This window comes from Bradyrhizobium sp. WSM4873 (genome assembly GCF_055811355.1).
The window spans coordinates 130,187-184,024 of sequence record NZ_JBVVPS010000009.1 but is presented as its reverse complement, the minus strand read 5'-3'; the positions used below and the strand labels follow the sequence as shown (position 1 = coordinate 184,024).

59 protein-coding genes and 1 tRNA gene (2 of these 60 only partly in view) are annotated in these 53,838 nt (G+C 63.8%); 34 read left to right on the top strand and 26 right to left on the bottom strand.

Annotation, left to right across the window (positions count from 1 at the left end):
- The 3 genes from AC0L21_RS15470 to AC0L21_RS15460 all read left to right on the top strand — a co-directional run.
- Positions 1-124 carry the 3' portion of a tautomerase family protein gene (locus tag AC0L21_RS15470; protein ID WP_473262697.1) on the top strand. 254 nt of this gene lie to the left of the window's left edge, so the window shows 124 of its 378 coding nt (coding positions 255-378); its start codon lies beyond the left edge, outside the window; its stop codon occupies positions 122-124.
- 102 nt (positions 125-226) lie between these two features.
- Complete coding sequence (locus tag AC0L21_RS15465) at positions 227-598, top strand: hypothetical protein (protein ID WP_473262696.1); 372 nt, start codon at positions 227-229, stop codon at positions 596-598.
- 1 nt (position 599) lies between these two features.
- Positions 600-995, top strand: coding sequence for a GFA family protein (locus AC0L21_RS15460; RefSeq protein WP_473262695.1), 396 nt, complete (start codon positions 600-602; stop codon positions 993-995).
- Between the two features lie 57 nt (positions 996-1,052).
- Here AC0L21_RS15460 and AC0L21_RS15455 read toward each other — a convergent pair whose 3' ends face one another.
- Together AC0L21_RS15455 and AC0L21_RS15450 are read right to left on the bottom strand one after the other, a co-directional pair.
- Positions 1,053-1,982 (bottom strand): CobW family GTP-binding protein, encoded by a 930-nt coding sequence (locus tag AC0L21_RS15455; RefSeq protein ID WP_473262694.1) that lies wholly within the window; start codon positions 1,980-1,982, stop codon positions 1,053-1,055.
- Positions 1,983-1,985: 3 nt separating this feature from the next.
- The gene (locus AC0L21_RS15450) at positions 1,986-3,476 is read right to left on the bottom strand and encodes an amidohydrolase family protein (RefSeq protein ID WP_473262693.1); all 1,491 of its coding nucleotides are present in this window, start codon (positions 3,474-3,476) and stop codon (positions 1,986-1,988) included.
- 912 nt (positions 3,477-4,388) lie between these two features.
- On the opposite strand from AC0L21_RS15450, the gene AC0L21_RS15445 reads away from it, so the two are divergent.
- Positions 4,389-4,598, top strand: coding sequence for a helix-turn-helix transcriptional regulator (locus AC0L21_RS15445; RefSeq protein ID WP_473262692.1), 210 nt, complete (start codon positions 4,389-4,391; stop codon positions 4,596-4,598).
- Between the two features lie 137 nt (positions 4,599-4,735).
- The gene (locus tag AC0L21_RS15440) at positions 4,736-5,371 is read left to right on the top strand and encodes an Abi-alpha family protein (RefSeq protein WP_473262691.1); all 636 of its coding nucleotides are present in this window, start codon (positions 4,736-4,738) and stop codon (positions 5,369-5,371) included.
- Positions 5,372-5,450: 79 nt separating this feature from the next.
- Here the strand turns inward: AC0L21_RS15440 and AC0L21_RS15435 are convergent.
- A tRNA-Glu gene (locus tag AC0L21_RS15435) sits at positions 5,451-5,525 on the bottom strand.
- A gap of 228 nt (positions 5,526-5,753) precedes the next feature.
- Positions 5,754-6,098, bottom strand: a complete 345-nt coding sequence (locus AC0L21_RS15430; protein WP_473262690.1) for a hypothetical protein — start codon at positions 6,096-6,098, stop codon at positions 5,754-5,756.
- Here AC0L21_RS15430 and AC0L21_RS15425 point away from each other — a divergent pair.
- The 3 genes from AC0L21_RS15425 to AC0L21_RS15415 all read left to right on the top strand — a co-directional run bounded on the left by AC0L21_RS15425 (position 6,097) and on the right by AC0L21_RS15415 (position 8,755).
- Entirely contained in the window at positions 6,097-7,104 is a 1,008-nt protein-coding gene (locus AC0L21_RS15425) for an RluA family pseudouridine synthase (RefSeq protein WP_473262689.1), read from the top strand. The two genes, AC0L21_RS15430 and AC0L21_RS15425, sit on opposite strands and share 2 nt — an antisense overlap.
- 217 nt (positions 7,105-7,321) lie before the next feature.
- Positions 7,322-8,221: an RNA polymerase sigma factor RpoH gene (gene rpoH, locus AC0L21_RS15420; protein ID WP_007596598.1), complete on the top strand. Its 900-nt coding sequence runs from the start codon at positions 7,322-7,324 to the stop codon at positions 8,219-8,221.
- Positions 8,222-8,413: 192 nt separating this feature from the next.
- On the top strand, positions 8,414-8,755 hold the full coding sequence (locus AC0L21_RS15415) for a hypothetical protein (RefSeq protein WP_473262688.1): 342 nt from the start codon (positions 8,414-8,416) through the stop codon (positions 8,753-8,755).
- A 177-nt stretch (positions 8,756-8,932) separates the two neighbouring features.
- Here the strand turns inward: AC0L21_RS15415 and AC0L21_RS15410 are convergent, their stop codons facing one another.
- The 4 genes from AC0L21_RS15410 to AC0L21_RS15395 all read right to left on the bottom strand — a co-directional run bounded on the left by AC0L21_RS15410 (position 8,933) and on the right by AC0L21_RS15395 (position 12,429).
- A complete protein-coding gene (locus AC0L21_RS15410) occupies positions 8,933-9,559 on the bottom strand; it encodes a peptidoglycan recognition protein family protein (protein WP_473262687.1) in 627 nt (208 codons plus the stop codon).
- Between the two features lie 34 nt (positions 9,560-9,593).
- Positions 9,594-10,805, bottom strand: coding sequence for a GGDEF domain-containing protein (locus AC0L21_RS15405; protein WP_473262686.1), 1,212 nt, complete (start codon positions 10,803-10,805; stop codon positions 9,594-9,596).
- Positions 10,806-11,385: 580 nt separating this feature from the next.
- On the bottom strand, positions 11,386-11,997 hold the full coding sequence (locus AC0L21_RS15400) for a LysE family translocator (protein WP_473262685.1): 612 nt from the start codon (positions 11,995-11,997) through the stop codon (positions 11,386-11,388).
- A 57-nt stretch (positions 11,998-12,054) separates the two neighbouring features.
- A complete protein-coding gene (locus tag AC0L21_RS15395; RefSeq protein ID WP_473262684.1) occupies positions 12,055-12,429 on the bottom strand; it encodes a response regulator in 375 nt (124 codons plus the stop codon).
- Between the two features lie 129 nt (positions 12,430-12,558).
- Between AC0L21_RS15395 and AC0L21_RS15390 the strand changes: the two genes are divergently transcribed.
- A complete protein-coding gene (locus tag AC0L21_RS15390; protein ID WP_473262683.1) occupies positions 12,559-13,389 on the top strand; it encodes an SDR family NAD(P)-dependent oxidoreductase in 831 nt (276 codons plus the stop codon).
- A 175-nt stretch (positions 13,390-13,564) separates the two neighbouring features.
- Here AC0L21_RS15390 and AC0L21_RS15385 read toward each other — a convergent pair whose 3' ends face one another.
- Positions 13,565-14,371: a lytic murein transglycosylase gene (locus tag AC0L21_RS15385; RefSeq protein WP_473262682.1), complete on the bottom strand. Its 807-nt coding sequence runs from the start codon at positions 14,369-14,371 to the stop codon at positions 13,565-13,567.
- A gap of 158 nt (positions 14,372-14,529) precedes the next feature.
- On the opposite strand from AC0L21_RS15385, the gene AC0L21_RS15380 reads away from it, so the two are divergent.
- Together AC0L21_RS15380 and AC0L21_RS15375 are read left to right on the top strand one after the other, a co-directional pair.
- Positions 14,530-15,459 (top strand): OmpA family protein, encoded by a 930-nt coding sequence (locus AC0L21_RS15380; RefSeq protein ID WP_473262681.1) that lies wholly within the window; start codon positions 14,530-14,532, stop codon positions 15,457-15,459.
- Positions 15,460-16,049: 590 nt separating this feature from the next.
- Positions 16,050-16,286: a hypothetical protein gene (locus tag AC0L21_RS15375; RefSeq protein ID WP_007614643.1), complete on the top strand. Its 237-nt coding sequence runs from the start codon at positions 16,050-16,052 to the stop codon at positions 16,284-16,286.
- Positions 16,287-16,304: 18 nt separating this feature from the next.
- Here the strand turns inward: AC0L21_RS15375 and AC0L21_RS15370 are convergent, their stop codons facing one another.
- Positions 16,305-16,685 (bottom strand): thiol-disulfide oxidoreductase DCC family protein, encoded by a 381-nt coding sequence (locus AC0L21_RS15370; protein WP_473262680.1) that lies wholly within the window; start codon positions 16,683-16,685, stop codon positions 16,305-16,307.
- 109 nt (positions 16,686-16,794) lie between these two features.
- Here AC0L21_RS15370 and AC0L21_RS15365 point away from each other — a divergent pair, with 109 nt between their 5' ends.
- Genes AC0L21_RS15365 through AC0L21_RS15355 form a run of 3 tightly spaced genes read left to right on the top strand, consistent with a single transcriptional unit; the run spans position 16,795 to position 18,363 of the window.
- Positions 16,795-17,124, top strand: a complete 330-nt coding sequence (locus AC0L21_RS15365; protein WP_473262679.1) for a GNAT family N-acetyltransferase — start codon at positions 16,795-16,797, stop codon at positions 17,122-17,124.
- Positions 17,124-17,903: a hypothetical protein gene (locus AC0L21_RS15360; RefSeq protein ID WP_473262678.1), complete on the top strand. Its 780-nt coding sequence runs from the start codon at positions 17,124-17,126 to the stop codon at positions 17,901-17,903. Before AC0L21_RS15365 ends, AC0L21_RS15360 begins: the two co-directional genes overlap by 1 nt.
- The gene (locus AC0L21_RS15355; protein WP_473262677.1) at positions 17,896-18,363 is read left to right on the top strand and encodes an ASCH domain-containing protein; all 468 of its coding nucleotides are present in this window, start codon (positions 17,896-17,898) and stop codon (positions 18,361-18,363) included. Before AC0L21_RS15360 ends, AC0L21_RS15355 begins: the two co-directional genes overlap by 8 nt.
- 75 nt (positions 18,364-18,438) lie before the next feature.
- Here AC0L21_RS15355 and rpoD read toward each other — a convergent pair whose 3' ends face one another.
- Together rpoD and dnaG are read right to left on the bottom strand one after the other, a co-directional pair.
- Positions 18,439-20,586 carry an RNA polymerase sigma factor RpoD gene (gene rpoD, locus AC0L21_RS15350; protein WP_473262676.1) on the bottom strand — a complete coding sequence of 716 codons (2,148 nt, stop codon included), beginning with the start codon at positions 20,584-20,586 and terminating at the stop codon, positions 18,439-18,441.
- A gap of 377 nt (positions 20,587-20,963) precedes the next feature.
- Positions 20,964-22,976, bottom strand: a complete 2,013-nt coding sequence (gene dnaG / locus AC0L21_RS15345) for a DNA primase (RefSeq protein ID WP_473262675.1) — start codon at positions 22,974-22,976, stop codon at positions 20,964-20,966.
- 192 nt (positions 22,977-23,168) lie between these two features.
- Here dnaG and AC0L21_RS15340 point away from each other — a divergent pair, with 192 nt between their 5' ends.
- Positions 23,169-23,732: a chlorite dismutase family protein gene (locus tag AC0L21_RS15340; protein WP_473262674.1), complete on the top strand. Its 564-nt coding sequence runs from the start codon at positions 23,169-23,171 to the stop codon at positions 23,730-23,732.
- On the opposite strand, the gene AC0L21_RS15335 is transcribed toward AC0L21_RS15340, so the two are convergent.
- On the bottom strand, positions 23,729-24,127 hold the full coding sequence (locus AC0L21_RS15335) for a gamma-glutamylcyclotransferase family protein (RefSeq protein ID WP_473262673.1): 399 nt from the start codon (positions 24,125-24,127) through the stop codon (positions 23,729-23,731). The two genes, AC0L21_RS15340 and AC0L21_RS15335, sit on opposite strands and share 4 nt — an antisense overlap.
- A 184-nt stretch (positions 24,128-24,311) precedes the next feature.
- Complete coding sequence (locus AC0L21_RS15330) at positions 24,312-25,223, bottom strand: transglutaminase family protein (RefSeq protein WP_473262672.1); 912 nt, start codon at positions 25,221-25,223, stop codon at positions 24,312-24,314.
- A gap of 91 nt (positions 25,224-25,314) precedes the next feature.
- Here AC0L21_RS15330 and AC0L21_RS15325 point away from each other — a divergent pair, with 91 nt between their 5' ends.
- Complete coding sequence (locus AC0L21_RS15325; protein WP_473262671.1) at positions 25,315-26,121, top strand: N-formylglutamate amidohydrolase; 807 nt, start codon at positions 25,315-25,317, stop codon at positions 26,119-26,121.
- An 11-nt stretch (positions 26,122-26,132) separates the two neighbouring features.
- On the opposite strand, the gene AC0L21_RS15320 is transcribed toward AC0L21_RS15325, so the two are convergent.
- Positions 26,133-26,753 carry a LysE family translocator gene (locus AC0L21_RS15320; RefSeq protein ID WP_007614658.1) on the bottom strand — a complete coding sequence of 207 codons (621 nt, stop codon included), beginning with the start codon at positions 26,751-26,753 and terminating at the stop codon, positions 26,133-26,135.
- Positions 26,754-26,918: 165 nt separating this feature from the next.
- Between AC0L21_RS15320 and AC0L21_RS15315 the strand changes: the two genes are divergently transcribed.
- From AC0L21_RS15315 to AC0L21_RS15305, 3 genes are read left to right on the top strand one after another with little or no spacing between them, the layout of a single operon-like run.
- Positions 26,919-27,233, top strand: a complete 315-nt coding sequence (locus AC0L21_RS15315; RefSeq protein WP_473262670.1) for an ArsR/SmtB family transcription factor — start codon at positions 26,919-26,921, stop codon at positions 27,231-27,233.
- On the top strand, positions 27,226-27,696 hold the full coding sequence (locus AC0L21_RS15310; protein WP_473262669.1) for an SRPBCC family protein: 471 nt from the start codon (positions 27,226-27,228) through the stop codon (positions 27,694-27,696). Before AC0L21_RS15315 ends, AC0L21_RS15310 begins: the two co-directional genes overlap by 8 nt.
- Positions 27,693-28,205, top strand: coding sequence for an SRPBCC family protein (locus AC0L21_RS15305; protein ID WP_473262668.1), 513 nt, complete (start codon positions 27,693-27,695; stop codon positions 28,203-28,205). The genes AC0L21_RS15310 and AC0L21_RS15305 overlap by 4 nt, the downstream gene beginning before the upstream one ends.
- An 18-nt stretch (positions 28,206-28,223) precedes the next feature.
- Here AC0L21_RS15305 and AC0L21_RS15300 read toward each other — a convergent pair whose 3' ends face one another.
- On the bottom strand, positions 28,224-28,403 hold the full coding sequence (locus AC0L21_RS15300; RefSeq protein ID WP_473262667.1) for a hypothetical protein: 180 nt from the start codon (positions 28,401-28,403) through the stop codon (positions 28,224-28,226).
- 389 nt (positions 28,404-28,792) lie between these two features.
- On the opposite strand from AC0L21_RS15300, the gene AC0L21_RS15295 reads away from it, so the two are divergent.
- Both AC0L21_RS15295 and AC0L21_RS15290 read left to right on the top strand, forming a co-directional pair.
- A complete protein-coding gene (locus AC0L21_RS15295) occupies positions 28,793-29,599 on the top strand; it encodes a transglutaminase-like domain-containing protein (protein WP_473262666.1) in 807 nt (268 codons plus the stop codon).
- A complete protein-coding gene (locus AC0L21_RS15290) occupies positions 29,599-29,790 on the top strand; it encodes a hypothetical protein (protein WP_473262665.1) in 192 nt (63 codons plus the stop codon). The genes AC0L21_RS15295 and AC0L21_RS15290 overlap by 1 nt, the downstream gene beginning before the upstream one ends.
- Positions 29,791-29,817: 27 nt before the next feature.
- Here AC0L21_RS15290 and AC0L21_RS15285 read toward each other — a convergent pair whose 3' ends face one another.
- Entirely contained in the window at positions 29,818-30,591 is a 774-nt protein-coding gene (locus AC0L21_RS15285) for a DUF2189 domain-containing protein (RefSeq protein ID WP_247428535.1), read from the bottom strand.
- 315 nt (positions 30,592-30,906) lie between these two features.
- Between AC0L21_RS15285 and AC0L21_RS15280 the strand changes: the two genes are divergently transcribed.
- Entirely contained in the window at positions 30,907-33,135 is a 2,229-nt protein-coding gene (locus AC0L21_RS15280; protein ID WP_473262664.1) for an ATP-binding protein, read from the top strand.
- A gap of 12 nt (positions 33,136-33,147) precedes the next feature.
- On the opposite strand, the gene AC0L21_RS15275 is transcribed toward AC0L21_RS15280, so the two are convergent.
- The 4 genes from AC0L21_RS15275 to AC0L21_RS15260 all read right to left on the bottom strand — a co-directional run bounded on the left by AC0L21_RS15275 (position 33,148) and on the right by AC0L21_RS15260 (position 37,457).
- The gene (locus AC0L21_RS15275; RefSeq protein WP_473262663.1) at positions 33,148-34,758 is read right to left on the bottom strand and encodes an acyl-CoA synthetase; all 1,611 of its coding nucleotides are present in this window, start codon (positions 34,756-34,758) and stop codon (positions 33,148-33,150) included.
- A 119-nt stretch (positions 34,759-34,877) separates the two neighbouring features.
- Entirely contained in the window at positions 34,878-36,017 is a 1,140-nt protein-coding gene (locus AC0L21_RS15270; RefSeq protein WP_473262662.1) for an epoxide hydrolase family protein, read from the bottom strand.
- Positions 36,018-36,238: 221 nt separating this feature from the next.
- Complete coding sequence (locus tag AC0L21_RS15265; RefSeq protein WP_473262661.1) at positions 36,239-36,694, bottom strand: GatB/YqeY domain-containing protein; 456 nt, start codon at positions 36,692-36,694, stop codon at positions 36,239-36,241.
- 34 nt (positions 36,695-36,728) lie between these two features.
- Positions 36,729-37,457: an alpha/beta fold hydrolase gene (locus AC0L21_RS15260; RefSeq protein ID WP_473262660.1), complete on the bottom strand. Its 729-nt coding sequence runs from the start codon at positions 37,455-37,457 to the stop codon at positions 36,729-36,731.
- A gap of 146 nt (positions 37,458-37,603) precedes the next feature.
- Between AC0L21_RS15260 and carA the strand changes: the two genes are divergently transcribed.
- Together carA and AC0L21_RS15250 are read left to right on the top strand one after the other, a co-directional pair.
- Positions 37,604-38,794: a glutamine-hydrolyzing carbamoyl-phosphate synthase small subunit gene (carA, locus tag AC0L21_RS15255; RefSeq protein ID WP_473262659.1), complete on the top strand. Its 1,191-nt coding sequence runs from the start codon at positions 37,604-37,606 to the stop codon at positions 38,792-38,794.
- A gap of 126 nt (positions 38,795-38,920) precedes the next feature.
- Positions 38,921-39,442, top strand: a complete 522-nt coding sequence (locus tag AC0L21_RS15250) for a hypothetical protein (RefSeq protein WP_473262658.1) — start codon at positions 38,921-38,923, stop codon at positions 39,440-39,442.
- 112 nt (positions 39,443-39,554) lie between these two features.
- Here the strand turns inward: AC0L21_RS15250 and AC0L21_RS15245 are convergent, their stop codons facing one another.
- A complete protein-coding gene (locus AC0L21_RS15245; protein WP_473262657.1) occupies positions 39,555-40,079 on the bottom strand; it encodes a Dps family protein in 525 nt (174 codons plus the stop codon).
- A gap of 113 nt (positions 40,080-40,192) precedes the next feature.
- On the opposite strand from AC0L21_RS15245, the gene AC0L21_RS15240 reads away from it, so the two are divergent.
- The gene (locus AC0L21_RS15240; protein ID WP_473262656.1) at positions 40,193-40,894 is read left to right on the top strand and encodes a class I SAM-dependent methyltransferase; all 702 of its coding nucleotides are present in this window, start codon (positions 40,193-40,195) and stop codon (positions 40,892-40,894) included.
- 261 nt (positions 40,895-41,155) lie between these two features.
- Here the strand turns inward: AC0L21_RS15240 and AC0L21_RS15235 are convergent, their stop codons facing one another.
- Positions 41,156-41,527, bottom strand: coding sequence for an ArsR/SmtB family transcription factor (locus AC0L21_RS15235; RefSeq protein ID WP_473262654.1), 372 nt, complete (start codon positions 41,525-41,527; stop codon positions 41,156-41,158).
- Between the two features lie 112 nt (positions 41,528-41,639).
- Here AC0L21_RS15235 and AC0L21_RS15230 point away from each other — a divergent pair, with 112 nt between their 5' ends.
- The 3 genes from AC0L21_RS15230 to greA all read left to right on the top strand — a co-directional run bounded on the left by AC0L21_RS15230 (position 41,640) and on the right by greA (position 47,104).
- Entirely contained in the window at positions 41,640-42,809 is a 1,170-nt protein-coding gene (locus AC0L21_RS15230) for an MFS transporter (RefSeq protein WP_473262653.1), read from the top strand.
- A 145-nt stretch (positions 42,810-42,954) separates the two neighbouring features.
- Positions 42,955-46,419 carry a carbamoyl-phosphate synthase large subunit gene (gene carB / locus AC0L21_RS15225; protein ID WP_473262652.1) on the top strand — a complete coding sequence of 1,155 codons (3,465 nt, stop codon included), beginning with the start codon at positions 42,955-42,957 and terminating at the stop codon, positions 46,417-46,419.
- 211 nt (positions 46,420-46,630) lie between these two features.
- On the top strand, positions 46,631-47,104 hold the full coding sequence (gene greA / locus AC0L21_RS15220) for a transcription elongation factor GreA (RefSeq protein ID WP_007596674.1): 474 nt from the start codon (positions 46,631-46,633) through the stop codon (positions 47,102-47,104).
- Positions 47,105-47,273: 169 nt separating this feature from the next.
- Here greA and AC0L21_RS15215 read toward each other — a convergent pair whose 3' ends face one another.
- Positions 47,274-47,753, bottom strand: coding sequence for an Lrp/AsnC family transcriptional regulator (locus AC0L21_RS15215; protein WP_007596676.1), 480 nt, complete (start codon positions 47,751-47,753; stop codon positions 47,274-47,276).
- Positions 47,754-48,018: 265 nt separating this feature from the next.
- Here AC0L21_RS15215 and trxB point away from each other — a divergent pair, with 265 nt between their 5' ends.
- From trxB to AC0L21_RS15190, 5 genes are all read left to right on the top strand, one after another.
- On the top strand, positions 48,019-48,984 hold the full coding sequence (gene trxB, locus AC0L21_RS15210) for a thioredoxin-disulfide reductase (RefSeq protein WP_473262651.1): 966 nt from the start codon (positions 48,019-48,021) through the stop codon (positions 48,982-48,984).
- A gap of 5 nt (positions 48,985-48,989) precedes the next feature.
- Positions 48,990-49,913: a LysR family transcriptional regulator gene (locus AC0L21_RS15205; protein WP_007614700.1), complete on the top strand. Its 924-nt coding sequence runs from the start codon at positions 48,990-48,992 to the stop codon at positions 49,911-49,913.
- A 462-nt stretch (positions 49,914-50,375) separates the two neighbouring features.
- Positions 50,376-51,317 (top strand): 4-hydroxy-tetrahydrodipicolinate synthase family protein, encoded by a 942-nt coding sequence (locus AC0L21_RS15200; protein WP_473262650.1) that lies wholly within the window; start codon positions 50,376-50,378, stop codon positions 51,315-51,317.
- Positions 51,318-51,349: 32 nt separating this feature from the next.
- Positions 51,350-51,610 (top strand): hypothetical protein, encoded by a 261-nt coding sequence (locus tag AC0L21_RS15195; protein ID WP_473262649.1) that lies wholly within the window; start codon positions 51,350-51,352, stop codon positions 51,608-51,610.
- Between the two features lie 98 nt (positions 51,611-51,708).
- Complete coding sequence (locus AC0L21_RS15190; RefSeq protein WP_027565323.1) at positions 51,709-51,888, top strand: hypothetical protein; 180 nt, start codon at positions 51,709-51,711, stop codon at positions 51,886-51,888.
- Positions 51,889-51,966: 78 nt separating this feature from the next.
- Here the strand turns inward: AC0L21_RS15190 and AC0L21_RS15185 are convergent, their stop codons facing one another.
- Together AC0L21_RS15185 and AC0L21_RS15180 are read right to left on the bottom strand one after the other, a co-directional pair.
- Positions 51,967-52,644 (bottom strand): ParA family protein, encoded by a 678-nt coding sequence (locus AC0L21_RS15185; RefSeq protein ID WP_007596685.1) that lies wholly within the window; start codon positions 52,642-52,644, stop codon positions 51,967-51,969.
- Between the two features lie 437 nt (positions 52,645-53,081).
- Complete coding sequence (locus AC0L21_RS15180) at positions 53,082-53,432, bottom strand: hypothetical protein (protein ID WP_473262648.1); 351 nt, start codon at positions 53,430-53,432, stop codon at positions 53,082-53,084.
- A gap of 321 nt (positions 53,433-53,753) precedes the next feature.
- Here AC0L21_RS15180 and AC0L21_RS15175 point away from each other — a divergent pair, with 321 nt between their 5' ends.
- Positions 53,754-53,838: the 5' end (the start) of a CaiB/BaiF CoA transferase family protein gene (locus tag AC0L21_RS15175; RefSeq protein ID WP_473262647.1), read on the top strand. 1,082 nt of this gene lie beyond the right edge of the window; the window shows 85 of its 1,167 coding nt (coding positions 1-85); it begins with the start codon at positions 53,754-53,756; its stop codon lies off the right edge, out of view.

Genomic DNA, 53,838 nt, shown 5'->3' with positions numbered 1-53,838 from the left:
CCGCCGGATTGCGGACCTTCTCGGCGAGAACCCGGGCATCCGGCCCGAGGACGTGTTCGTGAACGTACTCGACGCGCCGGCGGCGAACTGGTCCGTTGGAAACGGCATCGCACAATTCGCTTGAGTTTGCCGAAACCGCTGACGCCCTCTTGAGAATTGCCGGCCGGAGGGATCTGATGGGCTGCGGAGTACACCTCCTCCAAGCCGAACCGGGGACGTGAGCGGCATGACCATGTCGGTGGAGCAATTGTGGAGCCTGCCGGAGACCGCGCTGATCGGTGCCTACGCGGAGGCGCGGCGGCGCTACGCGGAAAAGAAGTTCGAGCGTGACACCCAGCGGGCGCGGCTCGAATGGATGCGCGCCAAGCTGTTCGTCAACACGCAAGGCAGCGTCACCGAGCGCAAGATGGCGGTCGACGTCTCCGAGGAACTGGCGCGCAAGGGCCAGGAGATGCGCGAGATGACGCGCGATCTCGACATGCTGAAGATCGAGGTCGACGTGATCGACACCATGATTCGGCTGCGCGGCGCGCACGGCGCTCCACCGGTTCACGCCGACGAAACCGCCGAGAAGCCGACCGAGCCGGAGGGGGAGTGAGATGGCCGCATTTCGGGGAAGCTGCCTGTGCGGCGAGGTTGCGTTCGAGGTCGAGGGGCCGTTCGATCGATTCCTCAACTGCCATTGCTCACGCTGCCGCAAGGCAACCGGAGCCGCGCATGCCTGCGAGGTGATCGTGACGGCGGGGGCGCTGCGCTGGCTGCACGGAGAAACATCCGTCGCGCGCTTCGATCTGCCCAATGCACGAAGCTTCGCGACGGCGTTCTGCAGGACCTGCGGCAGCCCGATGCCGCATCTGACGCGCAGCGGACGCGAAGCGATCATCCACGCCGGCGCGTTCGACGAGCCGCTGGGCGCGACGCCCGACCGGCATGCCCAGTGGACCTCACGCGCAGACTGGTATGTGCACGGCGACGGATTGCCGGTAGAGAACTGAGGCAACGCGCGGTCAGGTGTTGCGCGATTTGACCTGACATGCCTCGCTCGAAGCAGGCTATCCACCGGCAACGCACGTCTCCATGATCCCGTCGAGTTCGGCCTTCGAGAGCACCCCGAGCTCGGCGATGAAAACGATCCGCGCACGCGGCACGCCCGGCGTCGGCAGTTCGCCAGGCGCCAGCGTGGCGCGGCCGGCGGCGAATTGAAACACCATCTGGCGCCCGGGCTGCTCGACGGTCTCGAACAGGCCCTTTGCCCGCGCGAGTTTTGGCGCAAGCTGGCCGATCGCCTGCTGCAGGCGGGGCAGCGAGATCGGACGTTCCGAGGTCCAGCTCAGCGTTTCGAAGCGTTGCTCTGCCGGACGTTTCGGTCCGGGCTCGCGTAGCGGCGGCGCGCGGTCGACGGTTGCGGGAAACAGCAGGGCGGACGGAATCTCGCCGTGCTGCGCATCGACCACCACGGCAGGAACGCGCTGCGCGCGGATGGCCTCGCGCATCCGCCCGCCCGCGCCCTCGTCCGCCAGATCCAGCTTGCTCAGCGCCACGATGTCGGCGACGCGCAGCTGCGAACGATGCAGCGCATCGTCCAGGGCGCCCGGGGGCGTCGCCGCGTCGATCACGCAGAGCACCGTCTCCAGCGGCGCCTCGCGCAGGATCACGGGATCCATCAAGTTACGCACGATCTCGGCGGGATCGGCGACGCCGCTGGTCTCGATGACGATGTATTCCGGCTTCGGATCACGCCGCAGCAGCGTCGCGAGCGTGCGCAGCAGGTCGCCTTCGAGCGAGCAGCAGATGCAGCCATTGGCGAGGCTGACCACGCCGTCGCTCGCGCCCGCGATCAGCTCGGCATCGATGTTGATCGCGCCGAAATCATTGACCACAGCGGCGATCCGCCGCCCTTCCGCATGCGCCAGCAGATGGTTGACGACCGTGGTCTTGCCGGCCCCCAAGAAACCCGTCACCAGGAGAATGGGGACCGGCATGTCTCAGCCCCGAACGACGGGGCGGCGCACGGGACGGCCGGGCCGCGCCGCGACGTCCAACACACCATCTGTGATCAGCGGTTGGCCGCTGACCACGAGATGCCGCACGCCTTCGGAGGGGCGGTTCATCGCCGTGAAGGTCGCGCGGTCCGAGAGCTTCTCGTAGTCGAACACGACGATGTCGGCATCGGCATCCTTCGCGAGCCGGCCCTTGGCGCGCATCGCGGGCGTGCTCTGCGACAGGATCTCCGCCGGGATCAGCGCGCATTTGCGCACGCCTTCGAGCAGCGACACGGTCTTGCGCTCGCGTACCCATTCGCGGATGAATTTGGTGAAGCAGCCCGCCGAGCGCGGATGCGAGGTGGCGTCGTCCGGCAGCGGCCAGGCATCGCCGGTGTAGGTCTTGCCGTCCGACGTCGTCCACGGCATCGCGTCGGAGGCGATGGCGCCGCCGGGATAGAGCACCGACATGTCGAGGAGGTCGCGGTGATGCGCATTGTTCTCGGTGTCGAGAATGTGCCACAGCACCAGCGAGGACGGCTCTTCCGCCTGCGCCTTCAGGAGCTCCTCGCGATCGCTGAAGCGATGGCCGTCGGTGACCCGCTGCACGGAATCGTAACCGGTGCCGTTGCGCTCGACGAATTCGGGGTCGCTGAAGAACGCCGCCGCCAGCACGGTCGAGCCGGTGCCGTAGGGATAGGCCTCGACCGTAATCGGCAGGCCCTGGGCCTGCGCTTTCGCGATCAGCACGCGGCAGCGCTCGACGTCGGTCTTGCTCGACGAGTTGAAATGGCAGATGTGCATGTGCGCGCCGGTGGCGCCGGCATAGCCGATCAGGCGGATATAGGCCTCCGCCGCGCTCTCGGGGTCGACCCGCGACATGTAGGCGACATGCGTGAAGGTCGGCACGTCCTGCGCGGCGGCGAGCTGGCACACCGCGGTCAGCTCCTGCACCCCGGCGCCCGGGGCATAGGCATTCAAGATGCCGATGCCGATGCCGCCCTCGTTCAGGCCGCGCGAAAGGCGCTCCAGAATGCCGGCGACCTCGGCATCGCTCGCCACGTTGTCCATCCAGCGGCGATCGCGCATGGCATTGCCGAACGCCTCCAGCGAGCTCTCCGCATTGGAGCCCGTCATCGCGCCGATGCGCGCGAAAGCCCAGTTGGTCGCGGCGCCGTAGTTCAGCACGCGTCCCTTCCGCGCCTGGCGCTCATACCAGGACCCGACCGGCAGCACGCCGGCTTCGAGATCGAGCGTCGTCGTGACGCCGTCGAACGCCTGCATGCGATCGGCGGGGAGCGACTGGCCATGCGCGTGCAGGTCGATGAAGCCGGGCGCGACCACGAGCCCGGTCGCGTCGATCACCCGCTCGGAGCTGCCGAGCCCCGTTCCGACCGCGGCGACCTTGCCGTCCACTACCGCCACATCCCCGATGGCGTCCATTCCGCTGGCGGGATCCACCACCCGACCGCCAGAGATCACCAAGCCGCTCATATCGTCACTCCCTCACGCTGAGCTCGCATCAAGGCAGATTCCGGGAGCAACGACCACCTCCACCGATGCCGACGCATCATGCTCGCAAGCAAGGCTCGCAAGGAAGGCTCGAAAGGGAGGTCAATTCACATGCGGGTCGCGGACACGCGCTCGCGCTCTCGCGGCAGAATTTGCCCGAGCTATGCTTCTCGCTTCACCCCCTCCGAAAGGAAAGGGCGCAGGGAAGACCGGGCGCCGGCTGGCACCCATAAAAACCCCCATGCGAACTGATTGCACACGCAATGCACAGGGGAGACACAGGGCAGCCGAGACCAGGCCTTCCCTGCGCGATGGTTTGACGGCCTATGCCGCGCTCTCCCCGGAGACGAGTTCCTTCTTGCCTCCGTCACCTCCGCGAAATTCACGGCACCGCGCCGGTTGACGCGCTGACGCCTTCGCAAAGGCTTGACCGTAGCAACGACGGCCAGGACCACACGGTTTCGCCGTACGCGAGCTACCCTGCTTCGCCAAGAGGCTTCGCAGGGCTTCGGCGCCGTCCGTCGATGCGGTTCGTGCCATGCTCACGAGGTTCATCTCGCCCTGCACGCACAAGCCCGCCTTTAACGCCGCCCGCGTCCACCGCAACTCCCAACCCGCGTTCGTGACGACGTACGACCGCCCCTTTTGTGGGCTGGGATGGACGGCACATACGACATTTCCGAATTTCGGTAAAGCGGAATATTTTTGCGGAGAGGGGTTGACGGACTTCGGCTGTGTTGCCCGACAGGCAGCTTGCCGCCTGAGAGCCGGTCCTTGTTACAAAATCCAGCTATTTACGGTAGTTTGCGACGGACGTGGAGGCGCGATATGTGCGCGGAGCCCACGGAAGCGTTGAATAGTCGGGCGAGGTTGTTGCCGGTCAGGAGTTCATAGATGCCAAGGAAACTTCCGCCGATACATCCCGGCGAAATCCTGCGTGAAGAATTTCTCGTTCCGCTGAAACTGACGCCGTACGCGGTCGCGGCCGCCCTGAACGTGCCCCGCACCCGGATCGAGCGAATGCGCGCGAAGAAAAGCCTGTTACTGCCGACACTGCGCTCCGCCTCGGCAAGTTCTTCAAGACCGGCGCTGCGTTCTGGATGAACATGCAGGCGCGTTTCGACCTCGAAACGGCCGAAGACGTGCTCGCACCACAGATCAAGAAGATCTCGGCTTACAAGGCGGCATGAGGGTGGCATGAGTTTGGTGCACTGTCACCGTAATCCCATGGTGAGGAACATATGACGAATGAAATCATCCCAATTTCGGATGAACAAGCCAAGGCCATTCAAGAAGCTCTCAAAACGCTTCAAGGCGTTGGCGGGTTCTTAAAGGAGACATTCGGGACTCTTCCACAAGACATCGTGGGTTACCTCGGCGGCGATTACCTCAAAGTGAGACGCGCAGAAAATTTATGTCGCGTCGTTGAGAAAGCGAAAAAGCGCCTTGAAGATGAAGGCGTGAAGGAGCCAGACGCTCCGCCTTCGCTCGCGATCCCAATAATGGTTGCCGCTGCTGACGAAAGCCGGGACGGGTTGCAAGACCTTTGGGCTGCACTGTTGGCGGCCGCGGCCAATCCTAGAATGTCCCAGACCTTCCGTTTGCAGTTTATAACGGTGGTGAAGTTGATGGACCCGTTAGACGCCGTAACGCTCCGCGAATTGGTGAAGCAGTCGATGGCGGATACCAAAGCACTCCAAGTTTTTTTGGGTAGTCTTAGACATACCCCCGACGAGGTGACCGTTTCGCTTGAACATTTGGTGGAAATCGGACTGGCTCGGCGTGGATCGTCCGCAGAGGAATCACCCAACTTCCGATTCATCGCCGCTACGGCTTTGGGCCGCGAGCTATTGCGGGCGGTTGAGGTTACAACCTGAACATACGCTGTCCCACCAGCAAAGCGGGTGGGACAAATCCGCAGAAAACTTCTGCAAAAACAAAAGGCGTCGCTAGATATGGCGCTCCCTAGGGGAATCGAACCCCTGTTTCAGCCTTGAGAGGGCCGCGTCCTAACCGCTAGACGAAGGGAGCGTGAGGGAGAGGACATAGCCTCGAATTTTGCCGGCGGCAAGCGGGGATCGAGGGGTTCAAAGGTCCATCTGGGTCGTCCTGGCGAAGGCCAGGACCCATTACCCCGGATGCGTATGGTTAAGGCGAACCCGAGCAACGAACTCGTTCACGTAACCGGGTTCGGTGGTTATGGGTCCTGGCTTTCGCCAGGACGACGGATGAGGCGGGTTCCGCGCTCCAGCCCCCGCCTTACGGCTCATTGGCGAATTTCAGCTTTCCGGCCGGCCTCAAGGTATGGGCGTCGAAGGTGCGGATCTCGGTGACCCCGCCGATGTCGATCGTGATCACGAGCCGGTCGCCGGCGACGCCGGTCGAGACGATTCTGGCGCCCTTGGGCAGGGTCGCGGTCACATCGCCTGCTGGCTCGGGCGCCCTTCCCTCGGACTTGAAAAGGCGGTAGCCCACGGCGATCAGCACGGCGCAGATGGCCAGCGCCGTGGTCAGCCCCGCAATCAGCATCATCCGCCGCACCCGCGCGAAAATCGCGGCCTGCTCGGGGCTCGGTTCGGGAACAACGGTATCAGACGTCGTCATGGAAAATTCTGGCTCTGCGCAAAGGTTGGAGGTCGTGGTCGAAGGCTCCGAGGGCTCGACCCGGCTCGACCGCGTGCTGGCGCTGCACCTTGCCGAGCTGTCGCGATCGAGGCTGAAAGCCCTGATTCTGGCGGGCGCGGTGAGCCTCAGGGACGCCGCGATCCGGGACCCCGCTTATCACGTCGCATCCGGCGATACGATCACAATCGACGTGCCGGAAGCGGCCGCGCCGGAGCCGAAAGGCGAGGATATCGCGCTGGACATCGTGTTCGAGGACGACGACATCGTCGTCCTCAACAAGCCGAAAGGGCTTGTGGTGCATCCCGCGGCGGGCCACGAAACCGGCACGCTGGTGAATGCGCTGATCGCCCATTGCGGCTCATCGCTGTCGGGCATCGGCGGGGTGCGCCGGCCCGGCATCGTGCACCGGCTGGACAAGGACACCACGGGGTTGATGGTGGTCGCCAAGAACGACCTCGCGCATGCCTCGCTCACCGCGCAATTCGCCGATCACGGCCGCACCGGGCCGATGCGGCGCGGCTATATGGCCTTCGCCTGGGGGCTGCCGGGCCGCCATCGCGGCACCGTGGACGCGCCGATCGACCGCCACCCGCATGCGCGCGAGAAGATGGCGGTGCGCCAGGGCGGCCGCGAGGCGGTGACGCATTGGGAGCTTCTGGAGAGTTTTGCCGGACGCGACGGCAAACCGATCGCGGCGCTGCTGGCCTGCGAGCTCGAGACCGGGCGCACCCACCAGATCCGCGTCCACCTCGCCCATATCGGCCACCCCCTGATGGGCGATGCTGTCTATGGCCCGCATTTCAAGACCAAGGCAAACCAGCTGGGCCCTGAGTCGCAGGCCGTTCTGACCGCGCTGGGCCGGCAGGCCCTGCACGCTTACTTGCTGGTATTGGAGCACCCGAGGACGGGAGAATTACTCCACTGGGAAGCGCCTCTGCCGGAGGATTTGCTTCTCCTTCAGGGGGCCCTGAAAGCGGCGCTATGACGCAGGCCGCTTCAGAAATGCTTTACATTACAAAAAGTTATAGCTGCCACACGGGGACGTGACGTCAGCAATCCTTCCCTTTTTGCCTCCCGATGGAGTATATTGCGCTTGCGTTGAAGACCAACGCGGAACATCGCAGCACCGATCGGCTTTAACCAAGCGGTCGTCTGCCTGGCCCGCCGCTATCGGGGGCCTGAACCTGTTTGGAGGGCGCACTATGGCCCGTACAGCTACCCTGCCGGTCCTGAATGGCGAATCCGGCCTTTCCCGTTACCTCGGCGAGATCCGCAAGTTTCCGATGCTGGAACCCCAGCAGGAATACATGCTCGCCAAGCGTTGGCGCGAGCATGATGATCGTGACGCCGCGCACCAACTCGTCACCAGCCATCTCCGTCTCGTGGCCAAGATCGCCATGGGCTATCGCGGCTACGGCCTGCCGATCTCCGAGGTCGTCTCGGAAGGCAATGTCGGCCTGATGCAGGCGGTGAAGCGGTTCGAGCCCGAGAAGGGCTTCCGTCTCGCCACCTACGCGATGTGGTGGATCAAGGCGTCGATTCAAGAGTACATCCTGCGTTCGTGGTCGCTCGTGAAGATGGGCACCACCGCGAACCAGAAGAAGCTGTTCTTCAACCTGCGCAAGGCGAAGAGCAAGATTTCCGCGCTGGACGAAGGCGATCTCCGCCCCGACCAGGTGGCCATCATTGCCAAGCGTCTCGGCGTCACGGCTCAGGACGTGGTCGACATGAACCGCCGCCTCGGTGGCGACGCGTCGCTCAACGCACCAATCCGCGACGACGGCGAAGCCGGCGAATGGCAGGACTGGCTGGTCGACAATTCGCCCAACCAGGAAGCCATGCTGGCCGAGCACGAGGAGTATGATCACCGCCGTGACGCCCTGAACGGCGCCATGGGCGTGCTCAACCCGCGTGAACGCCGCATCTTCGAGGCGCGCCGCCTCGCCGACGAGCCGATGACGCTGGAAGACCTTGCCGCCGAGTTCGGCGTGTCGCGCGAGCGCGTCCGCCAGATCGAGGTCCGCGCCTTCGAGAAGGTGCAGTCCGCGGTCAAGGGCACGATCGCAAAGGCCGAACAGGCCGCGCTGGAAGCCGCGCTCTAAGCGCGAGGTTTTTGGCGCCAGAGATTGGCGGATCGACAAGAGACAGAAAAGCCGGCGGCAACGCCGGCTTTTTTGTTTGCATGTGAGGTGCGGCATGTTCGCGGGGACGCGGACCAGGCATCTTGAACCCGCTCTGCCGGTCGACCGACCAAAAGCATCGGACCGGCAGCCTCAAGAGAACGGACACAGACCGTGTCGATCATCCTGCAATCCACCGTCGGCGGCTTCTCCGCCCCGTTCATGCGCAAGCTGCCGCTGGTCGAGCAGGCGATGCGCGACCACGGGCTCGAGCCGTCGGAGTTCGTGATCTCGAAGGACTATGCCTCGACCGCGACGATCCCGCTGATGGGTCCGTTCTTCTTCAATTACAGCGTCTATTTCGGCGACGAGACATTCACCGTCACCGAGCCGAACGACATGGTGTTCCTGGACTACTTCTTCAAGCGCGTGCTGGCAGCGGACGGCCCGCCGGAACTGCCGCGGCGGCCGGGATTGATCCGGCGGTTGTTCGGCTGGATGTCGGAGCCGGTGTAGCTGCTTTCCCCTCTCCCCTTGCGGGAGAGGGTGGCTCGCGAAGCGAGACGGGTGAGGGGTTGCCTCCGCGAGCACGCCTCTCACATCGTCATTCGCGGAGAGATACCCCTCATCCGGCGCTTCGCGCCACCTTCTCCCGCAAGGGGAGAAGGGAAAAGACTACCGCCGGCGCGCCCTCTACTCCCCCCATGTCCGCGCCAGCGTCGCGAGCCAGCAGCCTTCGCAATAGCGGGCGTCCTTGTAGTCGATCCAGTTGTGCGCATAGACGTGATCGAGCGGGATGCCGTAGCGCGCGCGCAGGATTTGGACGAGGATCTTCCACGCCGCGACCTGCGCCGCGGTCGGGCCCGTGGTGACGTCGGGATAGTTGCCGGCGAACTCGACGCCGATCGAATTGTCGCGCACCACCTGGCGATAGGTCGGCTTGTTGTCGATGTACTTGTTGTCGTTGCGGTTGGCGCCGTCGCCGTGGGTCGGCACCAGGTTTTCCGCGACCGCCCAATAGACGGTGCCGTCGGTCTCGACCCACAATGTGACGCCGCGACGCGTGGGATTCTTCGCTTGCGCCTCGGCGCCGCCGCGCGCCGAGCCTGCAGGTCCCTCGGTCTGGTGCACGATGATGTTGCGCCAGGGTCTTGCGTTGCCGACATCGCCCCATGGCACCAGCCACACCATCTTCAGACCGGGAATGTCGGGCGTGCCGGAGGCGCGCGCGAGCTTTGCGAGCTCGGCGTCGGTCGCCGCGGCGGGGGCTATCAGAATGACAGCGGCGAGAACGGCCGCGAGCAGGCGAGAGATCATCATGCGGGTCCGGTGCGGACCTGACGTTAGCATGCTCTTACGCGAATTTGCGCACGGCCTCGCCTGGACCGATCGGGTCAGGCATGAGCGGCGGCGCCGGATCGTGGACGGCAAAGTCGTTCTTGCCGTTCTTCTTGGCCGCATAGAGGGCGTGGTCGGCATGCGCAATCAGCCGGTCCGGAAACTGCCCGACGCCGCGGTCCCACTGCGCCACCCCGATCGAGATCGCGATCGGGATGTCGACGCCGGTGCAGTTGACGGCATCCTGGCGGCAGACATCGAGCACGCGGCGGGCGATCGCAGCCGCCTCGCGCAAGGTCGACGACGGCAGCACGACGCAGAATTCGTCGCCGCCGGTGCGGGCGAGCATGTCGCCGGGCCTCAAGCGCGTCTGCGCCATCAGGGTGAAGTGCTGGAGGCAGGCATCGCCCGCGGCATGGCCATGGGTGTCGTTGACGGCCTTGAAGCCGTCGAGATCGATCACCAGCAGCGAGAACGGCTCGCCGCTGCGCTCCGAGCGGGCGCATTCCTCACCCAGCCGCTGCACCAGGTGCCGCCGATTGGCGACACCGGTGAGATCGTCGAGCAGCGCGAGGTCGGCAACCTCGTTGCGCAGGCGGTCCATCGCCATCAGGAGGAAGCCGAAATTGAGCGTCATCGACAGGAACAGCAGACCCAGCACCATGACGGCATGAGACTGCCCTCCGGAGACCGACGAGAAATCGCCGCCGAGCAGATTGCCGATCGCACGTGCCGCGAAGATTGCGATGATGGTGATGATGACGATGCCGGAGAGCCGGGCTCCGGGGCTGGCGCGGCCTTCCGGCGGCCACAGCAGCAAACGCAGCGACAGCGCCAGCGGCAGTCCCTGACCGAGCGAGTAGCTGAGCATGCGCAGCTGCATGTGATCGAATGCGACCATGAAGAACACGACGCCGCCGAGGCTGAGAATTCCGGTGGCGGCCATGACGCGCCAGGATACCGGCCGGCCGTAGAAGCGCTGAATGCCCATGGCGGCAAGGCAGCTCGCCGCGATGACGCCGGCGGCTCCGAGCAGAAGCGGGACAGGCGAGACGACAAAAAGGCGGATCAAGGCCGCCATCGTGCCGATCGCGCCGACGAAGCACGATGCCATCCAGAACCGCGCGGCCGCGAATTTCGGATAGGAGCGCGTGACGTAGGCCCAGATCAGGCCGAGCGCCAGGAAGTTGACGACGAACACGGTCCAGAGTGTCGGCACGTTCAGCATGGCGCACGCGGCGCGCGCAGCACCGCGCCCTCCGTCCCTGCCAGCTGTCTGTCCATGACCCCGTCCCCGTTTTCTTGCGGAGACAATGCGGCCGTCGCGCTTAACGGAGTCTCACTGCGATCCGCGAAAACATGCCCTTGGTTTTGGATTCATGAACGGCCGGCGCATGGTCGGATCGTTAGGCATGCTGGCGGAGCGGATTCGCGAGCCAAAATCACCCAAAAATGCATCTGAGCTGTGGATAACGCGATGACACGGATGTGACAGCGCGGGGCAGAGGCGCGCGAATCTGCTGAGTTCGTCGTCGAGGATGTTGCGAGGCTGGCCCTCCGCCGAGCATCCCTCGTGTCGCGTTTCACCATTAACCCTGAAGAGGATCCTATGGCTAAGAAAGCGAAGAAGGCGAAGAAGGCGACGAAGAAGAAGGCCAAGAAGGCAGCGAAGAAGAAGTAACGAGGCTTCTTATTCTTTGCCCGGGTGGAGCTCGCTCCGCCCGGGCGTCGGGTAGAAGTTGTGAGTTTGAAGATCGCGGGCGCAGGGCCCGCTTTTTTATTGGCCCGGCCTTTATTAGCTGGAAAAGCTATCGCTCCGCGAACGCCAGCTTGGCGCCGAGCGCGGCGAAGCCGGCGGCAAAACTCCGGCGCAGCCAGGCCATGACGCGCGGGCGCGAGATGACGCGCTCGCGCACCGAGGCTGCGCAGAGCCCGTAGACCACGAACACCGCAAACGTCATCGCCATGAAGGCGCCGCTCAATTCCAGCATCCGCGCCAGCACATGGGCTTCGTCCGCGGCGATGAACTGCGGCAGGAAGGCCAGGAAGAAGATCGACAGCTTCGGATTGAGGATGTTGATCAGGAAGCCGGTCACGATCACCCGGCCGACCGAACGCTCGCGGATCTCGCTGTCGACCGCCAGCGCCCCGGTCTCGCGCAGGGCCTGCCAGGACATGTAGAGCAGATAGGCGACGCCGCACCATTTCAGCGCGGCGAAGGCCAGCGCGCTGGTGTGGAGCACGGCAGCGAGCCCCAGCATCGCGGCCGTCATGTGCGGCACGATTCCGAGGGTGCAGCCGAAGGCGGCCGCGATGCTCGCGCGCGAGCCGCGGGTCAGCGCGGCGGCCAGCGTGTAGAGCACGCCGGTGCCGGGCGAGGCGACGACGATCAGCGAGGTGAGCAGGAAGGACAAGGTCATGGACAGACCTTATCACCGCGCCCTGGACCACGAAAGCCGGCCCAGCGGGATCGACCGTCAGGACAGCTGCGCGATCTCGGCCTCGCGCAGCACGTCGAGCGGCGCCCAGGGTTTGGCCCAGAACTTTGCGCCGTTCGGCAGGGGCTGCATCAAGGGGCGGCCGGAGGTGACGACGATGTCGAGCCTGGGGTTGCGGTCCTTGGCGACGTGCGCGAGCTCGACCCCGTTCATGCGGCCGGCAAGCTGGACGTCGGTCATCATCAGGCAGAGCGCGCCGGCGCTCTTCTCCAACACAAGCTCGGCCGCCTCGGCGCTCTCGCACTGAATGACGTCGTAGCCGCTTTCTTCGAGAAGAAGACTGAGCATCTCCCTCTGCATGAGGTCGTCTTCGACGATCAGTGCGGTGGCGCGAAACGGTTGTGCTTGTCCCATCGGCGGCTCCCAATGCTGCCTGTCTTCATCAAGTAACGTAGGTTAAGGTGGGAACAGCGATGCGGTTCGGTTCCATGATGAAAAAATGTAAATCATAGTTCCGTTCGAGAGGCTCGACGGGGGATCATCATGACAGCAATCCGCGGCGCCGCCGCCATCACCGGAGCGGCAAGCGGCATCGGCCGCGCGCTGGCGGTCGAGCTTGCGCGACGCGGCTGCGATCTCGCGCTTGCCGATCGCGACGAGGCCGGGCTGAAGACGCTCGCGGCGGAAATCGGAGCCGCATGCAAGGTGAGCGTGCATCGCGTCGACGTCAGCGAACCCGACGAGATCGCGCAGTTCGCGCGTGAAGCGACCACCGCCCATCCCACGCTCGGCATCGTCGTCAACAATGCCGGCGTGGCGCTGATGGGCTCGTTCGAGGAGATCGACCAGGCGCAGATGGGCTGGCTGTTCGACATCAATTTCTGGGGCGTGGTGCACGGCACGCGTGCCTTCCTGCCGCATCTGAAGACGATGGGCGAGGCGCACATCGTCAACCTGTCCTCGATCTTCGGCATCATCGCCCCGCCGGGACAGTCGGCTTATGCCGCGGCGAAATTCGCGGTGCGCGGCTTTTCCGAGAGCGTGCGGCACGAGCTAGCGGCGGCGGGCAGCCCCGTCAGGCTGTCGGTGGTGCATCCCGGCGGCGTCGCCACCGCCATCGCGCGCAATTCGCGCACCGGCGTCGGCATCACCGACAATGCGCGCCGGTCGCAATCGATCGAGCGGTTCGAGAACGCGGCCAAGACCACGCCGAGAGACGCCGCGCTGCGCATCATCAAGGGCATCGAGAGAAACGAGCCGCGCATCCTGATCGGCAACGACGCCCGCTTCATGGATCTCCTGCAGCGCTTCCGCCCGGCAACGTACTGGGCGCCGTTGCAGCGCAAGCTGGAGAGGATGGCGAAGGGGAAATGAGCGCCATCGAATTTCACCGTCGTCCTGGCGAAAGCCAGGACCCATAACCACCGAATTCAATTTGGCGAAGACTGGCAGTTACTCGAGACGTGACTGTAAGTCATTGCAACGATTCCCGCCTGGGGTAATGGGTCCTGGCTTTCGCCAGGACGACGGCGGAGAGACATCACGTCCCTCACTGCCCCGCCAGCCGATCGGCAAAATAACCGATCGTCTTGCGATAGATCACCGCCCTGTTCCATTCGCGCATCGCCTCGAAATTGGCGGTGCCTTCGCCGTAGGGCTGGCCCATCTTAAAGCCGCTGGTGTGGAGCAGGTTCGCGGTCGAGGCGAGAACGTCGGGGACGCTGTGGCGAAGGTCGACGTGGCCGTCGCCGTCGAAATCGACGCCGTACTTGATGTAGGAGGACGGCAGGAACTGGGTCTGGCCGATCTCGCCGGCAAAGGCGCCGATCAGGTCGCGCAGCGGCAGGTCGCCACGCTGCACGATCTTCAGCGCCGCGAGCAGCTCGCCCTGGAACAGCTCCGTGCGGCGGCAGTCATGCGCCAGCGTCGCCAGCGTGCGGATCACCGGCATCTTGCCGATGTCGCCCTTGCCGAAATCGCTCTCCAGGCCCCAGATCGCGACCAGGATATAGCGGGGCACGCCGAACTGCTGCTCGATGCGCGACAGCAGCGCGGCGTGCCGCTGCAGCAGCGCCTTGCCGCCATTGATGCGGCCGGGACCGACACGGGTCGAGACATACTGCTCAAAGCTCTTGTTGAAGGTGTAGCGCTGGCGCCGGTCGAAGGCGAGCACCGCGCCGTCTTGCTGCACACCGCTGAGCGCCGCGTTGGTCACGCTCGACGAGACGCCGGCGGCCTGCGCTTCCGAGGCCATGCTGGCGACAAAGCTGTTGAAGTCGCCGCCGCAGCGCGCGGCATGCGCCGATCCGCCGGCCAGACAGGCGATGAAGGCGATGGCCAGGGCATATCGCAGCATATGGGAAAATCCTTTGAAGAATGAGCGGGGGGAGCAGCGCGCGATCATGCCCGGGAACCGGATTCGCGTCAAAGCGGCAAATCCTCGCCAGAACCGATCGCTGCCTGCCTGCGACAAATTAAATGCGCTCGCCCCCTCCCCAACCGATCGAGATGTTCATGATCATGTCCATGTCGCGCCGGATCCTCGCCTTGCTCTCCCTCACCCTGACTGCCGCTTCCGCGCAGACGCGCGATGTGGCAGGTAGCCGCGACTATCCCGGCATCGGCCGGTTCGCCGGCAGCGTCATCACGGGCTATGTGATGAAGGATTTTGACGCAGCGCGGATGCAGGCGGCTCCCTTCAAGGACGGCCAGCCCGTCGATGCGCGGCGGCTCGAAGGCCGCGTCTTTCGCATCGCCTATCGCACCAGTCCCGGACCCTCGATCCTGGAAGTGTCGCGCAATTTCGAGACGCAGCTTGCGAAAGCCGGCTTCGAGACCCTGCTCGCCTGCGACACCGATGCCTGCGGCGCCATTCCCTTTACCGAAGGCGTCGACACGCTGCCGGTCCCGCAGATGTGGGTCGATGGTTTCAACTACCGTTACTACGCCGGCCGCAAGACCGAGGGCGGGCGCGAGACCTTCGCCAGCGTCCTGGTCAGCCAGAACAACCAGGATGTCACCGCGCAGGTCACCGTCGTCGAGCTCGGCGCCATCGCGAACAAGATGGTGGATGCCGCCGCGATGGCGAAAGGACTTGGCGAGACCGGCCACATCGCGCTCTACGGCATCTATTTCGACACCGACAAGGCGGTGCTCAAACCGGAAAGCCGTCCGACGCTGGAGCAGATCGCAAAGCTGCTGACGAGCCAGCCGCAGCTCAACGTCTTCATCGTCGGCCACACCGACAGCCAGGGCGCCTATGAATACAATCTCGACCTGTCGAAGCGCCGCGCCGAAGCCGTCGCAGCCGAACTGGTGAAGAGTTTTCGCATTGCGCAGGCGCGATTGCGCACCGCCGGCGTTGGATTGCTGGCGCCGGTCGGATCCAACGCATCGGACGCCGGGCGCGCGCTCAACCGGCGCGTGGAGCTGGTGGCGCCGTAAGACTGGTGCTGCGTGAGCAATGTGATGGGACAACGCGAAGCGCGGAACTCACTAACATATGTTAGGCACCGCAGCTTCTGCACGCACGCGGGAATACGTGCAGGCAAACGCGCGTTCTGACAAGACGGGCGCCTGTCGCTGCATTGCGAGAGCAGGAAATATGAACAAAGTGATTTGGTCATCCAAGCAATTGACGCTGATCGAAACGCGATGCCGCGACCACTGCATATCCGATGCGCTCGCTGCGACATCGCAGCGCCAACGATTTGCCTTGCCACGGCATGGCGCCGGTTATAAACTTCTATTCTAGGTTGTCGCCCCGCCAGCCCCGGGCGACACTGAAGACCAAAATAAACGGCGGGCTTCGCGGCCCGCCGTTTGTTGAGGCAAGGGTGAGACAAGGGTCTCCTCGAAGGAGCGCATCGGGTTTTACGAAGTGTTGGACGCTTCCACCCTGCATCCACGCCGCCCGCAAACCGGTTCGTCGATCGATCGCGCAGCCGGTTCTGCCGCTGCAGGGCCCGGGGCCTGCCCCCGGAAACCTGCCAAAGTCATTTGACTATGGCCCCCTGATCGACGAAAAGCCGGCCATGGCCAAAAAACCCGGAACCAATCCCAAGGGCGAATTCGCCTTTTTCAACGTCTTCTATGAAGACGGCTCCCAACGCTCCAACCGGCGCGTGCCCGCCGAATTGCTCGGCGGCCTCGACGGCGACGAGCCGGCCCGCGCCTACATCATGGAGCAGGACCGCGAGATCGCCGAAAAATCCGGCCGCCCGGCGCTGGAAATCAAGAACCTCGAGCGGGTCGGCGCGAAGAAGAAGTAGGTCGACCCAGGCAGGCGCTCACCAGCGCCCGCTCCGCCTGTTCCAGGCAAACAGCAGATCGGCAAACCGGTCATAGAAGAACCGGGTGAACGGCAGCGCCACGCGATTGCCGAACAACCCCGCAAGCCACCCCTCCCCCGGCGTCAGCCGCCACAGCGCAATCGCGACATCCGCGCCGACGATAAGTCGGTTGGCCTCATCGGTCGCATGCAGGCGGCGCCTGACGTCGTCGAGCGTGGCGCCAAAGTGCGCCAGCGCGTCGGGCTGCTCGTTGATATCCCTGAATTCAATCGTGCCCGCGCGCACCAGCGCCAACAGCTTGTTGCGCTGCCAGTCGATGCCGGCATCGCAGACGGGGCAGCGGGTGTTGTACCAGACGGTGAGGTGGGCCGGCATCATCGAAGCATAGATGTCGATCCTGCGACGTCGAGGCTGGAGCCATCCATCTAGAATTACTTGCTAATCAACAAAAGAGGGGAGATAACACTTCAACGCAAGGTAGCACCTTATGGCTAAGCACTTTTTCATTCGCCGAGACTATTCAGATATTGCTCCCTTCTTAGATTCCATTAGCGCGCAAGCAGATAGCGAGCGTGATGCACTTGGCTTCTTGCCGAAACCTGCCTATGCGGAGGCCGCTCGACAGCGCAAACTAATACTCTTAGTCGTGCAGGACGGAGACAAGACTTCTTATGTAGGCCATCTGCTTTTCGGTAGAATTTTCCCCGTTTTGCGCGTCCGACAAATTGCTATGGCCCCTCATTATAGGCGCCACCAGCATGCAAGCACATTACTAAGAACGCTCATCGCTCAAGGAGAACATGAGGGCTACTGCTAATGGACATTTCATCTCAGCCGATCACCCGAAGAATCGCCTTGGGGCAGGGCTTCCAGCAGACGCGCGGACACTCAGGCCTCTTCAAAGTAGCGCTAGGTGGACCTATTACCGAAACAACATGGAGCAATGCCAGATTGGTCATCGAGCGTCTTTCCGGCATGACCCTTCAAGAGAAATGCCCCAGATATGGCCGGCCAGAAGTGACCATTTCAACAAACGGCACACCGAAAGCGATGGGGCTTTTCGAACTCGAGACTCTCATATCTCCAGCCTTGCTGGCTTTGCCCCAACGCAAAGCGGTCGTTGCTCCAATCACTCCATCCTTCGCCGCTGACCTCCTCGGCACCGATACTCAGTATTCGTTTCTGGATGTCCCGGAGGCACAATTCTTGTCACGCCGGACTTATTTCAACACAATCAGAGCTGCGCGTGTTATGATTCGCGGATCAGTTATCGCGTTCTATGAATCCTTAAGGAACGGCAAGGGACGTGGTGCGATTGTTGCCCTGGGACGAATTGTAGATGTGACATCGACCCCCTCAAGCAACGCGCCGGAGCTTCTTCGGCGAGGTGGTGTTGTCGACAACATTGAAGCCCTGACAAAGTCCGACAGGATTCTGGCAACGACTTTCGACAATCTCATCATACTGCAAAAACCCGTTTCATTTAGAAAGTTGCAAGAGCTAGGTTGCGTCAGCGGGGCAAACTTTGTATCTGCGACCCCCATAACGGCCAAGCAGCTAGCATCAATTGTTCACGCTGGTTTTTCCGATGACTGATGTGGACGAAATTTTGATCTCGCTGAAGCCGCGACATGCAGACCGCATTTTTGGCGGAGCAAAGACGGTTGAGCTTAGAAAGAGGCGCCTTAACGTAGTGCCCGGCTCCCGCGTTTGGATTTATGCAACAGCTCCGACTGCGGCAATTCGAGGTTACGCACGCCTAGATCGAATAGAGGTCGCCCCCCCATCACAGCTCTGGAAGAAGCTAGGGGAAAAGACAGGAGTATCACGAGAGGAATTCGAGACATACTTTCAGGGCTGTAACATCGCGTATGGTTTGGTTCTGACGGACGTGATGGAAATGAAAGCGGTTTTACCGCTTGCCAAAATTCGAGAGACTATCGGCAATTTTCATCCCCCCCAATTCTACTGCCACCTGAACGGCGCAAGAAGATCGATGCATCTTTCGCGTCGGAAGTATAAGCCGGTAGACAAGCAGATAAACCTGTTTGGCTAAACGGCGCCGGCGATAGGCGCGAACAAAAAACGGCGGGCCTTGGCCCGCCGTTTTGCTTTGAATCGATGTACGCGCTCAGTTGTCGAGGAAGCTCCGCAGCTTCCGCGATCTTGACGGATGCTTCAGCTTCCGCAGCGCCTTCGCCTCGATCTGACGAATACGCTCTCTCGTCACCGAGAACTGCTGGCCGACTTCTTCCAGCGTGTGGTCGGTGTTCATGCCGATGCCGAAGCGCATGCGCAGCACGCGCTCTTCGCGCGGGGTGAGCGAGGCCAGCACGCGCGTGGTGGTCTCGCGCAGGTTGGACTGGATCGCGGCGTCGATCGGCAGGATCGCGTTCTTGTCCTCGATGAAATCGCCGAGGTGTGAATCCTCCTCGTCGCCGACGGGCGTCTCCAGCGACAGCGGCTCCTTGGCGATCTTGAGGACTTTTCGCACTTTCTCCAGCGGCATGCCGAGCTTTTCGGCCAATTCCTCAGGAGTGGGCTCGCGGCCGATCTCGTTGAGCATCTGGCGCGAAGTGCGCACGATCTTGTTGATCGTCTCGATCATGTGCACGGGGATGCGGATGGTGCGCGCCTGGTCGGCGATCGATCGGGTGATCGCCTGCCGAATCCACCACGTGGCATAGGTCGAGAATTTGTAGCCGCGGCGGTACTCGAACTTGTCGACCGCCTTCATCAAGCCGATGTTGCCTTCCTGGATCAGGTCGAGGAACTGCAGGCCGCGGTTGGTGTATTTCTTGGCGATCGAGATCACGAGACGGAGGTTGGCTTCCACCATCTCCTTCTTGGCCTGGCGGGCTTCGCGCTCGCCCTTCTGCACCGAGTGCACGATCTTGCGGAACTCGATGATCTCCAAGCCGGTCAACGCCGCGAGCTGATGCACCTCGTGACGGAGGTCCTTGATGCGGTCCTTCTCGTGATGGACGAAGTTCTTCCAGCCCTTGGCCGACAGCTTCGAGACACGATTGAGCCAGCGCGGATCGAGCTCCGAGCCGGTGTAGTTGCGCAGGAAGTCCTCGCGCGCGACGCCGTGGCTGTCGGCAAGGCGCATCAGGCGACCCTCATGCGAGACGAGGCGCTTGTTGATGTCGTAGAGCTGCTCGACGAGTGAGTCGATACGCGCCTGGTTGAGGCGCAGCGACTTCACCTCGACGATGATCTCGTCCTTGAGCTTGCGGTATTTGCGCTCCTGGTGCGGCGAGAGCGAGGGGCCGTGCGAGGTGCTCTCGAGCTGGTTCTGGATGTCCTGCTCTTGCAGCTTGCGCAGCTTCTTGTAGCTGTCGGCGATCTTGTCGAAGATCTCGACGACCTTCGGCTTGAGCTCGGCCTCGATCGCCGCGAGCGACATCTGGTTCTCGAACTCGTCGTCCTCGTCCATGTCGGCTTCGGCGGCGGACTCCGCCGGATCCTTCGCGGCTTCCCCGGCATTGCCGGGCGCAGGCGCGGCGCGGAACGGGGTCGGCGCCGGCGGTGCGGCTGGCGGCGCGACATGCGCGGGCGCGGCGCCGGTGGCTTGGCCGCCTTCGGCGGTCGCTTCACTGGTCTCGCCGTTGGGACCCGCGATCATCGCATTGTTCATGCCGGCCTTGGCGTCGGGCCCGGCGTAGGTGGCTTCGAGATCGATGATGTCGCGAAGGAAGATCTTGCCTTCGTTGAGCTCGTCGCGCCAGATGATGATGGCCTGGAAGGTCAGCGGGCTTTCACACAGCCCTGCGATCATCGCCTCGCGGCCGGCCTCGATGCGCTTCGCAATCGCGATTTCGCCTTCGCGCGACAGCAGCTCGACGGTGCCCATCTCGCGCAGATACATGCGCACGGGATCGTCGGTGCGCTCGCCCGGCTCGCTCTTCTTGACCTCGGTGACGGCCTTCTGGGTGACTTCGACGAGTTCGTTGTCGGTCTCGTCCTCGGCCTCGTCCTTGTCCTCCTCGCCTTCGCTATCGTCGGCTTCGGTGACGTTGATGCCCATGTCCGAGAGCATGGACATGATGTCCTCGATCTGCTCGGGAGAGGTCTGGTCGGACGGCAAAACTTCGTTGAGCTGATCGAAGGTCACGAAGCCGCGCTTCTTGGCCTGCTTGATCATCTTCTTCACGGCCGCGTCGGACAGATCGAGCAACGGCGAGGGCGCGTCCTGGGAGTCCTTCTCCGGCGCGTCCGCTGCCTTGTCGTCTTTTTCCTTGTCCTTCGCCTGCAGCGTCTTTGCCTTGGTGGCCATCCATTGCTCCTAAACGCGTTTCACACAGACGTTCGCCGCGCCCGCGTGAAATCACTTGAACCTGTTGCTCGATGCTCTCGCTTCGTCAGATCTCGACACGGAAAGGGCGGCGCGGACCTCTTGTCGCCACCCCCGACCTTTCACTCGCCGGATTTGCCTAACGCTTCGTAGAGCCTCTTTGTCGCAGCGGTTGCAGGTATAGTGCCAACAGCAAATGCGCGGATTCATTCCTGACGCGTCTGTTCTGCCTGCGGCCGCCTGGTGGCCAAAGTGCTACAAGACCGTTAAGCCTCGATTAACCCTGTTTTTGCCGCCAAACCTCGGATTTGGCGAGTCTTTTAGCGGTTCCGGTCCCGGCCGTCCGCATGATTCTTTCATCACACGCTCTTCTGGAACCGGCCCGACAGCTCGCCAAAACCCTCGATCAGGGCCTCGGTGCCGTCGACTTCGCCTATCCGAGCCTTGACGTCGCGCAGCCACGCCATGTTGGCCTCGCTGGGATCCTCCCCCAAGGCCAGCTCGGCGTCTTTCAGCTCTCTAAGTAGTGAATGGTACTGCCGATGCAAGGCGACCAGCTGATGCCAGGTGGAGAGAACGTCGTCCCGTGCGGCGCCCTCGCGGGCGCCCCACACCGCCGCGGTCGTGATGCCGCCCTCAACCCTTTGAAGAGCCTGGGAAAATCCGCCCTTCTCAAGGTCGCTGCGCATCTTCTCGGCGAGCTCGCCGGGGTCCGGCGAATGGTGATGGTCGTTGGCAAAGGCGGCGATGATGCCGGCCCGGAGCTTATGGACCTCGGGATGGGCGAGCTCCAGCGCCGCGACTTCCTCGAGGTGATCGTGCAGCAGCCAGGGATGGTTGATCAGGATTTGCAGGATCAGGGCCTCGCGGCGGGAAATCGCGCTGCGCTGGCCGCGCATGATCGGGCTTGCCGCCAGCTGCGCGCTCGCCGCCTGGTAGGGCCCCGAGGGCAGCTGGACGGGACCGGGCGGGCCGCGGCGGCCTCCACCAAATCCCTGACCGCCGAATCGATTCGCGCCTCCCCCGCCGCGGGGCTGGAACTGGCGACCGGCCGAGCCGGGGCGGAAATTGCCACGGCCGCCAAAGCCGCCGCGCCCGCCTTCGGGGGCAAAGGCGCGCTGAAGCCGCTCGGCAAGATCCTGCCGATAATAGCGCCGCACCACCTCGTCGCGGATGCCGTTGGAGAGCTCCTTGATGCGCGCCTCCAGCGCGGCGCGGCGCTCGGGCGTGGCAAAATTGCCGCCTTCGAGCTCGCGCGACCAGATCATCTCGGCGAGCGGACGCGCTGCCGCGATCACCTCCTCGATTGCGCCGCGACCGCCGGAGCGCACGAGATCGTCGGGGTCCTGCCCCTCCGGCAGCAGCGCAAAACGAAGACTCTTGCCGGGCGCGAGGAAGGGCAAGGCAAGATCCGCGGCACGATACGCCGCCTTCTGGCCGGCGCGGTCGCCGTCGAAGCAGAGGATCGGCTCGTCCGCCATCTTCCAGAGCAGCGCGAGCTGGTTTTCGGTAAGCGCGGTGCCGAGCGGCGCCACGCTGCCGGCAAAGCCCGCGGTGACCATGGCGATGACGTCGACATAGCCTTCGACCACGACGAGCGCGCTGCCGTCATGGGTGGCCTTGCGCGCGGTCTGGTGGTTGTAGAGATTGTCGCCTTTGTGAAAGAGCGGCGTCTCTGGTGAGTTCAGGTACTTGGCCGGAACGTCCTTCTCCAGCGCGCGCCCGCCGAAGGCGATGACGCGGCCGCGCAAATCGGTGATCGGAAACATCACGCGGTCGCGGAAGCGATCATAGGGCACTGGGATGTCGTTGCCGGCCACCAGCATGCCGGTCTCGACCATGTCGTCAACGGAGACGCCGAGCTTGCCGAGATGCTCTTTCAGCGCGAAGCGATCGGGCGGCGCATAGCCCAGCCGAAACTGCAATTGCGTCGCCGGCGAGATCGCGCGGTCGGCGAGATAGCCGCGCGCCTTGGCGCCGACGCGCGAGGCCAGCGTCTCGGCGAAGAACTTCGCCGCGAGATCCATCACGTCATGCAGCGAACGGCGGCGCTGCTCCTGACGCGCCGCATCCGGCGTCACCGCCGGCAGCGGCAGGCCCGCCATATTGGCGAGCCGCTCCACGGCCTCCGCGAACGGCAGGCCGTCGGTCTCCATCATGAAGCTGATGATGTCGCCGTGCTTGCCCGAGGAGAAGTCGTGGTAAAAGCCCTTCTGGTCGTTGACGTAGAAGGACGGCGTCTTTTCCTGCTGGAACGGCGACAGCCCCTTCCACTCCCGCCCCGCCTTCTTCAGCTTGACGCGCTTGCCCACGACTTCGGAGACCGAAAGCCGGGCACGCAGCTCGTCGAGGAATTGGGGCGTGAAGCGCATGGGCTCTGTGTAACGCGAAACCGTGTGAGTCGGGCGAAGGGATCAGGGATATAGGGACGCCCCGTCCAGAAGTCAGGTTTGTCAGGCTTATACGCGCTGTTCACAGCCCTTCGGTCATCCCGGCGCCCGCGGAGTGTGAGCCCGGACTGCCAGAGGCCTTGAACCCGCCTCGGTTCCACGCTTCCATGGGCGATGTTCAGGACCTTCCGAGGCGGCCAGAGTGGGGGTTGGCGCATCACCTCGATTTCGCCTGTCACGGGCGACCCCCTCGCCTTCATGCCGGCGCTGTCGGTCACCGACAGCGAGGCCATCGCATTGCCGCTAGTGCCCTCGCGCAATGCCTGGCGCTTGGTCGGTGTCGCGAGCAGCTTGCGCTACACCGAGCGCGCCGAGAAGCAGCAGCTCACTGCCGTGCAGGCCGGCCTCGGTCGGCTCGAAGCAACCAGCGCGGCGCTGATCCCGATCCGCAAGTCGCAGGCCTGGTGGGAGCTGACCCAGGAAGAGCGCCGCAGGATATTCGAGGACAAATCGCATCACATCGCGAGCAGCCTGCGCTTCCTGCCCGCGATCGCGCGCCAGCTCTATCATTGCCGCGACCTCGGCGGGCCCTTCGATTTCCTGACCTGGTTCGAATTCGCGCCCGCCCACGCCTCGCTGTTCGAGGAGCTGGTCGCGATGCTGAGGCGGACCGAGGAGTGGAGCTATGTCGAGCGCGAGGTCGACGTCCGCGCGGTGAAGGAAGTGCTGTCGGCCTAGTGATCGAGGAAGCGGCCGGATTCGATACGCGGCAGATCGGTGACGGGCCAGTTGTAGATGTAAGTCCAGGCCGGTGCCGTCACCCCGTCCGCGCCTGTCACGTCGACCAGTCTGCGCAGATATTCGGTCGGCTCCGGAAAGCCCTCGCCGCAGGCCTCGTACATGTCGAGCTCGCGCAACAGCTCGGCGGGCACGCGCAGGTGAAAGAGTTCGCCGTGGACGCGGTCGGACGGCACATCGGAGAGCAGCAGCCCCGGATAATGCTTCACCAGAACGAGCCGGCCGCGGCAGGTCGCTTCACCCAGAAAATCAGCGTGGCCCGCAAGCAGCCGCGCCATCGGATGATCGAAGCCGCGCATCAACGTGCCGTAGACGAAAAGACGATCGGAGGTCATGGGGGCTCTATAGCTGCGAATGATGCGGAGCGACAGCGCCACACATTCCACTGTCGTCCTGGCGAACGCCAGGACCCATAGCCACCGAACACGGGAACGGGCAACTCGACAGCTACAACGTCGCACCACACTGACAGTCGGGGTAATGGGTCCTGGCTTTCGCCAGGAAGACGACGGTGAGCGGCTACGAAACCTCCGCCTCCAGCTCCTCGCCGCTGCGTTGCTCGTCCGACACCACCCTGATGGAGACGTCCATGGCGTCGAACGCGCCCGCGGGGCCGATATAGACGCCGTGCAGCGGGATCGCCTGTCGCGGATCGCGTGCGACCGCGACGCGGATGAGGTCGCGGGTGCCGACGATGCCGTTGGTCGGATCGAACTCGATCCAGCCCGCGCTCGGCAGGTAGACCTGCACCCAGGCATGCGTCGAACCACCGCCGACATGGCGCTGCTCGATATCCTCCGGCAGGAAGATGTAGCCGGAGACGAATCGTGCGGCGATGCCGAGATGGCGCAGCGCCTCGATCATGAACAGCGCGTAGTCGCGGCAGGTCCCGCTACCGGACTGCAAGGTGTCGAGCGGATGCTGCGTGCCCAGCTCGTGGCGCTTGCGGTACTTGAACCGCTCGCGGATGCCGTGGGTCATTCCGCTCAGGATCTTGAAGGTCGGCGTCGGCGCGTCCTCGTCGAGAAAGCCGCGCGCCCATTCCGCGATCTCGCCGTCGGGGTCGGTGTATTGCGGCGTGATGTAGTGGACGAGGTCGGGAAATTCCTCGTCGTCATAGGCAAACGGATAGAAATAGGCCGAGTCGTCCGGCGTCAGCGCGAACTCCTCGACCGGATTGTGCTCGACGGTGACGTGCCAGTCGAAGACCAACGTGTCCGCGCGCTCGTCGAAATTCGCGATCGCGACGGAATTGCCAAACACGTCGTGGATCCAGTGCAGCGACATCGGCTCCGGCGAGATCTCGAGCCTGGAGTCGAGCACGCGCAGATCATGCCCGTCGCGCGGACGCAGCATGATCCTGTGTTCGCCGAACGCCACGGAGCGGGTGTAGCGATATTCGGTCTTGTGATGAATCGTCAGCAGCGGCATCGTCAGGCAATCATGGTGGGGTCGGGCAGACCAATCTATAGCAATCCCGCCCGATTCTTCGGGGTGACTGCTGTTTCATTAGGCAATCAGGATGGCTTTAGACACAATCGAGGCGACCAATCAACTGCTCAGCGAGGGTGACGTCCCCCCCGTGCACGAGGTGAACGCGCAAGGGACATCGCCTTTTTTGCTCACCTCGGACCATTACGGGCGGGTGTTGCCGCGCGCGCTCGGCGATCTCGGCGTCGCGGGAGGCGAACTGACGCGGCATATCGCCTGGGACATCGGCATCGCGGGGGTCGCCGACCGGCTTGCAGAGATGCTGGGCGCACATCTGATCGCCCAGCGCTATTCGCGGCTGGTGATCGACTGCAACCGCCCGCCCGCCGCAATGAGCTCGATCCCCGTGATTTCCGAAGCAACCGCGATCCCGCGCAACGAGGGAATTTCGGAGCAGGAGCGCAAAGCGCGCCGGCGCGAGATTTTCGAGCCCTATCACCGCCATATCGATGCCGCGATCGACTGCCGCGTGCACGACAAGCGGCCGACGGTGCTGGTGTCGCTGCACAGCTTCACCCCCGTTTACGCCGGCGTCGCGCGGCCCTGGCACATCGGCGCGCTCTACAATCGCGACACCGTGCTGCCGCAGCTGCTGCTCAAGCATCTGCGCAGAGAGAGTGATCTCGTCGTCGGCGACAACGAGCCCTACGCGGTGAACGACCTCACCGACTACACCATCCCCGTGCACGGCGAAGCCCGTGGTCTCGTCAACACCGGCATCGAGATCCGCCAGGATCTGATCGCCGACCAGTCCGGCCAGCAACAATGGGCCGAGCGGCTGGCGCGGATTTTTGCAGAGATCGAGCTTGAGTTGCGGGCGCAGAGGCTGGTCGACTAGCCCGATGGCGGCTATTTCGCCCTGGTCAGCGCCAGCCAGATGCCGCCGCCGATCATGAAGCCGCCGGAGATGCGCGACATCATGCGCGTGCGGCGAGCCGAAAAGAACTTTCGGGCCCGCCCGGCGGCGATGGCGTAGAGCGCGTCCGTCATCACCGCAGTGACCATGAAGGTTGCGCCCAGCAGCGCGACCTGCGGAAAGTGGTCGCGGTTCATGTCCATGAACTGCGGGATGAAGGCGCCGAAGAACACCAGCACTTTCGGGTTCGACAGCAGCACCAGGAAACCTTGCAGGAAGAATCCGCCGCGCGGCGGCGCCGGCGGCTGGTCCACATTGACGCCCTCGACCGGCGCCCAGATCAGCTTGACGCCGAGCCAGACCAGATAGGCGGCGCCGGCAAAGCGCACCCAGTCGAACCAGTAGCCCATGGTCGCCATCAGCGAGGTCAGGCCGACCGCGACGATGCCGATGACGATAGCGAGGCCGGCCTGCGCACCGGCCACATTGGTCAGCGCCGCACGCGTGCCGTGGCGCAGCCCGTTGGCGATGACGAGGGTGACGATCGGACCCGGCAGCAGCGCGAGCGCGACGCAGGCGGCAAGGAAGGCGAGATAGGCTTGCAGAGACATCATGGGGAGGACTCGCTGACAGCGGTTTGGGGCATTAATGCATGGCACTCATTTTCCGTCCAGCGCCGCCGTCACCCACGTCTTCGTCTCGCGTCTCCAGGAACACGAGCACCACGCGCTACATCACCATCTTGACAGGCAACCATTCGGTTGCATATTATCGCGGCCATGGATGAGGTCTTCAAAGCGCTCGCCGATGCGTCACGACGGTCGCTGCTCGACAGGCTTCACGCCAGGAACGGCCAGACGCTGAACGAGCTCTGCGAAGGTCTCGCGATGACGCGCCAGGCGGTGACCAAGCACCTTGCGATTCTGGAAGAGGCCAATCTGGTCACGACCATCAGGCACGGCCGGGAGAAGCTGCACTATCTCAATCCGGTTCCGATCCATCAGATCGGCGACCGCTGGATCAAGAAATTCGAGCGCGGCAAGCTCGCCGCACTCGGCGAGTTGAAACGCCAGTTGGAGAAGCGTGATGAGTAATCCGCAATTCGTCTATGTCACCTACATCGAGACCACGCCAACGAGGCTGTGGGAGGCGCTGACATCGAGCGAGTTCACCAAGCAATACTGGTTCGGCGCCGAGGTCAGATCCGACTGGAAAATCGGATCCCCTTTCGCGCTGCTGCTGGGCGGCGAGACCACCGATTCCGGCGAGATCCTCGAAGCCGATCCGCCGCGGCGATTGTCCTACAGCTTCAAGCACCAGAAATACGAAGAGCTGCGCGGCGAACCGATCTCCCGGGTGGTCTTCACCATCGAACCGTTCGGCTCGCTCGTGCGTTTGACCGTGTTGCATGACGGCTTCGTCGAAGGCGGCAAATATCTCGGCGCCGTGTCCAACGGCTGGCCGGCGATCCTGTCCGGTCTCAAGAGCCTGCTGGAAAGCGGCAAAGAGCTGGCCATTCCGCGCGCAGCCCTCAACAAGGGATTCGATGCAAAATGAAACTCGATCACTTCAAGCCGCTCACCGTCTACACCATTTACATCGCCGCGACGCCGGACAAGGTGTGGGAGGCCCTGACCTCCGCCGAGTTCAGCCGCAAATATTTTTCCGGCTTTGCGGTTGAGTTGGAGCCAAGACTCGGCGGCAAATTCGTCGTGCGCGCGCCTGACGGATCGGAACACATCTCGGGCGATGTGTTCGAATACGATCCGCCGAACAAGCTGACGGTGACGTGGAACGTCAACTGGCCCGACCTCGTCGCAAAGCTCGGCACCACGCTTGTCACTTACGAGATCGAACAAGCCGGCGAGGCCGTCCGCCTCACCATGAGCGAACGTCACGACCGCCCGCTTAGCGATGACATTCTTTCCGGCGGCCGCACCGGCTGGCCCGCAATCCTGTCGGGGCTGAAGAGCCTGCTGGAAACGGGCAAGGCGCCGCAGATCAAGATGGCGCCGCCGGCGCAGATGCTGGAAGCGTTGAAGGCGATGGGTATCAAGACGCCGTAGCGGGCGAACTCCGCGCCGTCATCGCTTCTTCTTCACCAGAGGCGGATTGATTTCGTCGATCTTACGACTGCAATCCGCTTCCGAATCGTGCGGGCCGGAGACAAAGGTCCCGCTGACCTTGATCGCGTACCAGCCCGACTCGACGCCGAGCCGGAGCGCTTCTTCTGTCTTGACGTGCCGTGGGGAGAGAGCTTGCATCTGGTGCTTTCGGTTGGCGTTCGATCTCTCGACCGAACCGCGGTGAAACCTTCAGGCGTCTGCGGCACGAGCTGCCGCGTCCAACACACCCGCTGGAGCGGCAATATGCGCAACGACCGCTGTTGCGACGTCGCGATGAGTCGGCTCCGCCGCGCGAGGAAATGAGGCGCTTCACGTGGCGCGAATAGTCGTGGCGCTGCATAGGCGCAGAAACGACAGATCTTTCGACATTCCCGCACCGTGCGCGCAATCGCCGCAATTAGCTATCGTTTTCTCGCCCGTGCCGCACTTTTGAGGCGCCAAATGCCGCGCGCGAGCGAATAGGCCGTCAAAGCCTTGTGATCGGCCGCTTCGTAGCCATGTTGGGAGCTTAGCCAAGGGAAAATCGTATGAAGCTCCGCGTTGGGTTTGAGATGCTGTACGAATTCCCGCAGCCCACACCGATGATCATGGTGTTGGGCACCCACTTCACCCGCGCCTCCGATGTCATCGTGCCCGACCTGGTGACCACGAGACCCTCGGTGCCGATCACTCCCTATCGCGATCTCTTCGGCAATTGGTGCAGCCGCATCGTGGCGCCGGCCGGCGCCTTTCGCCTTGCCGGCGACGGCGTCGTGAGCGACAGCGGCCTGCCCGACCCGGTGTTCCCGAAGGCGGCTCAGCACGCCGTCGAGGCGCTGCCGACGGACACGCTCGTCTATCTGCTCGGCAGTCGTTACTGCGAGACCGATCGCCTGTCGGATATCGCATGGAAACTGTTCGAGCACACCCAGCCGGGCTGGGCGCGGGTCCAGGCCATCTGCGATTTCGTTCATCGTCATATCGCTTTCGGCTATGAGCACGCGCGCGCAACCAAGACGGCGCGGGAGGCCTACGACGAAGGCAAGGGCGTGTGCCGCGACTATGCTCATCTTGCCATCGCGTTCTGCCGCTGCATGAACATCCCGGCGCGCTACTGCACCGGCTATCTCAGCGACATCGGCACGCCGAAGCCCTGGGCCGCGGGAGATTTCGCCGGCTGGTTCGAGGCTTATCTCGGCGGAAGCTGGCACATGTTCGATCCCCGCAACAACACGCCGCGAATCGGCCGCGTGCTGATCGCACAAGGACGCGATGCCGCGGACGTCCCGATCACCCAGACCTTCGGTCCCAATAAGCTGCTCAATTTCAAAGTATGGACCGACGAGGTTGCCTGATGACAGACAGCAGCGTTGGGCTCAGCGCCGATGAATTTGCGTCGTTGGCCGAGATCGGCAAGGGCAAGGCGCAAGGCGAAATTCCGCAAGCGCACGGCGAGCGGCTGACCAACCTCGGTTATGCGATCAGGCGCCTCGGTGAACTCGAACTGACTTCATCAGGCGCGCGCCGGCTGGCAACGGGCGAATAGCTCGCTGCCGTTGCGTCCGGCTCGCTGTTACGCCACCGGCACCACGATCCGCCGATAAAGATGCCAAGTCGCGTGCCCGAGCACGGGCAGCGTCACCACCAGCCCCAGAAAATACGGCAGCGCGGAGACGATCAGGACCATCACGATCACCGCGGCCCAGCCAATCATCGGCAGCGGGCTGGCCACGACCGCGCGCACGCTCGTCACCATCGCGGTGACGAAATCGACCTCGCGGTCGAGCAGCAGCGGAAACGACACCACGGTCAGCGAAAAGAGGATCAGCGACAGCACCGCTCCGACAGCGTTGCCGATGCCGAGGAACAGCAAGCCCTCGTTCGTGGTCAGCACCACCGTCATGAATTCCTGAAGGCTCGAGAACGAGGCATGCAGGCCGAGCAGCAGCGCGATCAGAAGCCGCACCTGATACATCCAGACCACGAACACGAACAGCGTGACGAAGGCCATCCAACCGATCTCGCTCCGCGCGCGCACGGCCGACCAGATCGCGCCGGGCGAGACCGGCTCGCCGCGCTCGCGACGGCGGCTGACTTCATAGAGCCCGATCGCCACGAACGGCCCGAGCAGCGCGAAGCCGGCGGCCAGCGGATAGACCAGATAGACCATGCCGAACGCCGTGAAGCACAGCATGATGGCAATGCCGCCGGCGGCGTAGAGCGCACCGAAGCAAAGGCCGTAAAGCGGCAGCGCCTGGAAATCACGCAGGCCCTCGACCAGCGCCTCGGCGATGTCGGTCGCCGCGACGGGACGCACCACCGGATCGACCTTGCCCGAAATGGACATCAGCTTCCTCCTCGTTGGCCGGCGCGATCTCCGTCGCACGCGGATGACCTCGATCTTAGCGTTCCCGCGGCCGGCGCGCACGCGCGAGTTGGATTGCCGGACGACGGTATCCCGACGCCGCCGGCGCAGACCGGCGAAAGCCATCGCGCCGACTGCGGCGCTCCGTTCGGGGAGCTCATCCGTGCTGCACGCGGCTCGAAATCTTTCCCCGCCGGAGACTTTTTCGGCCCGATGCCTATGGACTGAGCGGAGGGTGGTGCCGCAAATTGGGTCCTTGAACGAGCAGCGCGATGACCGGAATGGATTGTCCGACCGATGAGCTTGCGTACCCGGCTACTGATACTCGTCATCGCGGCCATGCTGGTGCCGGCGAGCCTCGTCGGGCTGCGTTTCGTGCAGAATCGGAGCAGCGAAATCAACGCCGCCCTGGCCAATCTGGCGGCCTCGGCCGACGACATTGCGAGTGATCTGGGCGAGAAGATTCAGGGCACCGCACAGCTTCACTATGGTCTCGCCCGTGCGCGCGACCTCGACACGCGCGACAAGGCGGCGTGCTCGGCGTTTCTGTCGGACGTGCGCGAGGAATACCCGCAGTTCACAGGAATCCTGACCATCGACCCGGACGGCAGCCTGTTCTGCGACTCGCTGCGGACCAACCGCACCCTCGATCTGAGGGATCGCGCCTATTTCAAGGAGGCCCTGGTCTCGCGCAGCGTCGTGGTCGAGCCGGTCTTCGGCCGGCTGACCGGAATATCGGTGCTCCAGATCGCATATCCGGTGCGATCGGAAGCGGGCGCGCTGAAGCTGGTGCTGCTCGCCTCGTTCAACCTGCGCAAATTCGCCGAGTATCATCACAAACGGCTGCTCGCGGAGAAGGATATCCTGCTCATCGACGGCAAGGGCACCGTTCTCGTCGCTCCCTCGGGAGCCGGCTGGACCGCGCCCGTGGGCGCGTCGATTGCGGGATCCGACCTGCTCCGCTTCGCGACGGCTCCCGATCAAAAGGCATTTCAGGAAGTGACCGATCGCGACGGCCGCACGCAGGTCTGGGCCGTCGCCCACGCGCCTTCGATCCGTGATGCCGGCCTCTACATCCTGGTCGGACGGTCCAAGGACGGATTGGTGGCGGCGGCGAATCGCCGGCTCTACGAGGACATGGCGATCCTCGCGGTGGCCTTGCTGCTGCTGCTGGCCGGTGTATGGATCCTCGCGACCGTGAGCGTGGGGCGCCAGGTCGGGCGGCTCGCCAATATGGCGAAGAGACTCGGGCTCGGCGATCTCAGCGCGCGAATTCCTCCTCCCCATCCGCGCGGCGAGCTGGGCGGATTGATGACCCTGCTCAACGGCACCGCCGAGTCGCTCGAGCAGCAACGCGCGGCCATCGCGGACCTCAACCAGAAGCTCAGCCAATCCCAGAAGATGGAGGCCATGGGCCAGCTCACCGGCGGCGTGGCGCATGACTTCAACAATCTCCTCACCGTCATTCTCGGCAATTCGGAGCATCTTGCCGACAGGCTGGCGGGGAACAAGGAGTTGCACCGGATCGCCGGCGACATCGCGACGGCCGCCGAGCGCGGCTCCGACCTGACGCGGAGCCTGCTCGCCTTCGCGCGCAAGCAGCCCCTGAGGCCGCGAGAGATCGACATCGGCGAGAAGCTTAGGGAGATGGAGCACTTGTTGCGCCGGCCCTTGGGCGAGCACATCGAATGCACCTTCGCGCTCGCACCGGACCTGTGGTTGATCAGCATCGATCCCGGCCAGCTAACGACTGCGCTGCTCAATCTCGTGCTCAACGCGCGCGATGTCATGCAGTTGGGCGGCAGGCTGACGATCGAGGCGCGCAATGTCTCGCTCGGTGAATCCGACTTGGACATCAATGGCGAGCCGCGACCTGGCGACTATGTCATGGTGGCCGTGACCGACACCGGCAGCGGCATGACCGCCGAGGTGGCGAGCCGGGCGTTCGAGCCGTTCTTCACCACCAAGGAGGTCGGCAAGGGAACCGGGCTCGGCCTGAGCATGGTCTACGGGTTTGTGCGGCAGTCCGGCGGGCTGGTGCAGATGCAGTCCGCGCCGAGACAAGGCAGCACCGTCAGGCTGTTCTTTCCCCGCCTGGCAACACCGCCAAACGAGGACGCCACACCCGCCGAAGGGATCGTCGCGCGCGAAGGAAGCGAGACCATTCTTGTCGTCGAGGACAACGACATGGTTCGGACTTATGTCGAAAGCGAGCTGAAGACGCTCGGCTATCGCGTCATCACCGCGGCGAGCGGCCCGGCGGCGCTCGAGTTGTTGCGCCAGTCCGGGGACATCGACCTGCTGTTCACCGACGTCGTGATGCCCGGCGGCATGTTCGGGCCGGAGCTTGCGAGGCAAGCAATCGAGTTGCGTCCAGGGCTCAAGGTGCTCTTCACCTCCGGCTACAGCCAAAATCCCGTCAAGGCGCCCGACAGGATCGGCGATGCCCGCATCCTATCCAAGCCGTTCCGGCGGCGAGACCTCGCCGCGATGCTGCGGTCCGCGCTGTCGACGCCGTCGCAGTAAGACGACGATGTCCTATCCGCGTGCCCGCAGCTCACGCCGCAGTACCTTGCCTGTCGCGGTCATTGGCAGTGTCTCCGCGAACTCAACGAACCGTGGATATTCGTGGGCGGCGAGCTGCACCTTGACGAACTCCTGGATCTCGCGCGCGAGTGCGTCGCCGGCGGCAAAGCCCGGGCGCAGCACGATCCAGGCCTTGATCGATTCGGTGCGGATCGGATCGGGAATGCCGACCACCGCCGCCATCGCCACCGCCGGGTGCTTCATCAGCGTGTGCTCGATCTCGGACGGGCCGACCCGATACCCGGCGGTGGTGATGACGTCGTCCTCGCGGCTGACGTACCAGAAGTAACCGTCTTCATCCTGCACGCCGAGATCGCCGGTGAGCAGGAACTCGCCGGCATACTTCTTCGCCGTGGCCTCCGGATTGCGCCAGTATTCGAGCATCGTGCAAGGACATGGCTGGCGCACGCCGATGATGCCGCGCTGGCCACGCGGCTGCTCCTCGCCTCTGTCGTTGACGATGCGGACATCGAAACCCGGCGTCGCCTTGCCCATCGAACCGGGGCGGATCGGAAACAGATTCGCGTTGCTGCCGATCACGAGATTGCATTCGGTCTGCCCAAACACCTCATGCGCGTCGATGCCGAAAGTCTCGCGCACCCAGCCGAGCATCTCGCCGCCGAGGGACTCGCCACCGGTGAAGATGCTGCGCAGCCTGACGCCCGGATGCGTCACGCCGGCCTGCCGCATCAGCTTCAGCGCGGTCGGAGGCAGGAAGACATTGCGCACGCCGAGATCGGCCATCATCTGCATCGCCGCCTGCGGCTCGAACTTTCGCGCGCGGTGACCGACCAGGGGAATGCCGTGATACCAGAACGCGAACAGGCCGTTGATGAGGCCGCCGATCCAGGCCCAGTCTGCCGGCGTCCACATCAGATCGCCGGGGCGCGGCAGGAAGTTGTGGCACATCTCGACATTGGGGAGATGTCCGAGCACGACGCGGTGTGCGTGCAGCGCGCCCTTCGGATTACCTGTCGTGCCGGAGGTGTAGATGATCAGCGCGGGATCCTTCGCAGACGTGTCCACCAGCGTGAAGTCGAGCGATGCAGCCTTGACCGAATTCCAGAACGATGTCGTGCCCGCCGGCGTTCGTTCGCCAACGATGTAGACATTCTTCAGCGCCGGCAGACGGTCGCGGATCTTCGAAAGCTTCTCCCAGCCGCCCGCGTCGGTGACGATCGCCTTGGCCTGCGAGTTCGACAGGCGGAATTCCAGCGCGTCTTCGCCGAACAGCGCGAACAGCGGAATGGAGATCATCGCCGATCGGAACGCGGCCATGTGCGCGATCGGCAGCTCCAGCGACTGTGACAGGAACACCGCGATTCGGTCGCCGCTGGCAAGACCATCTGTCTTCAGCACGTTGGCGAAGCGGCGCGACATCTCAGCGACGTCGTCGAAGGATGTACGCGTGATGGCACCGTTCTCGTCGACATAGACCAACGCCAGCCGGCCGGTTCCGTCGGCGTGGCGATCGCAGCAAGCCTCCGCCAGGTTGAAGCGCGCCGGGATGTCCCAGCGGAAATTGCCGTAGAGTTCATCGTAGGTGCTGGCTTCGGTGAGCATGGTCGTTTCCCGGCAGCGTCGTCATGGCCGGGCTTGTTCCGGCCATCCACGTTCTTGTTTGGCCTGAGTTTAAGGGCGTGGATGCCCGAGACAAGCCCGGGCATGACGCAGATTGCGTTTCAGCGCACCGTCGCGAAGAACTTGCGGACATCGCGCACGAACAGCTCCGGCTGCTCGAATGCGGCGAAATGGCCGCCCTTCTCCATTTCGCTCCAATGCGTGATGTTGTGGAAGTTCGGCTCCATCCAGCGCCGCACCGGCGTGATGATCTCCTTGGGGAAGACAGCGACGCCCGTCGGCACCTTGACGACCGGCGTGGTCCGGCGCTTGCCGAAGCTTTCCCAATAGAGCCGCGCGGACGAGATCGCCGTCTCCGTCGCCCAGTAGAGCATGACGTTGTCGAGCAGCTCGTCCTTGGTGAAGATGTTTTCGGGATGACCGTTGCAATCGGTCCAGGCCCAGAATTTTTCCAGAATCCAGGCCGCCTGTCCGCTCGGCGAATCGGTCAGAGCGTAACCGAGTGTTTGCGGCCGCGTCGATTGCTGCTTCGAATAGCCGGAGTCGAGGTCGACGTAATGCTTGAGGCCGGCGAGCGCGCGTTTCTCTTCGGGCGTCGGTTCGCCCTCGACTTTCGGCGTGGCGTTAAAGGCGAGCGTGATGTGGATGCCGGCGCAATGCTCGGCGTCCTGCATGCCAAGCGAGGTCGTCACCGCCGAGCCCCAGTCGCCGCCCTGCGCGCCATAACGCGCGTAGCCGAGCCGGTCCATCAGCTTGGCCCAGGTCGCGGCGATACGATCGACGCCCCAGCCGGTGGTGTTCGGCTTGCTGGAGAACCCAAAGCCCGGCAGCGACGGACAGACAACGTGGAAGGCATCGGCGGGATTGCCGCCATGCGCGACAGGATCGACCAGCGGCGCGATCACCTTCTGGAATTCGACGATCGAGCCGGGCCAGCCATGGGTGATGATCAGCGGCAGCGCCGACTGCTCCTTCGAGCGCACATGCAGGAAATGGATGTCGAGCCCGTCGATCTCGGTGGTGAACTGCTCGAAGCGATTGAGTTTTGCCTCGCGCGCACGCCAGTCGTAGCCATCGGCCCAATAGGTGCAGATCTCCTGGATCCATTTCAGCGGCGCACCCTGGCTCCAGTCGTCGACCAGCTCCGCCTCCGGCCAGCGCGTGCGGGCGAGGCGCGATTTGAGGTCGGTGAGAATGTCGTCGCTGATGGCGATGCGAAACGGCTTGATGGTGCCTGTCATCGGTTGCTCCCGATTTGTCTATCGGGGAGAGTAGACCGAACGGGCGCCGCATCAAAGGTGCACCTTCTCCCCTTGTGGGAGAAGGTGGCGCGAAGCGCCGGATGAGGGGTTTCTATCGGCAAATTCTTGTCGTCAGAGTGGTACACGCGGAGAGAGACCCCTCACCCGTCTCGCCGCTTACGCGGCGATCCACCCTCTCCCACAAGGGGAGAGGGCAAGAACTAGCCCGTCAGAGCAGCCTTCACCAAACCGGACGCCTTGCCGAAATCCATCTGGCCGGCGTACTTCGTCTTCAACACGGCGATCACCTTGCCCATGTCCTTCATGCCGGCGGCGCCCGTCTCCGCGACCGCGTCCGAGATCGCCTTCTTCACGTCATCGTCCGACATCTGCTTCGGCAGATACGCCGAGATCACCGCGATCTCCTCGCGCTCCTGCGCGGCGAGTTCGGCACGTCCGCCCTTCGCGTAGAGCTCGACCGATTCCTGACGCTGCTTGATCATCTTCTGAAACACGCCGAGCAGGTCCGCATCCGAGAGCGGCGGCTTGCCGCTGCCGCGCGCCTCGATGTCGGCATTCTTGATGGTCGAGTTGACCATGCGCAGCGTGGACAGCTTGCGCTCGTTCTTGGCCTTCATGGCCTCCTTGACCGCATTGTTGATGTCGTCGCGCAGCATGGTCGTGATCCCTTTTGCATGTCCGACGCCTGATCTAGGCCGTTCGCGGCCCTGAGACAACCGGGGGTCCCAGCCATTCGACCAGCGCCCGCACCGTCGCCGCAGGCTGCTCCGGCTGCGGCAGGTGTCCGCAATTCTCCAACATAACGAGCCTTGCACCGGCAATGCCCTCCGCCATCTCCTTCGAGAATGCGTTGGGAATCGTGTTGTCCTGATCGCCCGTCAGCACCAATGTCGGGCATTTGATCGTCGCAAGCGTCGGCCGCGAATCGACCCGCGCGATGATCGCAGTCTGCTGTCGCAGATAGCCTTCGACGCCGACGTCCTCGCCCTGCTCATGCACGAGCTGGCGAATACCGGCATCGTCGCGGCGCGACGGATGCACCAGTTCGGGAAACATCTCCTCGCGCGCGGCACGCAGCTCGCCGCGCCTGGCCCGCTCCATCAGGCCACGGCGGCGCGTGGTCGCCTCCTCCGTGTCGGGCCGCGCCTGAGTGTTGATCAACGCCAGCCTGGCCACCCGCTCGGGCGCCTGGCGCATGATCTCGAGGGCGATGTAGCCGCCCATGGAATGGCCGGCGAGCGCGAAGCGCGGCGGCGCCTCGCTCAGCACCCGCCGGGCGATCGCCGCCATGTTGTCGTCGCGAACATGGTTGGCGACCATCACCGGGCCGAACCGCCACAGCGACGGGATCACCGGTGCATAGATCCGGGCCGAGGAGGCTAGTCCCGGAACCAGCAGAATCGGCGTCGTCTGGTCCATTATTGCCTCCCAAGCCCCGGAATTTGCCGGAAATTATGCCGCGGAGCTTAGGGGCCGAAGGCGATCTGTCAAATATGCAAAAACGCATGTGAATCGGCGCATCTCCGCTTTGACGTCGGCGCCCGCGGAGACTATGAACCGGGCTCATGACACAACATGACAACGATCCCGCCTGGCCGGACCACAAACCGACCGCGCTGTTGGTGCTTGCCGACGGCACGGTGCTGGAAGGCTTTGGCCTCGGCGCCGAAGGTCAAGCCGTCGGTGAGGTCTGCTTCAACACCGCGATGACCGGCTATGAGGAGATCCTCACCGATCCCTCTTATGCCGGCCAGCTCATCACCTTCACGTTCCCGCATATCGGCAATGTCGGCACCAACGACGACGACATCGAGACGGTGAACATGGCCGCGACGCCCGGCGCGCGCGGCGTGATCCTGCGCACCGCGATCACCGATCCCTCGAACTACCGCGCCACCAAACACCTCGACCAGTGGCTGAAGGCGCGCGGCATCATCGGCCTTTCCGGCATCGACACCCGCGCACTGACCGCGCTGATCCGCGGCAAGGGCATGCCCAACGCCGTGATCGCGCACGCCAGGGACGGCGAGTTCGACCTGCACGGCCTGAAGGAAGAAGCGCGCGAATGGCCGGGGCTCGAGGGCATGGACCTCGTGCCGATGGTCACCTCCGGCCAGCGCTTCACCTGGGACGAGACGCCCTGGCTCTGGGACAAGGGCTTTGGCCGTCAGGACAAGCCTGAGTTCAACGTGGTCGCCATCGACTACGGCATCAAGCGCAACATTCTGCGCCTGCTCGCGGGCGTCGGCTGCAAGGTGACGGTGGTGCCGGCAACGACGTCATCCGAGGACATCCTTGCGATGAAGCCGGACGGCGTGTTCCTGTCCAACGGTCCCGGCGATCCGGCCGCGACCGGCAAATATGCCGTGCCCGTGATCCAGGACGTGATCAAGTCGGGCACGCCGACTTTCGGAATTTGCCTCGGCCATCAGATGCTCGGCCTCGCCGTCGGCGCCAAGACCAAGAAGATGCATCAGGGCCATCACGGCGCCAATCATCCCGTCAAGGACGAGACCACCGGCAAGGTCGAGATCACCTCGATGAACCACGGCTTTGCGGTGGACGAGAGCACCCTGCCGACGGGCGCGACCCAGACCCACATCTCGCTGTTCGACGGCTCCAATTGCGGCATCCAGCTCGATGGCAAGCCGGTGTTCTCGGTGCAGTACCACCCCGAGGCCTCACCGGGTCCGCGCGACTCGCACTATCTGTTCCAGCGTTTTGCGGATCTGATGCGGCAGAAGAAGACCGCGTAGGGCGCGCACTCTTTCGCAATTGACGTCATGACAAAGAGCCCGGGCCTGGACCCGGGCTTTTTTCGTGAAAGGAACGCCGCTTAACTCCCTTCGTTGATCCCTGCTACGCTCACGCAGGAGCCCCTTATGTCCGTCGTCCGCGACAATGCCGAGCCGCTCGCCATCGTGTTTGAGGATGACGGGCTCGTGCCGAACAATATCCTCCCCTTCCTGGTCTACCAGGCCGCGGTGAAGCTTGATTCCAGACAGCCGGAAGAGACGATCGAACGCTTGTTCGAAGCGAACGGCTGGGGCGGCACGTGGCGCAATGGCGTCTTCGACTATCTGCATTATCATGCGACCGTGCACGAGGTGCTCGGCGTTGCGCGTGGCAGCGCGCGCGTCCGCTTCGGCGGCGACCATGGCCAGGAGCTGGAGATCAAGGCCGGCGACGTCGCGATCCTGCCCGCCGGCACAGGTCACCAACGCATCAAGGCCAGCGCGGATTTCTGCGTGATCGGCGCCTATCCGCCGGGTGCGAAGATGGAGGTCACCCGCGCAACACCGGAGAACCACGCGAAAGCGCTGAAGACGATTCCAAACGTCGCGCTGCCGCCGGCCGATCCTGTGACGGGGAAGGACGGGGCGTTGATGCGGTTGTGGCTGTAGCTACAAGCAAGGTGATGTAGGGTGGGTTAGCGAAGCGTAACCCACCTCTTCTGTTTCCGCGGAGGCAGACGTGGTGGATTACGCCTGCGGCTAATCCACCCTACGACCTATCCTACGCCTCGTTCGCACCTTCCTGTCTTGTGGCTTCGAACAGGAACCAGGTGCGGCGCTCGGTCTCGTCGATGAAGTTTTCGAGGATGCTTGCGCTGGCGACGTCACCGGCGTCGTCGCAGACCTCGTGTGCCTTGCGCATTGCCGCGGCGACATGCTTGTTGTCCTGCATCAGCTCGCGCAGCATCTCACGCGGCGGGACGTAGTCCTCGTTGTTGTCCTTGATAGTCTGGAGCTTGGCGACCTGGCCGATCGACTTCAGCGTCGTGCCGCCGATCTTGCGGACGCGCTCGGCGAGCTGGTCGGTGGTGGCGAAGATCTGGTCGGACTGCTCGTCCAGCAGCAGGTGATAGTCGCGGAAATGCCGGCCGCTGATGTGCCAATGGAAGTTCTTGGTCTTCAGATACAGCGCGAACGCGTCGGCCAAAAGCACGTTGAGTGCCTCCGAAACCTTGTTGACCGCCTGGGGCGACAGATCGGTGGGGGTGTCGAGGTCGGGCGAGACCTTTTGTGGGGCTTTGCTCACGGGAAACCTTCCTGTTAGGACGCGGACATTGACGGCGCGCCGCCGCACCCCTAACGCAGGCGGGCAGCGCCGGTTCCTGCAGCGGAACCGTTTGGCCGGGGCCCTCGACGACCATGGACGATTGGATCGATTATTACGACTCGACGCATACGATCTATGTCAGCAAGCTGCATCGCGACTTGCACTTTCAGATTATCGCGCGGGACATCATCGGCTACATCTCTTCGCCCGAGGCGACCGTGCTTGACTATGCCTGCGGCGAGGCACTGTCGGCGAGCCAGGTCGCGGCTGTCTGCGGCAAGCTGATCCTCGCCGAGCCCGCGCCCGGCGTGCGCGGCCGGCTGATCGCGCGGTTTGCCCCGAACACGAAAATCCGCGTCCGCTCGCTCGACGACGTCCACCACATGCAGGAGCAGTCGATCGATCTCGTCGTGATGAACTCGGTCGCGCAATACATGGCGCCGGACGAGCTCGACGCCGCGCTCCTCAACTTCCGCCGTATCCTGAAGCCCTCCGGCAAGCTGGTGCTCGGCGACATCCTCCAGCCCAATGTCGGCATGTTCAGGGACGTCACAGCGCTGCTCAGCTTCGGCCTTCGTCACGGCTTTTTGAAAGATGCGCTGATCGGGCTGATCAGCACCGCATTGTCGGATTACCGTCAGCTGCGCACGCGCATCGGGCTGCAGCGCTACAGTGAGGAGGAGATCACCGCCAAGCTCAAGACAGCCGGCTTCACGGTCCAGCGCGCTCACCGCAATATCGGCCACAATAGCTGGCGCATGACGTTCGTCGCGCGGCCGCCGTTGGTCCGTTGAGCTTCGTGGATCCGTTAAGCATAACGCCTGCCTGAGGTGGCTTGTCGCACCCCGATCAGTAATGATCGCCGCGGCCCGGTGGCGGAAGTGTCTACGCGAGGGCGATGCATCGCTCTTTATCCTGGTTCAAATCCAGGCCGGGTCTCCACGCTTCGCCCCTGCGGGGCTAGGCGTGGCGCAGCCACGCGAAGCCCGAAGGGCGAAGCATGTCCGGCGTAGCTGGAGCGAAGCGCAAGCGTAGACGGACTGGCCGACCAATCCTCACTCCGCCTCGACCACTTCACATTCAGGCAAGAGCCGCAGCCGGTCGGCATCCTTTGCCGCGGAGGTGATGACGGCATCGAGCAGGCCCGGAAAACGTGCGTCCAGATCCTCGCGGCGCAGCCGCACGAAGCGGTTGGTGCCGGCGACACGGGTCTGCATAAGGCCGCATTCGCGTAGCTTGGCGAAGTGATAGGCGAGATTCGACTTGCCGCTGAGCCCGTTGAAATCGCCGCAGCACAGCTCGCCGCTGACATGGTCCTGCTGCGCGAGCTGATACACGATCGCCAACCTGATCGGATCGCTCAGGCAATCCAGAACCATCGGCAGTTCGATCTGCTCGCGGGTGGGGTGGGGAGGCGTGCGGCTCATGGTCTGAGGATCATAGCGAAATGGCCTCGATGTTCAATAGTTCTTGAACCAATTGACTCCTGACCCGGTCCCATCGATAGTTCAATAAACGTTGAACATAGGAATTTCTCGGATGAGCGTATTCTGGTTGGCGCTGGCGGCCTTTGCGATCGGCACGGAAGGCTTTGTCATTGCTGGGCTTTTGCCGTCTATCGCAACCGACTTGGCGATTTCCGTCCCCGCCGCCGGCCAGTTGGTCACGGCCTACGCCCTCACCTACGCGATCGGCTCGCCGATCCTGGTGGTGACGCTGAACAATATCGACCGCCGCACCGTGCTGGCCCTGGCGCTATCGACTTTCGTCGCCGGAAACCTCGCGGCGATGGTGGCGTCGAATTACGCCCTGTTGCTGGCCTCGCGCATGCTGATGGCGCTGGGCTCCGGGCTGTGCATGCCGACCGCGCTGGCCGTATCCGTGGCCGTCGCCGCGCCGGAGCGACGCGGCCGTGCGGTGGCACTCGTCACCTCGGGCCTCACGATTGCGACCGTCATCGGCGTTCCGCTCGGCAATCTCGTCGGCAGTCTGCTCGGCTGGCGTGCGACCTTCGCCATGGTCGCCCTGATCGGCGCCGTTGCGCTCGCCGGCCTCCTGCTCGGCCTGCCTCGCGGCCTGCCGCGCAACACGGCCTCGCTCAGCGATCGGCTGGCGGTGGCGCGCCACCGCAATGTCCTGGTCGCGCTTCTGATCACGATTTTATGGGCGCTCGGCGGCTTCACCGTGTTCACCTATTTCGCGGTCCCGCTGCGTGGCCTTGGCTTCGATGCCTCGCAGATCAGCCTCGCGCTGCTGGTGTTCGGCGGCGCCGCCGCGATCGGTAACATGCTCGGCGGCGTCCTCGCCGACCGGCTCGGCACGCTCGCCACAGCAGGCCTCGGGCTTGCCGGCATGGCCAGCGCGCTGATCCTGCATTCGCTGGTCCTGAAGCTGATGCCGGGACAGGCGCATTATGCGGTGCTGGGCGCGATCTTCCTCTGGGGCATCTCGGGATGGGCGTTCTACCCGGCTCAGGTCGCCAGCATCATCCGGATCGAGCCGCAGGCCTCGATGATCGCGCTCTCGCTCAACGCCTCGGCCATGTATCTCGGCTTTGCGATCGGCGGTGCCTTGGGCGGCGCCGTGCTTGCAGCGTGGAGCCCGGCCGATCTCGGCTGGGTCGGCGGATTGAGCGTTTCGGCGGCTCTTCTGGTGCATGTCGCCCGCGGCTGGCAGGCCCGGCCAAAACCGGTCAAAATTGCCGGTTGATGGGCGTTTTTCGGGGTTTCGCCGCCCCGAAAACTGTTCTAAGACCCACCCCGCGCGCGAGGGGGGACCACCGCGCTCTCGGCCAAAGGGACGCGCAGCAGGCGCGCCCTTTTTTTGTGGCCAAATTCCACTTCGGCGAGAGTTGATGCCCAAACGTACAGACATCACCACCATCCTGATCATCGGCGCCGGTCCCATCGTGATCGGCCAGGCCTGCGAGTTCGACTATTCGGGCACCCAGGCGGTGAAGACGCTGAAGGAAGAGGGCTATCGCATCGTCCTCGTCAATTCCAATCCGGCCACCATCATGACCGACCCGGAATTGGCCGATGCGACATATATCGAGCCGATCACGCCCGAGATCGTCGCGAAAATCATCGAGAAGGAACGTCACGTCATCCCCGGCGGCTTCGCGCTGCTGCCGACCATGGGCGGACAGACCGCGCTGAACTGCGCGCTGTCGCTGCGCCAGCAAGGCACGCTCGACAAGTTCGACGTCGAGATGATCGGCGCCACCGCGGACGCGATCGACAAGGCCGAGGACCGCCAGCTGTTCCGCGAGGCCATGACGAAGATCGGGCTCGAGACGCCGAAGTCGCGGCTCGCCAACGCCTCCGCCCTGAAGAAGTCCTTCCGCGACAAGTACCAGGCCGAACGCGCAAAGGCCTCCGGCGCGGCGCTCGCAGAGCTCGAGCGGCAGTGGACGCTCGGCGAGAGCGACCGTCGCAAGCGCTACCAGGAATATGCGCTCGGCCAGGCGCTGATGGCGCTCTCCGAGATCGGCCTGCCCGCGATCATCCGCCCCTCCTTCACCATGGGCGGCACCGGCGGCGGCATTGCCTACAACAAGGAAGAGTTCCTCGACATCATCGAGCGCGGCCTGGATGCGTCTCCCACCAACGAAGTGCTGATCGAAGAATCCGTGCTCGGCTGGAAAGAGTACGAGATGGAGGTGGTGCGCGACAAAAAGGACAATTGCATCATCGTCTGCTCGATCGAGAACCTCGATCCGATGGGCGTGCACACCGGTGATTCCATCACGGTGGCGCCGGCGCTGACGCTGACCGACAAGGAATACCAGATCATGCGCGACGCCTCGCTGGCGGTGCTGCGCGAGATCGGCGTCGAGACCGGCGGCTCCAACGTGCAGTTCGGCGTCAATCCCGAAGACGGCCGCATGGTCGTCATCGAGATGAATCCGCGCGTGTCGCGTTCCTCCGCCCTGGCTTCGAAAGCCACCGGCTTTCCGATCGCAAAGGTCGCCGCCAAGCTTGCGGTCGGCTATACGCTCGACGAAATCGCCAATGACATCACCGGCGGCGCCACCCCGGCCTCGTTCGAGCCGACGATCGACTATGTCGTCACCAAGGTGCCGCGTTTCGCCTTCGAGAAATTCCCCGGCGCCTCCACCACGCTGACCACGTCGATGAAGTCGGTCGGCGAAGTCATGGCGATCGGCCGCACCTTCCAGGAAAGCCTTCAGAAGGCATTGCGCGGGCTCGAAACCGGTCTCACCGGCCTCGACGAGATCGAGATCGAAGGTCTCGGCCGCGACGACGACAAGAATGCGATCCGCGCTGCGCTCGGCACGCCGACACCGAACCGGCTGCTCCAGGTCGCGCAGGCGATGCGGCTCGGCTGGTCGGACGAGGAGATCTTCAATTCCTGCAAGATCGATCCGTGGTTCCTCAGCGAGATGCGCGGCATCGTCGATATGGAAGCGAAGGTCCGCAAGAACGGCCTGCCAGGCAACGCCTTCGGCATGCGCACGCTCAAGGCCATGGGCTTCTCCGATGCCCGGCTCGCGGTGATCGCGGAGACGACTGAGGCGGAAGTCACGGCGAAGCGCCACGCGCTCGGCGTTCGCCCGGTTTACAAGCGCATCGACACCTGCGCGGCCGAGTTCGCCTCGCCCACCGCCTACATGTACTCGACCTATGAGGCGCCGTTCGCGGGCACGCCTGCGGACGAGAGCTCGCCGTCCGACAAGAAGAAGGTCATCATCCTCGGCGGCGGACCGAACCGCATCGGCCAGGGCATCGAGTTCGACTATTGCTGCTGTCACGCCTGCTTCGCGCTGCACGACGCCGGCTACGAATCCATCATGGTCAACTGCAACCCGGAGACGGTGTCGACCGACTACGACACGGCCGACCGGCTCTATTTCGAGCCGCTCACCGCCGAGGACGTGCTGGAGATCATCGCGAAGGAACGCACCAACGGCACGCTGCACGGCGTGATCGTGCAGTTCGGCGGCCAGACCCCGCTCAAGCTCGCGCGTGCGCTGGAAGCCGCCGAAGTGCCGATCCTCGGCACCTCGCCCGACGCCATCGACCTTGCGGAAGACCGCGACCGCTTCAAGCGGGTGCTCGACAAGCTGCGGCTGAAGCAGCCCAAGAACGGCATCGCCTATTCAGTCGAGCAAGCGCGCCTGGTCGCAACCGATCTCGGCCTGCCGCTGGTGGTGCGCCCGTCCTACGTGCTCGGCGGCCGCGCGATGCAAATCATCCGCGAGGAGAACCAGCTCAGCGATTACCTGCTCGGCACGCTGCCGGAGCTGGTGCCGGGCGACGTCAAGGCGCGCTACCCGAACGACAAGACCGGCCAGATCAACACCGTGCTCGGCAAGAACCCGCTGCTGTTCGACCGCTATCTATCCGATGCGACCGAGATCGACGTCGACTGCCTCTGCGACGGCAAGGACACCTTCATCGTCGGCATCATGGAGCACATCGAGGAAGCCGGCATCCATTCCGGCGACAGCGCCTGCTCGCTGCCGCCGCACTCGCTGGACGACAAGATGATCGAGGAGCTGGAGCGGCAGACCCGCGAGCTGGCGCTCGGCCTCGACGTGGTCGGCCTGATGAACGTGCAATACGCCATCAAGGACGGCGAGATCTACGTGCTCGAAGTCAATCCGCGCGCCTCGCGCACGGTGCCCTTTGTCGCCAAGGTGGTCGGCACGCCGGTTGCGAAGATCGCGGCGCGCATCATGGCCGGCGAGAAGCTTGCCGATTTCAAGCTGAAGAAGGCGAACTTCGAGCATGTCGGCGTGAAGGAATCGGTATTTCCGTTCGCCCGCTTCCCCGGCGTCGATACCGTGCTCGGCCCCGAGATGCGCTCGACCGGCGAGGTCATGGGCATCGACCGCTCGTTCGCGGTGGCGTTCGCCAAGAGCCAGCTCGGCGGCGGCACGCGGGTGCCGCGCAAGGGCACGGTGTTCGTCTCGGTTCGCGAGAGCGACAAGACGCGCATCACCGAGGCCGTTCGCGAGCTGCATTCGCTCGGCTTCAAGGTGCTGGCGACGTCGGGCACGGCCCGCTTCCTGACCGACCAGGGCATCCCGACCGAGAAGGTGAACAAGGTGCTGGAGGGCCGGCCGCACATCGTCGACGCCATTACCAATGGCGACGTCCAGCTCGTCTTCAACACCACCGAAGGCCCGCAGGCGCTCGCCGACAGCCGTTCTCTGCGGCGCGCGGCCCTCTTGCATAAAGTGCCGTATTACACCACTCTTTCCGGGGCCGTGGCGGCCGCGCAGGGCATCCGCGCCTATCTGGGCGGGGACCTTGAGGTTCGGACCCTGCAGAGCTACTTTTCGGAAACCTGATCGCGAGCGGGAGGCCCAATCTCCCGCTAAGTGATTGGCGATGAAGCCAATATGGCCGGAGGAACTGTCCGGCCATATGGTTGTTCTGTTCCGGCGCCAAGCCCATATGAACGTTCGGCGGCAAGCGCTTGAGCCCCCGGACAGACTGACGAATCAAGTTGCGTGCGCGCTGACATTTCAGGGCGCGCGCGACCGAAGGACGAGAGAAGAGATGGAAAAGGTACCGATGACAGCGGGCGGCTTTGCCGCGCTCGGGGAAGAACTGAAGAAGCGCCAGTCGGAGGACCGTCCGCGTATCATCGAGCATATCGCCGAGGCGCGCTCGCACGGAGACCTGTCGGAAAACGCGGAATACCACGCCGCGAAGGAAGAGCAGTCCCACAATGAAGGCCGCATCGCCGAGCTCGAGGACAAGCTGGCGCGCGCTGACATCATCGACATCTCAAAGCTGTCCGGCGACACCATCAAGTTCGGCGCGACCGTGACACTGGTCGACGAGGACACCGAGAAGAAGACGGTGTGGCAGATCGTCGGCGAGGTCGAGGCCGACGCCAAGAAGGGCCGCATCTCCATCACCTCGCCGCTCGCGCGCGCGCTGATCGGCAAGAAGAAGGGCTCAACCGTCGAGGTCAACGCACCCGGCGGCGCCAAGGCTTACGAGATCACCAAGGTCGAGTGGCGGTAGCGATTTGCCGTTGCGTTTGATTTGAAAAGGCCGCGCGATGCGCGGCCCTTTTTGTTGCTGCATGTTGCGGGGAATGTGAGGTGAAGCGCTCACTCAGCCCTCGTGTCCCGGACGCTCTGCAGCGCACCGCTGAAGAAGCGTTGCGCTGCGTCCGGGGCACGAGATCGCGCTACCTTCGTCCCCTCACGTCGAGCGGCACGGCCGCCTCGTATTTCGAATTGTGCAGCACCAGCGAGGTCCGCACGTTGCGGACGTGCGGAGCGGCGGTCAAATGGGTGACGAAATCCTGGAAGGTAGCCATGTCGGGGGCGACGCATTTCAGGATGAAATCGACTTCGCCCGACAGCATCCAGCACTCGCGCACCAGCGGCTCGGCGCGGACGAACTCCTCGAAGGCGCGCAAATCCGCCTCGGCCTGGCTGGAGAGGTGCACTGCCGCAAACACCGTGACGTCGAAGCCGAGCTTGCGTGCGTCCAGAAGCCCGCGATAGCCGTGGATATACCCCTCCTCCTCCAGCGCCCGGACTCGGCGCAGGCAGGGCGGTGGCGAAATGCCGACGCGCTTGGCCAGCTCCACATTCGTGATTCGACCGTCGGCCTGAATCTCGGTGAGAATCTTCAGGTCGATCTCGTCTAGGTTCCGCGACACGTGATTGGAACTCCTGGCCTTTGCGGCGGTATTGGTGGGTCTATCGCAATCCTCATAGCGCAGACCGCGCACTCGGCGCAATTTTATTGCGCGTGCAGCGCAATCGACTTTTGTTCCTTGTTGGAAAAATCCGCCGACAGGGAATGCAATTCTTGCATAGCTCACCAGAAGGCTTAGATTACCTCTGATATTTCAGCGCCTCCGCGAGGCCTCCCGGCACGTTCCGCGCCCGCGCTGCAGTCCCCCGTGAAAGGCATCTGTCGAAATGTCCGCCGCTGTCCATGCAAAGGTCGTCATCATCGGCTCCGGCCCCGCCGGCTACACGGCGGCGATCTACGCCGCGCGCGCGATGCTCGAGCCGATCCTGATCCAGGGCATCCAGGCGGGCGGCCAGCTCACCATCACCACCGACGTCGAGAACTATCCGGGTTTCGCCGACGTGATCCAGGGCCCCTGGCTGATGGAGCAGATGGAGAAACAGGCGCTGCATGTGGGCACCCAGATCAAGACCGACCTGGTGACAAAGCTCGACACCTCGCAGCGACCTTTTCGCCTGACCTGCGATAGCGGTGACCTCTATCTCGCCGACACGGTGATCCTCGCCACCGGCGCCCAGGCGCGCTGGCTCGGGCTGCCGTCCGAAGCGAAATTCCAGGGCGGCGGCGTGTCGGCCTGCGCCACCTGCGACGGCTTCTTCTACCGCAACAAGGAAGTCATGGTGGTCGGCGGCGGCAATACCGCGGTCGAGGAAGCCCTGTACCTCACCAACCATGCCTCGCAGGTCACCATCGTGCATCGCCGCGATCACTTCCGCGCCGAACGCATCCTGCAGGAGCGTCTGTTCAAGCACCCGAAGATCAAGGTGGTCTGGGACTCAGCCGTCGACGAAATCTGCGGCACCGAGAATCCGAACAAGGTCACCCATGTGCGACTGAAGAACGTCAAAACCGGCGCCTTGACCGACGTGCCGACCGACGGCGTCTTCGTCGCCATCGGGCATGCCCCTGCGACCGAACTCGTTGCCGGCCAGATCAAGTTGAAACCGTCGGGCTATGTCGAGGTCGCCCCGAACTCGACGGCCACCTCGGTCCCCGGCCTGTTCGCCGCCGGCGACGTCGCCGACGAGACCTATCGTCAAGCGGTCACCGCGGCCGGCCTCGGCTGCATGGCGGCGCTCGAGGCGGAACGATTTTTGGCCCTGCGCGCCAGCGAGCGCGCGGCAGCGGAATAGACATCATGGCAAGAACACGCGACGGATTTACGGATATGGACTGGGACAAGCTGAAGGTGTTTCACGCCGCAGCGGAAGCGGGCAGCTTCACGCACGCGGGCGAGCAGCTCGGCCTGTCGCAATCGGCGGTGTCACGCCAGGTCTCGGCACTGGAACAGGAGCTCTCGGTCTCGCTGTTCCACCGCCACGCTCGCGGCCTGATCCTCACCGAACAGGGCGACCTCCTGTTCCGCACCGCCCATGACGTGTTCATGCAGCTGCAGGCGGCGCGCGCGAAACTGACCGACAGCCGCGAGCGGCCGAGCGGCGATCTCAAGATCACCACCACGCCCGGCGTCGGCATCAACTGGCTGATCCCCAGGCTCGGCGAATTCACCGCGCTCTATCCGGAAATCCGGATCTCGCTGATCGTCACCGACGAGGAGCTCGATCTCTCGATGCGGGAGGCCGACGTCGCGATCCGCACCCGCAAGCCGACGCAGCCGGATCTCATCCAGCGCAAGCTGTTCGCGATGGGCTTCCACGCCTATTGCTCGCCCGATTACATCAAGCGCTTCGGCACGCCGCGCACGCTGGAGGAGCTCGACTCCCACCGCATCATCACGCTCTCCGACGGCAACTTCGCGCCGCATCTTCAGAACCGCAATTGGCTGGTCGAAGCGGGGCGCAACGGCTCGGGTCCGCGCGAAGCCTATTTCAGGGTCAACAACATTCTCGGCCTCGTCCGCGCGTGTCAGCAGGGCCTCGGCATCGCCGCGCTGCCGGACTATCTGATCGAAGAACAGAGCCGCCTCGTGCAGCTGTTCGGCGAATCGGATTCGATCCAGCTCGATACGTATTTTGTTTATCCGGAAGAGCTGAAGACGGTCGCGCGCGTGCAAGTGTTCCGCGACTTCGTGGTGAGCAAGGCGCAGCGCTGGCCGTCCTGATTTCCGCATGTCAGACATGCGGCTCGGACGCTTGATGCATGGCGCGAAGCTAGCCCATAATCTCTTCACGCTGAGCCTTCGCGTTGCGCATTTGTCCCCCTCCTCCAGTGGCGCGGGAGTTCAGTAATCCCTCTTGGAAGGTGATTGTGTCGGCCTCACGTGGCCAATACCTTAAGCCGGGCTCGATCGAGCCCGGCTTTTTTTTGGCGGATTCGGCCTTCGCCCTCCACGTGTATTGACAGTTCCATGCTTACCCCGCATCATTTGCGAATGATCACGAAGTCGTGCGCAATCTCATCGCAGGCAATCGCCTCGAAAAAAGAGCCCCATCTGGGGACCTCGGATTTTTGCGCGCGCTAACAGCCTTCGTCATCGCGAGCCGAACTTCGAAAGCCCCGCCGCCTGGACGGGGTTTTTTCATGTGCCCTCGTCTCAGGATCTTTCCCGAGAAGGAGATGGAACATGACCGGACTACAGGAACAATTGCACGGGCTCTGGCTGCCGCTGGTGACGCCGTTTCGCGACGGCGCCCTCGACGAGAGGTCGCTGTGCCGGCTGATACGGCATTACAGCGGACAGGCCGTCGACGGCTTCATCCTGGGAGCGACCTCCGGTGAAGGCATGACGCTGCGCCACGTCGAACTCGAACGCCTCGTCGCCATCGTGCGCGACGAGCTGGCCACCGGCCACAGCAAGATTCCGATCTGCCTCGGACTGTCAGGCGCCGATACCTCGCGGCTGAAGGAGCGTCTCGACGAGACCGCGGATTGGCCGATCGACGGTTATCTGATCGCGAGCCCGTATTATGTGCGGCCGTCGCAGCGCGGCCTGCTGGCGCATTTCGAAGCGCTCGCCGATCACGCCGCCTGGCCGCTCGCGCTCTACAACATCCCCTATCGCACCTCGGTCAACATCACCAACCAGACGCTGCTGCGGCTTGCCGGGCATCCGAACATCATCGGCCTGAAGGATTGCGGCGCGAGCCGCGAGCAATCCATCGCGCTGCTGCGCGACAGGCCCACGGGTTTCCGCGTGCTGACCGGCGAGGATGCGAATTATTTCGAGGCGCTCAGTGACGGCGCCGACGGCGGCATCGTGCTATCAGCCCATCTCGAGACCGCGACGTTTGCGGCTGTCCATGCCGAGCTGAAGCGCGGCAACCATGATGTTGCGCTGGCGCGCTGGCAGGAGGTCGCGGACCTGACGCGCCTGTTGTTCACCGAGCCCAGTCCCGCGCCCGCAAAATACTGGCTGTGGCGCGCGGGTCTCATCGATAGCCCCGAAGTGCGCCTGCCGATGGTCGAGATCGGCAGCGAACTCGCCGTCCAGATCGATCGCGAGATCGAGCGGCGGATGCAAGTCGCGGCGCAGCTGATAGCCCCTCACCCCGCCCTCTCCCCGTAAGAACGAGGAGAGGGAGTGAGAGAGAGCGTGCCGTGGTTAACCACGCCCCAACGGCCTTCGCTGCTGCCGCATGGCGCAGCTACGGCTCGTTTACGCAATCGCGGCTACCGTCTTCATTCAAAGTCTTTTCAAATGGGGGAATGATCATGGGGCAACGCATCCGCCCGACGGCGGCAGACATGTTCGCGTCCGCCGATTTCTTGCGGGGAATTGTGGTGGTGTCGTCGTTCGGCTTCTGGGCGGTGATGCTCGGCCTGATGCCGGTGCTGGTGTTTCGGGTCTGGCTGGCGTGATGCCTGCGCAGACCCGGATGGTTAACCCGTGGTAGCACCTGTGTTCGAAAGCGCGCGAAACTGCGACCCGGAATTTTAAAACATCACGCGTAGCGTTCATGCCCATAAGCGAAGAAATCGCGGGGGCGTTTGTGAATAGTCATAACGAAGTGGCGTCGCATTACGACGCTGGACAGCAGGGCTTCACCACCGAGGACATTCTCTGGGCCGCCGGCATCTGGTCGGTGATCCTCACTTTGTCGCCGGTAATCGTGTTCTACATGCTGATGGTCGCCTAGCGGCAAAGTCATCTTCCCAAAAACGCAAAACGCGCGGATGTCCGCGCGTTTTTCGTCCGGGGAATGATTTATGAAAAATTATGCCGCCTGCTTGTGCATTGCGCCGGACGCCGACGCCGTGCCGCGAATAGCCTTTACCGAACGTTCGATCGCCGCCCACAGCCTTGCGATTTCCTGGGCCGCACGACTCTCGGCCTGATATTCCCGCGCGCCCTCGCCGTGGCTCAGCGCCATCAGCAGATCCGAACGGTTGGTGATCTGGCCGCCCCACACCGGAGCACGGAACTTCGCCAGCGCCTCGCGGGCGATGGTGACGATCGGGCTTTCGGACTCGTCGCGGCGCGCCGGCGCACCGTTGAGCACGACCGCGTAGGGCTTGCGCGCCGCACGGCACATCTGGATGGTTTCCTGCACCGCGTTGACGTCGAACACGCCGGGACGGGCGGGAATCACCACCATGGTGGCATTGCGGATGGCGTCGTCGACGACGGCCGACAGGTTTGGCGGCGTGTCGATCAACACCCATTCATAACCGTCGCGCTTGGCAGCGGAGACGATGCCGCTGACCGAGTTCACCGCGGACTTGATCGGCGGCTCGTTGGTGCCACGCAGCTTGTGCCACAGCGTGAGCGAGCCTTGCGGATCCGCATCGACGAGCAGGATCGGCTTGGTCGCCTTGATCTGCGCGGCGAGATGCGCGGCCAGCGTACTCTTGCCTGAGCCACCTTTACGCGATGCAAAAACAATAACGTTCATACCTCTGCCTCCAGATTGACCCCAGGCGGCGAAAATGAATCACCGCGGTGATTCGGGAAAGAAAAATTTATCATAAGTTATGTCGGCGCCATGAAATAACAAAGCGCGTTGGCTTTTGAGTCACACTGCTGCGTGCGACGACGGCTTCACGCCGGCAATCGTGCATTTATTGAGCAGTCCTGCGGGAAAAAATGGAATGCAACCTCGCCGCGCAAACCATTCCGTGACTCGTTTTCCATCCCGCCTTGTCGCAAGCGCCCGCACAGGAAGGCGAACAAAACGAGTCCGGTGGCTGGTGTGGTGCTGATGTCCTGGTCAGTTTGACTCAGGGGCGAGCGAACGAGGGGCCGGACACGCAAATGCCCGGGACTTCAAACGCCCTGCGCGCTGTGGCCCGGGCATGATCGAGTTTCAAAAAGGGAACGCCGTGCCCGCGCTCAGCCTTCGCTGGATTTCTTCTTCTTGGCCGTCTTCGTGCTCTTCTTCGTGGGCTTAGGGGCGATGCTGGTCGGCTTGCCGGCGCGGGGCGCGGCCGCCATGCCCGGCTCCGGCCCCGGCCGGAAGAACACCCGGCACTGCGGCGAGAGCTGCGACTTCTTCTGGATCATGCAGGCGGTAATGGCGTCGACGTTCGGAACGAACTCGCCGCACAGCCGCATCGCGTCGGGGGTGCAGGCCTGCTGCTCCTCCTGGGAGTAGGCAAAGCCTTCACCCGGGTGGATCAGGACGGCCAGGGCGATCCCCGTGATCGCGGCAGCAAAGGTTTTCTTGAAACGGAACGCCGGCATCGATCCCCCCAAATGTCGAGTCGGAGCGGATAGTGGGTGAACGGGGGTTCGTTGGCAACGAGGCGAGATGCGAAAGGCGGGACGTGTGCGGTCTCGGCAACAGGGTGCCCCCAAGAACAAAAACGCGAAAACAACCCCATGCACAGTAGCCAAGTCCATGTCCCCATTGGACTTTGCGGATCGCAGTCTGCGGATTTTACGAAATCGAATTTGACTCGTCGGGCAAAACAGGAGCATCATGCCATCATCACAGAACGTGCGTGGGGTGGTCGGCTTGTCTCCTGCGCTGGTCGAAAGCGTGAGCGGGACGGAGACGATTGCATGGAGGGAAATGAGGCGGAGCTGCCGCTGTCGGGCGTGACGGTGGTCTCGCTCGAGCAGGCGATCGCGGCTCCTCTTGCCAGCC

What these genes read in the sequence shown, in the direction of transcription:
- AC0L21_RS15465 (WP_473262696.1), top strand. Translation starts at nt 227, where the DNA reads ATGACCATGTCGGTGGAGCAATTGTGGAGCCTGCCGGAGACCGCGCTG.
- AC0L21_RS15460 (WP_473262695.1), top strand. Translation starts at nt 600, where the DNA reads ATGGCCGCATTTCGGGGAAGCTGCCTGTGCGGCGAGGTTGCGTTCGAG.
- AC0L21_RS15455 (WP_473262694.1), bottom strand. Translation starts at nt 1,982, where the DNA reads ATGCCGGTCCCCATTCTCCTGGTGACGGGTTTCTTGGGGGCCGGCAAG.
- AC0L21_RS15450 (WP_473262693.1), bottom strand. Translation starts at nt 3,476, where the DNA reads ATGAGCGGCTTGGTGATCTCTGGCGGTCGGGTGGTGGATCCCGCCAGC.
- AC0L21_RS15445 (WP_473262692.1), top strand. Translation starts at nt 4,389, where the DNA reads ATGCCAAGGAAACTTCCGCCGATACATCCCGGCGAAATCCTGCGTGAA.
- AC0L21_RS15440 (WP_473262691.1), top strand. Translation starts at nt 4,736, where the DNA reads ATGACGAATGAAATCATCCCAATTTCGGATGAACAAGCCAAGGCCATT.
- AC0L21_RS15425 (WP_473262689.1), top strand. Translation starts at nt 6,097, where the DNA reads ATGGAAAATTCTGGCTCTGCGCAAAGGTTGGAGGTCGTGGTCGAAGGC.
- AC0L21_RS15430 (WP_473262690.1), bottom strand. Translation starts at nt 6,098, where the DNA reads ATGACGACGTCTGATACCGTTGTTCCCGAACCGAGCCCCGAGCAGGCC.
- rpoH (WP_007596598.1), top strand. Translation starts at nt 7,322, where the DNA reads ATGGCCCGTACAGCTACCCTGCCGGTCCTGAATGGCGAATCCGGCCTT.
- AC0L21_RS15410 (WP_473262687.1), bottom strand. Translation starts at nt 9,559, where the DNA reads ATGATGATCTCTCGCCTGCTCGCGGCCGTTCTCGCCGCTGTCATTCTG.
- AC0L21_RS15405 (WP_473262686.1), bottom strand. Translation starts at nt 10,805, where the DNA reads ATGCTGAACGTGCCGACACTCTGGACCGTGTTCGTCGTCAACTTCCTG.
- AC0L21_RS15400 (WP_473262685.1), bottom strand. Translation starts at nt 11,997, where the DNA reads ATGACCTTGTCCTTCCTGCTCACCTCGCTGATCGTCGTCGCCTCGCCC.
- AC0L21_RS15395 (WP_473262684.1), bottom strand. Translation starts at nt 12,429, where the DNA reads ATGGGACAAGCACAACCGTTTCGCGCCACCGCACTGATCGTCGAAGAC.
- AC0L21_RS15390 (WP_473262683.1), top strand. Translation starts at nt 12,559, where the DNA reads ATGACAGCAATCCGCGGCGCCGCCGCCATCACCGGAGCGGCAAGCGGC.
- AC0L21_RS15385 (WP_473262682.1), bottom strand. Translation starts at nt 14,371, where the DNA reads ATGCTGCGATATGCCCTGGCCATCGCCTTCATCGCCTGTCTGGCCGGC.
- AC0L21_RS15380 (WP_473262681.1), top strand. Translation starts at nt 14,530, where the DNA reads ATGATCATGTCCATGTCGCGCCGGATCCTCGCCTTGCTCTCCCTCACC.
- AC0L21_RS15375 (WP_007614643.1), top strand. Translation starts at nt 16,050, where the DNA reads ATGGCCAAAAAACCCGGAACCAATCCCAAGGGCGAATTCGCCTTTTTC.
- AC0L21_RS15370 (WP_473262680.1), bottom strand. Translation starts at nt 16,685, where the DNA reads ATGATGCCGGCCCACCTCACCGTCTGGTACAACACCCGCTGCCCCGTC.
- AC0L21_RS15365 (WP_473262679.1), top strand. Translation starts at nt 16,795, where the DNA reads ATGGCTAAGCACTTTTTCATTCGCCGAGACTATTCAGATATTGCTCCC.
- AC0L21_RS15360 (WP_473262678.1), top strand. Translation starts at nt 17,124, where the DNA reads ATGGACATTTCATCTCAGCCGATCACCCGAAGAATCGCCTTGGGGCAG.
- AC0L21_RS15355 (WP_473262677.1), top strand. Translation starts at nt 17,896, where the DNA reads ATGACTGATGTGGACGAAATTTTGATCTCGCTGAAGCCGCGACATGCA.
- rpoD (WP_473262676.1), bottom strand. Translation starts at nt 20,586, where the DNA reads ATGGCCACCAAGGCAAAGACGCTGCAGGCGAAGGACAAGGAAAAAGAC.
- dnaG (WP_473262675.1), bottom strand. Translation starts at nt 22,976, where the DNA reads ATGCGCTTCACGCCCCAATTCCTCGACGAGCTGCGTGCCCGGCTTTCG.
- AC0L21_RS15340 (WP_473262674.1), top strand. Translation starts at nt 23,169, where the DNA reads ATGTTCAGGACCTTCCGAGGCGGCCAGAGTGGGGGTTGGCGCATCACC.
- AC0L21_RS15335 (WP_473262673.1), bottom strand. Translation starts at nt 24,127, where the DNA reads ATGACCTCCGATCGTCTTTTCGTCTACGGCACGTTGATGCGCGGCTTC.
- AC0L21_RS15330 (WP_473262672.1), bottom strand. Translation starts at nt 25,223, where the DNA reads ATGCCGCTGCTGACGATTCATCACAAGACCGAATATCGCTACACCCGC.
- AC0L21_RS15325 (WP_473262671.1), top strand. Translation starts at nt 25,315, where the DNA reads ATGGCTTTAGACACAATCGAGGCGACCAATCAACTGCTCAGCGAGGGT.
- AC0L21_RS15320 (WP_007614658.1), bottom strand. Translation starts at nt 26,753, where the DNA reads ATGATGTCTCTGCAAGCCTATCTCGCCTTCCTTGCCGCCTGCGTCGCG.
- AC0L21_RS15315 (WP_473262670.1), top strand. Translation starts at nt 26,919, where the DNA reads ATGGATGAGGTCTTCAAAGCGCTCGCCGATGCGTCACGACGGTCGCTG.
- AC0L21_RS15310 (WP_473262669.1), top strand. Translation starts at nt 27,226, where the DNA reads ATGAGTAATCCGCAATTCGTCTATGTCACCTACATCGAGACCACGCCA.
- AC0L21_RS15305 (WP_473262668.1), top strand. Translation starts at nt 27,693, where the DNA reads ATGAAACTCGATCACTTCAAGCCGCTCACCGTCTACACCATTTACATC.
- AC0L21_RS15300 (WP_473262667.1), bottom strand. Translation starts at nt 28,403, where the DNA reads ATGCAAGCTCTCTCCCCACGGCACGTCAAGACAGAAGAAGCGCTCCGG.
- AC0L21_RS15295 (WP_473262666.1), top strand. Translation starts at nt 28,793, where the DNA reads ATGAAGCTCCGCGTTGGGTTTGAGATGCTGTACGAATTCCCGCAGCCC.
- AC0L21_RS15290 (WP_473262665.1), top strand. Translation starts at nt 29,599, where the DNA reads ATGACAGACAGCAGCGTTGGGCTCAGCGCCGATGAATTTGCGTCGTTG.
- AC0L21_RS15285 (WP_247428535.1), bottom strand. Translation starts at nt 30,591, where the DNA reads ATGTCCATTTCGGGCAAGGTCGATCCGGTGGTGCGTCCCGTCGCGGCG.
- AC0L21_RS15280 (WP_473262664.1), top strand. Translation starts at nt 30,907, where the DNA reads ATGAGCTTGCGTACCCGGCTACTGATACTCGTCATCGCGGCCATGCTG.
- AC0L21_RS15275 (WP_473262663.1), bottom strand. Translation starts at nt 34,758, where the DNA reads ATGCTCACCGAAGCCAGCACCTACGATGAACTCTACGGCAATTTCCGC.
- AC0L21_RS15270 (WP_473262662.1), bottom strand. Translation starts at nt 36,017, where the DNA reads ATGACAGGCACCATCAAGCCGTTTCGCATCGCCATCAGCGACGACATT.
- AC0L21_RS15265 (WP_473262661.1), bottom strand. Translation starts at nt 36,694, where the DNA reads ATGCTGCGCGACGACATCAACAATGCGGTCAAGGAGGCCATGAAGGCC.
- AC0L21_RS15260 (WP_473262660.1), bottom strand. Translation starts at nt 37,457, where the DNA reads ATGGACCAGACGACGCCGATTCTGCTGGTTCCGGGACTAGCCTCCTCG.
- carA (WP_473262659.1), top strand. Translation starts at nt 37,604, where the DNA reads ATGACACAACATGACAACGATCCCGCCTGGCCGGACCACAAACCGACC.
- AC0L21_RS15250 (WP_473262658.1), top strand. Translation starts at nt 38,921, where the DNA reads ATGTCCGTCGTCCGCGACAATGCCGAGCCGCTCGCCATCGTGTTTGAG.
- AC0L21_RS15240 (WP_473262656.1), top strand. Translation starts at nt 40,193, where the DNA reads ATGGACGATTGGATCGATTATTACGACTCGACGCATACGATCTATGTC.
- AC0L21_RS15235 (WP_473262654.1), bottom strand. Translation starts at nt 41,527, where the DNA reads ATGAGCCGCACGCCTCCCCACCCCACCCGCGAGCAGATCGAACTGCCG.
- AC0L21_RS15230 (WP_473262653.1), top strand. Translation starts at nt 41,640, where the DNA reads ATGAGCGTATTCTGGTTGGCGCTGGCGGCCTTTGCGATCGGCACGGAA.
- carB (WP_473262652.1), top strand. Translation starts at nt 42,955, where the DNA reads ATGCCCAAACGTACAGACATCACCACCATCCTGATCATCGGCGCCGGT.
- greA (WP_007596674.1), top strand. Translation starts at nt 46,631, where the DNA reads ATGGAAAAGGTACCGATGACAGCGGGCGGCTTTGCCGCGCTCGGGGAA.
- trxB (WP_473262651.1), top strand. Translation starts at nt 48,019, where the DNA reads ATGTCCGCCGCTGTCCATGCAAAGGTCGTCATCATCGGCTCCGGCCCC.
- AC0L21_RS15205 (WP_007614700.1), top strand. Translation starts at nt 48,990, where the DNA reads ATGGCAAGAACACGCGACGGATTTACGGATATGGACTGGGACAAGCTG.
- AC0L21_RS15200 (WP_473262650.1), top strand. Translation starts at nt 50,376, where the DNA reads ATGACCGGACTACAGGAACAATTGCACGGGCTCTGGCTGCCGCTGGTG.
- AC0L21_RS15190 (WP_027565323.1), top strand. Translation starts at nt 51,709, where the DNA reads ATGCCCATAAGCGAAGAAATCGCGGGGGCGTTTGTGAATAGTCATAAC.
- AC0L21_RS15185 (WP_007596685.1), bottom strand. Translation starts at nt 52,644, where the DNA reads ATGAACGTTATTGTTTTTGCATCGCGTAAAGGTGGCTCAGGCAAGAGT.
- AC0L21_RS15180 (WP_473262648.1), bottom strand. Translation starts at nt 53,432, where the DNA reads ATGCCGGCGTTCCGTTTCAAGAAAACCTTTGCTGCCGCGATCACGGGG.